At 61.2% G+C, this 53,384-nt stretch carries 64 protein-coding genes, 1 tRNA gene and 2 pseudogenes; 25 read left to right on the top strand and 42 right to left on the bottom strand.

Going from position 1 to position 53,384, the window contains the following annotated elements; translation table 11 throughout:
- Positions 1–320: 320 nt before the first annotated feature.
- The 3 genes from MUU54_RS17150 to trmFO all read left to right on the top strand — a co-directional run bounded on the left by MUU54_RS17150 (position 321) and on the right by trmFO (position 2,411).
- Positions 321–467 carry a DUF1127 domain-containing protein gene (locus MUU54_RS17150; RefSeq protein WP_239999951.1) on the top strand — a complete coding sequence of 49 codons (147 nt, stop codon included), beginning with the start codon at positions 321–323 and terminating at the stop codon, positions 465–467.
- Positions 468–698: 231 nt separating this feature from the next.
- On the top strand, positions 699–842 hold the full coding sequence (locus tag MUU54_RS17145) for a DUF1127 domain-containing protein (RefSeq protein ID WP_239999950.1): 144 nt from the start codon (positions 699–701) through the stop codon (positions 840–842).
- A 105-nt stretch (positions 843–947) separates the two neighbouring features.
- Complete coding sequence (gene trmFO / locus MUU54_RS17140; protein ID WP_247245240.1) at positions 948–2,411, top strand: methylenetetrahydrofolate--tRNA-(uracil(54)-C(5))-methyltransferase (FADH(2)-oxidizing) TrmFO; 1,464 nt, start codon at positions 948–950, stop codon at positions 2,409–2,411.
- Here trmFO and MUU54_RS17135 read toward each other — a convergent pair.
- From MUU54_RS17135 to yajC, 4 genes are all read right to left on the bottom strand, one after another.
- Positions 2,363–2,755 carry a hypothetical protein gene (locus MUU54_RS17135; RefSeq protein ID WP_247245339.1) on the bottom strand — a complete coding sequence of 131 codons (393 nt, stop codon included), beginning with the start codon at positions 2,753–2,755 and terminating at the stop codon, positions 2,363–2,365. The two genes, trmFO and MUU54_RS17135, sit on opposite strands and share 49 nt — an antisense overlap.
- Before the next feature lie 136 nt (positions 2,756–2,891).
- A complete protein-coding gene (locus tag MUU54_RS17130) occupies positions 2,892–3,734 on the bottom strand; it encodes a phytoene/squalene synthase family protein (RefSeq protein ID WP_247245239.1) in 843 nt (280 codons plus the stop codon).
- 6 nt (positions 3,735–3,740) lie between these two features.
- Positions 3,741–4,127, bottom strand: coding sequence for an Mth938-like domain-containing protein (locus tag MUU54_RS17125; RefSeq protein ID WP_247245238.1), 387 nt, complete (start codon positions 4,125–4,127; stop codon positions 3,741–3,743).
- A 63-nt stretch (positions 4,128–4,190) separates the two neighbouring features.
- A complete protein-coding gene (gene yajC / locus MUU54_RS17120; RefSeq protein WP_247245237.1) occupies positions 4,191–4,547 on the bottom strand; it encodes a preprotein translocase subunit YajC in 357 nt (118 codons plus the stop codon).
- 206 nt (positions 4,548–4,753) lie between these two features.
- Between yajC and MUU54_RS17115 the strand changes: the two genes are divergently transcribed.
- On the top strand, positions 4,754–5,626 hold the full coding sequence (locus tag MUU54_RS17115; protein ID WP_247245236.1) for an ATP-binding protein: 873 nt from the start codon (positions 4,754–4,756) through the stop codon (positions 5,624–5,626).
- 49 nt (positions 5,627–5,675) lie between these two features.
- Here the strand turns inward: MUU54_RS17115 and MUU54_RS17110 are convergent, their stop codons facing one another.
- The 14 genes from MUU54_RS17110 to MUU54_RS17045 form a co-directional block, all read right to left on the bottom strand.
- Entirely contained in the window at positions 5,676–7,253 is a 1,578-nt protein-coding gene (locus tag MUU54_RS17110; protein ID WP_376742141.1) for a peptidoglycan DD-metalloendopeptidase family protein, read from the bottom strand.
- Positions 7,254–7,388: 135 nt separating this feature from the next.
- On the bottom strand, positions 7,389–8,042 hold the full coding sequence (locus MUU54_RS17105) for a protein-L-isoaspartate(D-aspartate) O-methyltransferase (RefSeq protein ID WP_247245234.1): 654 nt from the start codon (positions 8,040–8,042) through the stop codon (positions 7,389–7,391).
- A complete protein-coding gene (surE, locus tag MUU54_RS17100; protein ID WP_247245233.1) occupies positions 8,039–8,815 on the bottom strand; it encodes a 5'/3'-nucleotidase SurE in 777 nt (258 codons plus the stop codon). Before surE ends, MUU54_RS17105 begins: the two co-directional genes overlap by 4 nt.
- Positions 8,815–10,098 carry a serine--tRNA ligase gene (gene serS / locus MUU54_RS17095; protein ID WP_247245232.1) on the bottom strand — a complete coding sequence of 428 codons (1,284 nt, stop codon included), beginning with the start codon at positions 10,096–10,098 and terminating at the stop codon, positions 8,815–8,817. Before serS ends, surE begins: the two co-directional genes overlap by 1 nt.
- A gap of 65 nt (positions 10,099–10,163) precedes the next feature.
- A complete protein-coding gene (gene tatC, locus MUU54_RS17090) occupies positions 10,164–10,988 on the bottom strand; it encodes a twin-arginine translocase subunit TatC (protein WP_247245231.1) in 825 nt (274 codons plus the stop codon).
- Positions 10,985–11,683, bottom strand: a complete 699-nt coding sequence (tatB, locus tag MUU54_RS17085; protein ID WP_247245230.1) for a Sec-independent protein translocase protein TatB — start codon at positions 11,681–11,683, stop codon at positions 10,985–10,987. Before tatB ends, tatC begins: the two co-directional genes overlap by 4 nt.
- Before the next feature lie 32 nt (positions 11,684–11,715).
- The gene (locus tag MUU54_RS17080) at positions 11,716–11,922 is read right to left on the bottom strand and encodes a twin-arginine translocase TatA/TatE family subunit (RefSeq protein ID WP_247245229.1); all 207 of its coding nucleotides are present in this window, start codon (positions 11,920–11,922) and stop codon (positions 11,716–11,718) included.
- Positions 11,923–11,963: 41 nt separating this feature from the next.
- A complete protein-coding gene (locus MUU54_RS17075) occupies positions 11,964–13,064 on the bottom strand; it encodes an ABC transporter ATP-binding protein (RefSeq protein ID WP_247245338.1) in 1,101 nt (366 codons plus the stop codon).
- 47 nt (positions 13,065–13,111) lie between these two features.
- Positions 13,112–13,822, bottom strand: a complete 711-nt coding sequence (gene scpB / locus MUU54_RS17070; RefSeq protein WP_376742139.1) for an SMC-Scp complex subunit ScpB — start codon at positions 13,820–13,822, stop codon at positions 13,112–13,114.
- Entirely contained in the window at positions 13,809–14,648 is an 840-nt protein-coding gene (locus tag MUU54_RS17065) for a segregation and condensation protein A (RefSeq protein ID WP_247245228.1), read from the bottom strand. The genes scpB and MUU54_RS17065 overlap by 14 nt, the downstream gene beginning before the upstream one ends.
- Positions 14,649–14,667: 19 nt before the next feature.
- Entirely contained in the window at positions 14,668–15,684 is a 1,017-nt protein-coding gene (nagZ, locus tag MUU54_RS17060; protein ID WP_247245227.1) for a beta-N-acetylhexosaminidase, read from the bottom strand.
- Between the two features lie 100 nt (positions 15,685–15,784).
- Entirely contained in the window at positions 15,785–18,778 is a 2,994-nt protein-coding gene (locus MUU54_RS17055; RefSeq protein WP_247245226.1) for an SPOR domain-containing protein, read from the bottom strand.
- A 67-nt stretch (positions 18,779–18,845) separates the two neighbouring features.
- Complete coding sequence (gene argS, locus MUU54_RS17050) at positions 18,846–20,603, bottom strand: arginine--tRNA ligase (protein WP_247245225.1); 1,758 nt, start codon at positions 20,601–20,603, stop codon at positions 18,846–18,848.
- Between the two features lie 57 nt (positions 20,604–20,660).
- A complete protein-coding gene (locus tag MUU54_RS17045; RefSeq protein WP_247245224.1) occupies positions 20,661–21,878 on the bottom strand; it encodes a deoxyguanosinetriphosphate triphosphohydrolase in 1,218 nt (405 codons plus the stop codon).
- Between the two features lie 126 nt (positions 21,879–22,004).
- On the opposite strand from MUU54_RS17045, the gene erpA reads away from it, so the two are divergent.
- Together erpA and xth are read left to right on the top strand one after the other, a co-directional pair.
- Positions 22,005–22,337, top strand: a complete 333-nt coding sequence (gene erpA, locus MUU54_RS17040) for an iron-sulfur cluster insertion protein ErpA (protein WP_247245223.1) — start codon at positions 22,005–22,007, stop codon at positions 22,335–22,337.
- Between the two features lie 76 nt (positions 22,338–22,413).
- Entirely contained in the window at positions 22,414–23,211 is a 798-nt protein-coding gene (xth, locus tag MUU54_RS17035; RefSeq protein ID WP_247245222.1) for an exodeoxyribonuclease III, read from the top strand.
- Between the two features lie 19 nt (positions 23,212–23,230).
- Here xth and exoR read toward each other — a convergent pair whose 3' ends face one another.
- The 6 genes from exoR to MUU54_RS17005 form a co-directional block, all read right to left on the bottom strand.
- Positions 23,231–24,031 carry an exopolysaccharide production regulator ExoR gene (gene exoR, locus MUU54_RS17030; protein ID WP_247245221.1) on the bottom strand — a complete coding sequence of 267 codons (801 nt, stop codon included), beginning with the start codon at positions 24,029–24,031 and terminating at the stop codon, positions 23,231–23,233.
- Between the two features lie 435 nt (positions 24,032–24,466).
- Entirely contained in the window at positions 24,467–25,771 is a 1,305-nt protein-coding gene (locus MUU54_RS17025; protein ID WP_247245220.1) for an OmpP1/FadL family transporter, read from the bottom strand.
- Positions 25,772–26,116: 345 nt separating this feature from the next.
- Positions 26,117–29,032 (bottom strand): valine--tRNA ligase, encoded by a 2,916-nt coding sequence (locus MUU54_RS17020; protein WP_247245219.1) that lies wholly within the window; start codon positions 29,030–29,032, stop codon positions 26,117–26,119.
- A gap of 118 nt (positions 29,033–29,150) precedes the next feature.
- A complete protein-coding gene (locus MUU54_RS17015; RefSeq protein WP_247245218.1) occupies positions 29,151–30,026 on the bottom strand; it encodes a PopZ family protein in 876 nt (291 codons plus the stop codon).
- A gap of 192 nt (positions 30,027–30,218) precedes the next feature.
- Positions 30,219–30,869, bottom strand: coding sequence for a protein-L-isoaspartate O-methyltransferase family protein (locus tag MUU54_RS17010; RefSeq protein WP_247245336.1), 651 nt, complete (start codon positions 30,867–30,869; stop codon positions 30,219–30,221).
- A 121-nt stretch (positions 30,870–30,990) separates the two neighbouring features.
- Positions 30,991–31,206, bottom strand: coding sequence for a hypothetical protein (locus MUU54_RS17005; protein ID WP_247245217.1), 216 nt, complete (start codon positions 31,204–31,206; stop codon positions 30,991–30,993).
- A gap of 479 nt (positions 31,207–31,685) precedes the next feature.
- Between MUU54_RS17005 and MUU54_RS17000 the strand changes: the two genes are divergently transcribed.
- Positions 31,686–31,985 carry a hypothetical protein gene (locus MUU54_RS17000; protein ID WP_247245216.1) on the top strand — a complete coding sequence of 100 codons (300 nt, stop codon included), beginning with the start codon at positions 31,686–31,688 and terminating at the stop codon, positions 31,983–31,985.
- Between the two features lie 794 nt (positions 31,986–32,779).
- Here MUU54_RS17000 and MUU54_RS16995 read toward each other — a convergent pair.
- A complete protein-coding gene (locus MUU54_RS16995) occupies positions 32,780–33,049 on the bottom strand; it encodes a hypothetical protein (RefSeq protein ID WP_247245215.1) in 270 nt (89 codons plus the stop codon).
- Positions 33,050–33,126: 77 nt separating this feature from the next.
- Between MUU54_RS16995 and MUU54_RS16990 the strand changes: the two genes are divergently transcribed.
- Positions 33,127–33,399 carry a Y4lK-related protein gene (locus tag MUU54_RS16990; RefSeq protein WP_247245214.1) on the top strand — a complete coding sequence of 91 codons (273 nt, stop codon included), beginning with the start codon at positions 33,127–33,129 and terminating at the stop codon, positions 33,397–33,399.
- A 146-nt stretch (positions 33,400–33,545) separates the two neighbouring features.
- The gene (locus tag MUU54_RS16985; protein ID WP_247245213.1) at positions 33,546–33,983 is read left to right on the top strand and encodes a DUF892 family protein; all 438 of its coding nucleotides are present in this window, start codon (positions 33,546–33,548) and stop codon (positions 33,981–33,983) included.
- On the opposite strand, the pseudogene ligD reads toward MUU54_RS16985, so the two are convergent.
- A pseudogene (gene ligD, locus MUU54_RS16980) lies at positions 33,965–35,010 on the bottom strand (non-homologous end-joining DNA ligase). The gene MUU54_RS16985 and the pseudogene ligD overlap by 19 nt on opposite strands.
- A gap of 58 nt (positions 35,011–35,068) precedes the next feature.
- Here ligD and MUU54_RS16975 point away from each other — a divergent pair.
- From MUU54_RS16975 to MUU54_RS16960, 4 genes are all read left to right on the top strand, one after another.
- Entirely contained in the window at positions 35,069–35,794 is a 726-nt protein-coding gene (locus MUU54_RS16975) for an SOS response-associated peptidase (protein ID WP_247245212.1), read from the top strand.
- Positions 35,791–36,144, top strand: coding sequence for a hypothetical protein (locus tag MUU54_RS16970; protein ID WP_247245211.1), 354 nt, complete (start codon positions 35,791–35,793; stop codon positions 36,142–36,144). Before MUU54_RS16975 ends, MUU54_RS16970 begins: the two co-directional genes overlap by 4 nt.
- A 162-nt stretch (positions 36,145–36,306) precedes the next feature.
- Positions 36,307–36,486, top strand: coding sequence for a thermonuclease family protein (locus MUU54_RS24835; RefSeq protein WP_312038840.1), 180 nt, complete (start codon positions 36,307–36,309; stop codon positions 36,484–36,486).
- A gap of 332 nt (positions 36,487–36,818) precedes the next feature.
- Positions 36,819–37,061, top strand: coding sequence for a hypothetical protein (locus MUU54_RS16960; RefSeq protein ID WP_247245210.1), 243 nt, complete (start codon positions 36,819–36,821; stop codon positions 37,059–37,061).
- Positions 37,062–37,071: 10 nt separating this feature from the next.
- Here MUU54_RS16960 and MUU54_RS24615 read toward each other — a convergent pair whose 3' ends face one another.
- From MUU54_RS24615 to MUU54_RS16945, 4 genes are all read right to left on the bottom strand, one after another.
- Positions 37,072–37,206, bottom strand: a complete 135-nt coding sequence (locus tag MUU54_RS24615) for a hypothetical protein (protein WP_281433373.1) — start codon at positions 37,204–37,206, stop codon at positions 37,072–37,074.
- A gap of 326 nt (positions 37,207–37,532) precedes the next feature.
- Positions 37,533–37,751 carry a hypothetical protein gene (locus MUU54_RS16955; RefSeq protein ID WP_247245335.1) on the bottom strand — a complete coding sequence of 73 codons (219 nt, stop codon included), beginning with the start codon at positions 37,749–37,751 and terminating at the stop codon, positions 37,533–37,535.
- Positions 37,660–37,884 (bottom strand): hypothetical protein, encoded by a 225-nt coding sequence (locus MUU54_RS16950; RefSeq protein WP_247245209.1) that lies wholly within the window; start codon positions 37,882–37,884, stop codon positions 37,660–37,662. The genes MUU54_RS16955 and MUU54_RS16950 overlap by 92 nt, the downstream gene beginning before the upstream one ends.
- Positions 37,885–37,950: 66 nt before the next feature.
- Positions 37,951–38,184, bottom strand: coding sequence for a hypothetical protein (locus MUU54_RS16945; RefSeq protein ID WP_247245208.1), 234 nt, complete (start codon positions 38,182–38,184; stop codon positions 37,951–37,953).
- A 116-nt stretch (positions 38,185–38,300) separates the two neighbouring features.
- Here MUU54_RS16945 and MUU54_RS16940 point away from each other — a divergent pair, with 116 nt between their 5' ends.
- Positions 38,301–38,621: a hypothetical protein gene (locus tag MUU54_RS16940; RefSeq protein WP_247245207.1), complete on the top strand. Its 321-nt coding sequence runs from the start codon at positions 38,301–38,303 to the stop codon at positions 38,619–38,621.
- A 201-nt stretch (positions 38,622–38,822) separates the two neighbouring features.
- On the top strand, positions 38,823–39,560 hold the full coding sequence (locus MUU54_RS16935) for a BA14K family protein (protein ID WP_247245206.1): 738 nt from the start codon (positions 38,823–38,825) through the stop codon (positions 39,558–39,560).
- Between the two features lie 112 nt (positions 39,561–39,672).
- Here MUU54_RS16935 and MUU54_RS16930 read toward each other — a convergent pair whose 3' ends face one another.
- Entirely contained in the window at positions 39,673–39,903 is a 231-nt protein-coding gene (locus tag MUU54_RS16930; RefSeq protein ID WP_247245205.1) for a hypothetical protein, read from the bottom strand.
- A gap of 403 nt (positions 39,904–40,306) precedes the next feature.
- On the opposite strand from MUU54_RS16930, the gene MUU54_RS16925 reads away from it, so the two are divergent.
- A complete protein-coding gene (locus MUU54_RS16925; RefSeq protein WP_247245204.1) occupies positions 40,307–40,708 on the top strand; it encodes a four-helix bundle copper-binding protein in 402 nt (133 codons plus the stop codon).
- A 173-nt stretch (positions 40,709–40,881) separates the two neighbouring features.
- Here the strand turns inward: MUU54_RS16925 and MUU54_RS16920 are convergent, their stop codons facing one another.
- Together MUU54_RS16920 and MUU54_RS16910 are read right to left on the bottom strand one after the other, a co-directional pair.
- Positions 40,882–41,580 (bottom strand): hypothetical protein, encoded by a 699-nt coding sequence (locus tag MUU54_RS16920; protein WP_376742183.1) that lies wholly within the window; start codon positions 41,578–41,580, stop codon positions 40,882–40,884.
- 245 nt (positions 41,581–41,825) lie between these two features.
- On the bottom strand, positions 41,826–42,020 hold the full coding sequence (locus MUU54_RS16910; protein ID WP_247245201.1) for a hypothetical protein: 195 nt from the start codon (positions 42,018–42,020) through the stop codon (positions 41,826–41,828).
- A 111-nt stretch (positions 42,021–42,131) separates the two neighbouring features.
- Here MUU54_RS16910 and MUU54_RS16905 point away from each other — a divergent pair, with 111 nt between their 5' ends.
- Entirely contained in the window at positions 42,132–42,359 is a 228-nt protein-coding gene (locus MUU54_RS16905) for a hypothetical protein (RefSeq protein WP_247245200.1), read from the top strand.
- Positions 42,360–42,722: 363 nt separating this feature from the next.
- Here the strand turns inward: MUU54_RS16905 and MUU54_RS16900 are convergent, their stop codons facing one another.
- Together MUU54_RS16900 and MUU54_RS16895 are read right to left on the bottom strand one after the other, a co-directional pair.
- Positions 42,723–43,544 carry a hypothetical protein gene (locus MUU54_RS16900; RefSeq protein ID WP_247245199.1) on the bottom strand — a complete coding sequence of 274 codons (822 nt, stop codon included), beginning with the start codon at positions 43,542–43,544 and terminating at the stop codon, positions 42,723–42,725.
- The gene (locus tag MUU54_RS16895; protein WP_247245198.1) at positions 43,504–43,686 is read right to left on the bottom strand and encodes a hypothetical protein; all 183 of its coding nucleotides are present in this window, start codon (positions 43,684–43,686) and stop codon (positions 43,504–43,506) included. The genes MUU54_RS16900 and MUU54_RS16895 overlap by 41 nt, the downstream gene beginning before the upstream one ends.
- Before the next feature lie 589 nt (positions 43,687–44,275).
- Between MUU54_RS16895 and MUU54_RS16890 the strand changes: the two are divergent.
- A pseudogene (locus MUU54_RS16890) lies at positions 44,276–44,462 on the top strand (hypothetical protein); the annotation flags it as partial.
- A 354-nt stretch (positions 44,463–44,816) separates the two neighbouring features.
- Here the strand turns inward: MUU54_RS16890 and MUU54_RS16885 are convergent.
- Positions 44,817–45,068: a hypothetical protein gene (locus MUU54_RS16885; RefSeq protein WP_247245197.1), complete on the bottom strand. Its 252-nt coding sequence runs from the start codon at positions 45,066–45,068 to the stop codon at positions 44,817–44,819.
- Positions 45,069–45,151: 83 nt separating this feature from the next.
- Here MUU54_RS16885 and MUU54_RS25020 point away from each other — a divergent pair, with 83 nt between their 5' ends.
- Entirely contained in the window at positions 45,152–45,427 is a 276-nt protein-coding gene (locus MUU54_RS25020) for a DUF982 domain-containing protein (protein ID WP_376742133.1), read from the top strand.
- Between the two features lie 20 nt (positions 45,428–45,447).
- Here the strand turns inward: MUU54_RS25020 and MUU54_RS16880 are convergent, their stop codons facing one another.
- Positions 45,448–45,750, bottom strand: a complete 303-nt coding sequence (locus MUU54_RS16880) for a hypothetical protein (RefSeq protein WP_247245196.1) — start codon at positions 45,748–45,750, stop codon at positions 45,448–45,450.
- Positions 45,751–46,362: 612 nt separating this feature from the next.
- Here MUU54_RS16880 and MUU54_RS16875 point away from each other — a divergent pair.
- Positions 46,363–46,665, top strand: a complete 303-nt coding sequence (locus MUU54_RS16875; RefSeq protein ID WP_247245195.1) for a DUF982 domain-containing protein — start codon at positions 46,363–46,365, stop codon at positions 46,663–46,665.
- A 249-nt stretch (positions 46,666–46,914) separates the two neighbouring features.
- Here MUU54_RS16875 and MUU54_RS16870 read toward each other — a convergent pair whose 3' ends face one another.
- Together MUU54_RS16870 and MUU54_RS16865 are read right to left on the bottom strand one after the other, a co-directional pair.
- On the bottom strand, positions 46,915–47,292 hold the full coding sequence (locus MUU54_RS16870; RefSeq protein ID WP_247245194.1) for a DnaB-like helicase C-terminal domain-containing protein: 378 nt from the start codon (positions 47,290–47,292) through the stop codon (positions 46,915–46,917).
- 72 nt (positions 47,293–47,364) lie between these two features.
- Entirely contained in the window at positions 47,365–48,195 is an 831-nt protein-coding gene (locus MUU54_RS16865) for a DnaB-like helicase N-terminal domain-containing protein (protein ID WP_247245193.1), read from the bottom strand.
- Between MUU54_RS16865 and MUU54_RS24830 the strand changes: the two genes are divergently transcribed.
- Both MUU54_RS24830 and MUU54_RS16855 read left to right on the top strand, forming a co-directional pair.
- Positions 48,110–48,529 carry a DUF982 domain-containing protein gene (locus tag MUU54_RS24830; protein WP_312038842.1) on the top strand — a complete coding sequence of 140 codons (420 nt, stop codon included), beginning with the start codon at positions 48,110–48,112 and terminating at the stop codon, positions 48,527–48,529. The genes MUU54_RS16865 and MUU54_RS24830 overlap by 86 nt on opposite strands.
- Before the next feature lie 96 nt (positions 48,530–48,625).
- Positions 48,626–48,871, top strand: coding sequence for a DUF982 domain-containing protein (locus MUU54_RS16855; RefSeq protein WP_247245191.1), 246 nt, complete (start codon positions 48,626–48,628; stop codon positions 48,869–48,871).
- 283 nt (positions 48,872–49,154) lie between these two features.
- On the opposite strand, the gene MUU54_RS16850 is transcribed toward MUU54_RS16855, so the two are convergent.
- The 3 genes from MUU54_RS16850 to MUU54_RS16840 all read right to left on the bottom strand — a co-directional run bounded on the left by MUU54_RS16850 (position 49,155) and on the right by MUU54_RS16840 (position 50,662).
- Positions 49,155–49,388, bottom strand: a complete 234-nt coding sequence (locus MUU54_RS16850; protein WP_247245190.1) for a hypothetical protein — start codon at positions 49,386–49,388, stop codon at positions 49,155–49,157.
- Between the two features lie 536 nt (positions 49,389–49,924).
- Positions 49,925–50,224, bottom strand: a complete 300-nt coding sequence (locus MUU54_RS16845; protein WP_247245189.1) for a hypothetical protein — start codon at positions 50,222–50,224, stop codon at positions 49,925–49,927.
- Positions 50,225–50,416: 192 nt separating this feature from the next.
- A complete protein-coding gene (locus MUU54_RS16840; RefSeq protein ID WP_247245188.1) occupies positions 50,417–50,662 on the bottom strand; it encodes a hypothetical protein in 246 nt (81 codons plus the stop codon).
- Between the two features lie 162 nt (positions 50,663–50,824).
- On the opposite strand from MUU54_RS16840, the gene MUU54_RS25200 reads away from it, so the two are divergent.
- The 3 genes from MUU54_RS25200 to MUU54_RS16825 all read left to right on the top strand — a co-directional run bounded on the left by MUU54_RS25200 (position 50,825) and on the right by MUU54_RS16825 (position 53,105).
- On the top strand, positions 50,825–51,301 hold the full coding sequence (locus tag MUU54_RS25200) for a hypothetical protein (protein WP_247245187.1): 477 nt from the start codon (positions 50,825–50,827) through the stop codon (positions 51,299–51,301).
- 945 nt (positions 51,302–52,246) lie between these two features.
- Positions 52,247–52,702, top strand: coding sequence for a hypothetical protein (locus MUU54_RS16830; RefSeq protein ID WP_247245186.1), 456 nt, complete (start codon positions 52,247–52,249; stop codon positions 52,700–52,702).
- Positions 52,703–53,031: 329 nt separating this feature from the next.
- Positions 53,032–53,105 (top strand) — tRNA-Cys (locus MUU54_RS16825).
- Positions 53,106–53,384: the final 279 nt, after the last annotated feature.

The following is a 53,384-nucleotide window of genomic DNA, read 5'->3' as shown; positions in this document are numbered from 1 at the left end:
GTGATGCGAATCGAGATCGGTCCTGGGCTCCTCCCACATCAGGACCGAGACGAGACGGCGACCTCCTCCCCTTTCGCCGATCTCACCAAATGACGCCTGCCGGTCCCCTCCCCGGCAGGCGTTGTTTTATTCTATCAGCCAAGCCAAGCGCGCGATTCTTAATCATTCGTTGATGCCCATGGCCTCTCGGGATGCGCGGGATGCATAGGTGGCATACGACATTGGCTCTGTTACCATTTCGCAGCGCAGCATAAATTAGATCCATTGAATTTGACGCGGCGCTGCGGGGCGCCGAAGACGCGAACCGAAGGGGTATGACCATGAACATCGCACGCAAGCTCAACAACTGGCGCAAGTACCGCGAGACGGTAACCGAATTGCACCGCATGAGTGACCGCGAACTCCACGATCTCGGCATCGGCCGCAGCGACATCCGCCGCGTAGCGCGGACCGCCGTCGGCTTCTGATCGCCGGCAGCCCACTCTTGAAAAAACGCTCGCTTCGCGAGCGTTTTTTTATGCCCAGGTCTCAGGCGAGTGGCTTGCCGGATTTTGCGGCAACGCCTGCTTCTTCATCAACCATCTGCACAAACGCATGGCAGTCGCATATTTTTTGCACTGCACATTGTAATTATCCGCGCGTATAACTTCAGCGTTGCCGGTTTTCGAGGACCGGCCCGAACGTTTGAGGACACTACCATGAACCCGCTTCGCCTTGCCAAGAACTGGCTCAGCTATCGCCGTACGGTCAACGAGCTTGGCAGCCTGTCGACACAGGCTCTCAATGACATCGGCCTGACGCGCTACGACATCCGCCACGTCGCTTCCCGCTCCTTCCGCTAATCCGCTTTCAGCGGCTGGCGTCGGGCGGACCGACATGCTTATGGGGCACCCTCTCGGGTGCCTTTTTGATTCCGGTCCGTCTTCAGGCGTGTTAAGAGCGCGCGCATGACTGACAAACATCAACCTATTCACATCATCGGCGGCGGGCTTGCAGGCTCGGAAGCCGCCTGGCAGATCGCCAATGCGGGCGTGCCCGTGATCCTTCACGAGATGCGCGGCGTGCGCGGCACGGACGCCCACAAGACTGAGGGGCTTGCCGAACTCGTCTGCTCCAATTCCTTCCGCTCCGATGATGCAACCTCCAATGCGGTTGGCGTAATCCACGCCGAGATGCGGCTTGCCGGCTCGCTGATCATGGCCTGCGCCGACCGCAACCAGGTTCCCGCCGGCGGCGCGCTGGCGGTCGACCGAGACGGTTTTTCGGACGCAGTGACGGAAGCGATTTCGGGGCACCCGCTGATCACCGTGGTCCGCGAAGAGGTTTCGGGACTTCCTCCAAAGGAATGGGACCTCGCGGTAATCTCCACCGGCCCCCTCACCTCGCCGTCGCTCGCCGCAGCCATACAAGGCGAAACCGGCGAAGATTCGCTTGCTTTCTTTGATGCGATCGCGCCGATCGTCTACCGCGACACCATCAACATGGACATCTGCTGGTACCAGTCGCGCTACGACAAGGTCGGTCCCGGCGGCACGGGCAAGGATTACATCAACTGTCCGATGGACGAGGCGCAGTACAATGCGTTCGTTGATGCACTGATCGCCGGTGACACGGTGGGTTTCAAGGAGTGGGAAGGCACGCCCTATTTCGACGGCTGCCTGCCCATCGAGGTCATGGCGGAGCGCGGGCGCGAAACGCTGCGCCACGGTCCGATGAAGCCGATGGGGCTGACGAACGCACACAACCCGACAGTGAAGCCCTATGCCGTAGTGCAGCTGCGTCAGGACAATGCGCTCGGCACCCTCTACAACATGGTCGGTTTCCAGACGAAGCTGAAATACGGCGCGCAGGCGGAAATCTTCCGCATGATACCCGGGCTGGAGAATGCCGAGTTCGCTCGCCTCGGCGGATTGCATCGCAATACCTACATCAACTCGCCCACGCTGCTCGACAAGACCTTGACGCTCAAGAGCCGGCCAGGTCTTCGCTTCGCCGGACAGATCACCGGGTGCGAAGGTTATGTCGAGAGCGCCGCGATCGGGTTGCTGGCCGGACGCTTTGCGGCCGCAGAACGCAAGGGCGAACATCTGCCCCCGCCGCCGCCGACGACTGCCTTTGGCTCGTTGCTTGGCCACATCACCGGCGGGCATCTGGTTTTCGAAGACGAGCCGGGCAAACGGTCGTTCCAGCCAATGAACATCAATTTCGGACTTTTCCCGGAACTGGAGCCGGGGTCCATCACCAAGCCCGAAGGCGTCAAGCGCTTCCGCGGCAAGGACAAGGCGATCATGAAAAAGCAGTTGATGTCGGCGCGCGCGCTTCGCGATTGCGCCGCATGGCTCGGGGCTAGCGGTAGCGTTCCTCAGACGGAGCCTTCGCGCGCCGCGTCCTTATCGGCCGTCGCAACGTAGTTTCCGAGAAGCCAGAGCGACACCTCGGCGGCGTCGGCTTCCGACTTGAAGACGAACTCGCCGTTGTTCTTTGGCGTATCGAGAAATTCAGCGGAGAAGCCCTTGGCGTCCGGCAGACCGTTCACGCGAACACGACCCGGCTTGATTAGATGGCAGCTGTAGTGCTTGGCATGGCTGCGCATGATCCCGGTCTTGCCGTCGTGCAGGCGAAGAAATACGCTCTTTCCGTCGGCTGTTGGATGCAATTCGCGAATCGCCTCTCGCGGGAAAGCCTTGCCGAACTGGAGGATGGCGAAACCGATATCTTCCATATCACCTTCGCCGTCCTCCTGCCGCCTCGCCATACGCACCGCATAGAAGGCGAGAAGAATGACCAGCACGAAGATGATGGACCAGGCAATCACGGGGCTCACGCCGCTCTCCTTCAATCGATTCCGACATCGGCAGCCTAGCGCGGCGGACTTGCGCGAAGATGGGCGCTCAGAAGCGCTGGAAGAGCTGAGCTCTCGCCAACCTCAACTGCCGTCGCCACTGTGGCTGCTGGATGTCATGATCCAGAATGGCCGCCTTTTCTCGCAGCGCACGCCGAAGCACGGGCTCGGCAAGCGCAACCGGTAAGAAAGCCGCAAATACGGGCTTGCTCGGTCCATCCGCAGCCCGTGCCTTCGCCAGATGCTCCAGCCCTAGCCCCGCAAACGCCTCGATGGCGGCAGAGACCTTACCCTTGTCGTCGCTCCTCAGGAACGCGTCCCTATCGAGACCAGTTGCGGCGAGAATATCAAGCGGGATGTAGAGCTGTCCGCGCCGCCGATGGAGCGGCATCAGCAAGAGGAGCCCGGCGACCGCCTGGGCCACACCTGCATGGCCTGCAGCTTCGGCAGAGCCGGCAGCCTCCTCTGCTGAGAGAATCAGGCTCGCCAGCTGTATCAGGGCCGAGGCCGTCTCCCCTGCGTAGCCCTCCAGTTCGTTGCGATCGTCAAGCGGGTCGTCATAAAGGTCGCCGATCCGCGCTTCGATCATCGCCAGCAGGCTTTCGCGCGGCAGTCGGTAGGCGTCAACGGTTTTCAACAACGCAGCGGCAACGGGGTTGCCGCCCGTGTCGCCATGCGCCGTGCCTTCCAGCAGATCCCGCCACCACTGCAGACGGATTTCGCCGGGGAGCGGCTCGCGCACCACGTCGCGCACGCGGGCAATCTCTGCGTTGAAGGCATAGAGAGCCGCAATTGCAGGCCGCTTGTCGATTGGGGAAAGCAGGCAGGCAAGATAGCGGTCGCGGTCGGTTTCCCGTAGCGTCGCCAGCACGATGTCCTGATCGTCCGCCACCAGCGCTTACACCGCGATCAGGGCGGCCGCGACCGCACGTGATTCCGACAGCATGACGTTGTAGGTGCGGACTGCGGCACCTGTGCTCATTGGATCGGAAGAAATGCCGCGCGCCTTGAGCGCCGCCTTGAGCGCCTGCGGCAGCGGCCGGATTTCCGGGCCCGTGCCCACCAGCAGCACCTCGATCCCGTCCGCTTCGTCCAGTACCATCGAGAGGGCTTCAACCGTCAGGGCACCTCCCTCGGGATAGTTCCAGCCGTGAATGCCGGAAGGGAGGCAAAGCAGAGAGCCGCGGTGCGACATGTCGGCAAAGCGGAAACCGCCATTGCCATAGGCATCGATCGGCGCACGCCCCGGAAAGTGAGCATCGCGGATTTCAATTCCTCTCGGCATCTATCGCTGCCTCCCGATTGCGGTTTGAAGACCGGAGGCTGTCGGCGTCGATGACGCCGCCGCTCACGATTTGGCGACCGCGGTCTCCGTCTTCACCGGCTCGCCCTTGACGCGCACCTCAGCAACGTAGGTACGCATGGCGCGGACCTTCACCCCTTCGGCGATCTCGACTTCCACTTCGTTGTCGTCGATCACTTTGGTCACCTTGCCGGTGATACCGCCACCAAGCACGACGTTATCGCCGCGACGGATGTTCGACAGCATCTCCTGGCGCTTCTTCATCTGGGTGCGCTGCGGACGGATCAGGAAGAAGTACCAGACCACCATCAACGGCGCGAAGAGAAAAAGCATCTCGAGGCCGCTACCGAGCGCAGAGGGGGCGGCGCCTTCAGCCTGGGCGAATGCTTCAGTGATGAACATCAGGGAACTCCTCGATTGGCAGGAGCCTCCGAGCCCCCATTTGCAAGTGGCCGGAATATAATTCCGATCCCTTCGAATGCAACAAAAACAGGCGCCGCCCCCGTACCGAATCCCCAGGGGCGAGGCTTTTGCAGGGGAAAACCCCATGCTAGCGCCTTCGGACCGCTGAATGGCGCGGAAAAGAGATCGAAAACGCGGGAGACATTATGGCCGGAGAGTTCGACGATCGCCTGCTGATCGAGGTTCGGCGCCTCGCCGATGCGCTGGAGCGGCTGGCGGGACTGCCGCCTGCCCGCAACGACTGGACCGCTGCCGACTGCTTCGTCTGGGTTCCAGCGAATCTGCGCCTGCAGCCCGTGCCGCGGCCGAACCGGGTGGCGCTGTCCCTCATCCGCGGCGTCGACCACGTTCGCGACATCCTGCATGAGAATACGCTGCGCTTCGCGGAAGGCTTCCCCGCCAACAACGTGCTCCTTTGGGGTGCGCGCGGCATGGGGAAATCCTCGCTCGTGAAGGCAGTACATGAGGATGTCCGAGCCGCCACACGCTCTGAACTGAAACTCGTGGAGGTTCATCGGGAGGACATCGCTTCGCTGCCAGCACTCCTCGACATCCTGAAGAGCTCAGGGTTGCGTGTCATCGTCTTCTGCGACGACCTGTCGTTCGACCATGACGACACGGCCTATAAGTCGCTGAAGGCGGCGCTGGATGGCGGGATAGAGGGGCGGCCGGAGAACGTCTTGTTCTATGCGACCTCCAACCGGCGCCACCTCCTGCCGCGCAACATGATGGAGAACGAACAGTCTACTGCGATCAATCCGTCAGAGGCCGTTGAGGAGAAGGTCTCGCTGTCGGACCGCTTCGGCCTCTGGCTCGGCTTCCACAAATGCAGTCAGGACGACTACCTGACGATGATCGACGGCTATGCCGCCTATTTCCAGCTCCCGATCGCGCCGGACGTCCTGCACCACGAGGCGCTGGAATGGGCAACGACGCGCGGCGGGCGGTCCGGTCGCGTCGCCTGGCAATACATACAGGATCTCGCGGGTCGGCTCCGCGTGCCGCTTGAGCGGAAATAACGAAAAGCCCGGTCGAGCCGGGCTTTTCCTCCTTCCCTGATACGCAAGACTATTCCAGGAAAGTGATCGGGTTGACCGGGGTTGCGTCCTTGCGCACCTCGAAATGGACCTGCGGGCGCTTGGCATCGCCGCTCATGCCGGAGGTGGCAACCGTCTGGCCACGGGTGACCTTCTGGCCGCGCGATACGTTCAGCGAGCCCGCGTGGCCGTAGACGGTGACCTTTCCGTCGTCGTGGCGGACGAGCACGGTGTTGCCGAGCTGCTTCAGGCCATTGCCCGCGTAGATAACGACGCCGTTCTCGGCAGCCTTAATCGGCGTGCCTTCCGGAACGGAGATGTTGATGCCGTCGTTGCGGCTGCCTTCAACATTCTGACCGAAGCCGGCAATCACTGCACCGTTGACGGGCCAGCGATACTTGCCGATGCCTGTCGATTGCGGCGCCGCAGCGCCATCATCTGACTTCAGCGAAGCTTCCGAGATAGAAGCCGTTTCGGTCGTCTTTGCCGGCGCTGCGGCCTGCACCTGGGCGGTGGGGGCTGCAGGAGCCGTCGGGGCAGACGCGGTCTGTTCCGGCTGCGGCTGTTCCTTCTTCGGTACCGAGGCCGTCTGCACGGGGTCTGCCACAGCAGGTGCAGCCGAGCCGGAGAGCTTCAGCACCTGACCGATCCGGATGTTCTCCGTCGACAGCCCGTTGGCAGCCTTCAACTCGTCGACCGACACGCCGTTGGCGCGGGCGATCTTCGTCAGCGTATCGCCCGGCTTTACCGTATAGGTGCCACCAGCGCCTGCCGGCGGCGTGAGCTTTGCGGGCTCGGCCATGCCTTTGTCCCGGGCGCTGCCCGGCAGAACGGCGACCTTCTGCTCCTGCTGCTGCACCGGTGCGGGTGCTTTGTCCTGCAGGTCGATCTCGCCGGCTGCGACCTTTGCCGAGTTGCTGGCCGGACCGAAGGTCGGAATGATGACGGACTGGCCGGGCAGAAGACGACCGTTGTTGGCCTTCAGGATTTCCCTTTCCGGCACGCCATAGCGGCGCGACAGCGTCTCGGCCGACTCGCCCGCCTTCAGCGTGACGCGCGGAGCGTTGACGGTCGACCAACCGGCCGATGTCTTGACGGTGCCGGTCGTGATATTGTCCGCTTCCTTGGCGCGGGCGGGAGCCGCAGACGGCGCAACAGGCTGGCTCGACGGGAAAGGCTGCGCCATCGCCTGCTGGCGAGTGCCGAAGTCCTGGCTCGCAGGCGCCGCTGCAGCACCTCCCGGAGGCGCCAGCTCGACGCGCTGTACCGCGGCCGGAGCTGCGGCGGAACGCGCCGGAGAAGCAACCGAGGCGTAACCGCTATTGGCGGGATAGGCCTGTCCTGCTGAAGGTGCGACAGTGCCGTATCCGGCAGAAGGAGCTGTCGCCATACCGCCGCCGAGATCACCGCGGGGCGTCGGCGCCTGGCCGTAGGCGCCCGAACCCTGCCGCTGCGGGATCGATGCGGTGGTCAGCGAATCGGTATCGGAGAAGAGCCCCGAGAAACGGGTGGCATCGGAGCTGCACCCGGTGGCAGCACTGGCAAGCAGCAGCGCGCCTGCGATACGCAGCATGGATTTCCGGGTAACAAGTGAACTCGTGATACGCATGACTCGACCTAACGTAACGCAACCATCGTTGGAGATGATTAAAGCGCGTTAGTCTTACTGGCCGGTTAAGGGGCCACCAATGAATTTGATTTTTTGCTAAATTGGTAACCATGGCGCAGTGGCGCGCAGCCTGCGTCAAAGAGCTGCCGCAATGTGAGGGGTGAGCGGCAGGTAGGGAACCGGGAAAAGGTCCTCGCGCTCGAAGCGACTTCCGGTCTTGCTCAGACGCACCATCAGGCACGTCCCGTTCTCGAGCATCAAGGGTGCGATCATCATCCCACCAGAGACGAGCTGCTCGGCATAGAAGCGCGGCACAGACGTGAAGGCGCCGGTGACGAGAATGCGGTCGAATGTACCCTCGCCCGGCATGCCGTTGATGCCGTCGGCCTGGCGCACCACGACGTTTCGCATGCTGAGCTTGTCCAGCCTGCCTTGGGCGCCGGTCACCAGCGTGCGGTAGCGGTCAATGGTCAGCACCCGCTCGGCAAGCCGCCCGAGGACGGCGCTGGTGAAGCCGCTTCCCGTGCCGATCTCCAGCACCCGTTGTCCCAGCTTGACCTGAAGACGGCTCAGCAAGCGAACAGCCAGATCGGCGCCCTCCATGAAGGCGCCGCAGTCGATTGGGATCGTGCGGCTGGAATAGGCGTCTTCCGCTGCAGAGGCCGGCACGAAGAGCGAGCGCGGCGTCTGCTCGACAGCCGTCAAAAGGTCAAGATCGGAGATCCCCTCCGAGCGCAGGCGCAGCACGAGGGCAGCAAATCCTTCCTTCTCGGCCATGCCGGACTTCAATCCGCAACTCCGAATCCAAGTGCATCCGCTACACGATCCTGCACCGAATAATCCGTCAGATCCAGCTTCAGCGGCGTGACAGAGATCTTGTTGTGCTTGAGCGCGTGGATGTCGGTACCATCGCGGAAGTGGCCGAGGCGTTCACCGAAGCGGAGCCAGTAGTAAGGCAGACCTCGGCCATCGCGGCGGGCGTCGATCGTAAGACCAAAGTCGAGCTTGCCCTGGGAGGTCACCTGAACGCCCTGCACATCCTTCGGTTCGCACTTTGGGAAGTTCAGGTTGAGGAAGGTTGCGTCTGGCAGCTCCACCTTGCTGAGCTTGCGGATGAGATCCGGCGCGTAGCTTTCCGCCACCTCCCACGGCACGAGCTTGCCGCCTTCGCCATCGTAGTTGTAGGCCTGGCTCAGCGCGAAGGAGCGGATGCCCTGCAGGGTGCCTTCGATGGCGCCGGCAATTGTCCCGGAATAGGTAACGTCGTCTGCCATGTTGGCGCCAGCGTTGACGCCGGAAAGGATGAGATGCGGCTTCTCCGGCATCACTTCGCGCACGCCCATGATGACACAATCGGTCGGCGTGCCGCGAAGCGCGAAGTGCTGCTCTGCCACCTTACGTAGCCGCAGCGGCTCTGACAGCGTCAGCGAGTGGGCGAGACCACTCTGGTCAGTCTCGGGTGCAACGATCCAAACGTCGTCGGAGAGCTGGCGCGCAATCCGCTCGAGAGCTGCGAGCCCTTCTGCATGGATGCCATCATCATTGGTGAGCAGGATCCGCATCAGGTAGCCGGCTCGATCTTCTTCAGTCCACCCATGTAAGGCAGGAGCACGTCCGGGATCGTGATCGAGCCATCCTCGTTCAGGTAGTTCTCCATCACTGCGATGAGGCAGCGGCCGACGGCGGTTCCGGAGCCGTTCAGCGTGTGGACGAATTTCAGCGCCTTCTCGTCCTTGCCGCGATAGCGGGCGTTCATGCGCCGCGCCTGGAAATCGCCGCAGACCGAACAGGAGGAAATTTCTCGATAGGTGTCCTGGCCCGGCAGCCAGACCTCGATGTCGTAGGTCTTGCGGGCGCCGAACCCCATGTCGCCGGTGCAGAGCGTCACGGTGCGGAAATGCAGGCCGAGGCGTTTCAGGATCGTCTCTGCGCATTCCGTCATCCGCTCATGCTCGGCAACCGAGCTTTCTGCATCGGTGATCGAAACGAGTTCGCACTTCCAGAACTGGTGCTGGCGCAGCATGCCGCGCGTGTCGCGGCCTGCCGATCCGGCTTCCGACCGGAAGGAAGGCGTCAGGGCCGTGAAGCGGAGCGGCAGCTTGTCCTGTTCCAGCGTTTCGGCCGAAACGAGGTTTGTCAGCGTCACCTCGGCGGTTGGGATGAGCCAGCGGCCGTCCGTCGTCTTGAACAGGTCCTCCACAAACTTGGGCAATTGCCCCGTCCCGTACATGGCCTGGTCGCGCACCATCAGAGGCGAGGAGACCTCGGTATAGCCGTGCTCCATCGTGTGCGTGTCGAGCATAAACTGGCCGAGCGCCCGCTCCAGCCTTGCGAGCGGACCGGTAAGGACCGTGAAGCGTGATCCTGACAGTTTGGCGGCGCGCTCGAAATCCATGTAGCCGAGGGCTTCGCCGATCTCGAAATGCTCCTTGGCAGGATGGTTCCAGACCGGCTTCTGACCGACTACATGCTTGACGACATTGTCGCTCTCGTCGCGACCGACCGGCACGTCATCGTACGGAATGTTGGGGACGCGGGAGAGCGCGTCTTCGAGTGCGGCAACCGCCTCGCGCTCCTCCTGCTCCGCAGCCGGCATGGTGTCCTTGATCTCGGACACCTCAGCCTTGAGCCTTTCGGCAAGCTCCGTGTTCTTCTGCCCCATTGCAGCGCCGATCTCCTTGGAGGCGGCATTACGGCGCGACTGCATATCCTGGAGCTTCTGGATGACCGCGCGACGCATGTCGTCGAGCTCGATCAGCGTCTGAGAGAGGGGCTCGGCACCCCGTTTCTTCAGCGCTTCGTCGAGAACGTCCGGATTGTCGCGGATCCACTTGATATCGAGCATCGTTCCTGGCCTTTCGAGCGGAACGCCACCTTCCAGTTCAAGCGAGCAAGATCCAGCAGGAGAGCTTAAGCCTCGTCCGTTCCGGCGAGATCCGACGCGGAGGATTGGGCAACAGCCTCCTCGGCGCGTTTGCGCTCGACGAGTCGGGCGGCGTAGATGGAAATCTCGTAGAGAAGGATAGTCGGCAGCGCAAGACCGATCTGGGAAAGCGGGTCCGGCGGGGTGAGGACAGCCGCAACGACGAAGGCAATGACAATCGCGAACTTGCGCTTGTCCTTCAGCCACTGGCTGGACAGGATGCCGACGCGCGCGAGCAGCGTCGTCACCACCGGCAGTTGGAAGACAAGGCCGAAGGAGAGCACCAGCGTCATAATGAGGCTGAGATATTCCGACACCCGCGGCAGGAGCGAGATTGCCATCTCACCTTCTTCTGGTGCCTGCTGCATGGCAAGGAAAAACCACATCACCATGGGCGTGAAGAAGAAGTAGACGAGTGCTGCCCCCATCAGGAAAAGGATCGGCGACGCGATCAGGAAGGGCAGGAATGCGGCGCGCTCATTCTTGTAGAGGCCCGGTGCCACGAACTTGTAGAGCTGAGAAGCTATCACCGGGAAAGCGATCACAATTGCGCCAAACATCGCGACCTTCACCTGCGTGAAGAAGAACTCCTGCGGCGCGGTGTAAATGAGTTCGGACTTACTCACGTCCATGTCCGCCCAGATCACTGCCCACCTGTAGGGCACGACCAGAAAGTTGAAGAGATCCTTGGCGAAGAAGAAGCAGACGATGAAGGCCACGAAGAAGGCGCCGAGCGACCATATCAGTCTCCGGCGAAGCTCGATCAGATGCTCGATCAGCGGCTGCGGCTTGTCGTCGATGTCACCGCTCATGCATCATCCTTTGGGGTATCGGCTTTGTTCGCGGCGCGCTTGCGCGGAGCGGGTTTCTCTGCCGGTGCAGCAGTCTTTGCAGCAGCGGGAGCGCGTGTCCGCTTCGGCTTGGCCGCATCAGCCGCCATGCCATCTGCCGGTGCCGCCCTGGCCTTTGCCGGCTTGCTGCGCGCTGGCTTGGCTGCCGTGTCTGGTGCCGCTGCGGGCGTTGCCGGCGCCTCAAACAGCACCGGCGGCGTCGATGGCAAGGTCATCGCGGGTTGCGGGACGGATACGGCGGCAGGCTGCACTGCTGGAACCTTCCCTTCAACCGCCTTCTGCGCCTCCAGATCCGGCTTCTCGGCTTGCGTCGCGGCAGTCTCCAGCTTCTGAGGTTCCGATGGTTTCTCGACGCGCGTCGACTTCTCCAGGTCCGTCCGGATCTCGTTGCCCATCTGTCGCAGCGGATTGATCGCATCGCGCAGGGCGTTGGACGGATTGAGCTTCTGCACGTCGGCGATCGTCTTTCGGACGTCGTCCATCTCGCTCTCGCGTAGTGCCTCGTCGAACTGGGAGCGGAACTCTCCCGCGATCTTGCGCAGGTTGGCCGTCATCTTCCCGAATGCACGCAGCATCGGGGGTAGATCCTTCGGCCCGACCACCACGATGAGAATGATCCCGATGACGAGAAGCTCGGTCCAGCCGATATCAAGCATTCAAGAAGGCTCCTGGAACCCCAACCCGGACATCAGGTCCGGGTGGTTTCCTTGCTGTCCTCGGGCTTGTGCTCGACCGTCTTGGCCGTCTCGGGAGTGTCGTCCTCGCTGATGCCCTTCTTGAAGCTCTTGATGCCTTTGGCAACGTCGCCCATCAGCTCCGGAATCTTGCCGCGGCCGAAAAGCACGAGCACGATAACCAGAACGATCAGCCAATGCCAAACACTGAAGGAACCCATAACTCCAACTCCTAATTTCGGATGCGTCCGATGTATGATGTTTAGGCGCCTTTTTCAAACACCAAAATGTCCTGCGGCTGTACGGTCACGGAAACATCCGAAAGGCCGGGAGGCAGGAGATCCGCCCTCACCCGCGCCCGGACCGGCTCCTCGCGTCCAGGAACCGCCAGATCCAGCAGTTCGACCACGCCGAGGAAGCGTCGTGAGCGTATCCTCGCCTGCATCGCACCGCCCTGCGGCATAACGCGCACGTCCGAGAGGCGCACGGCGATGGAGACCTTCGTTCCGTCTGTGAGTCCGGGCACAGGCGCTGGACCGACCGGCGTCTCGACTGCCCCTTGTTGAACCTCGCCTTCGAACTCATTGATCTCTGAAAAGAAGCCGGCGGCGAACAGGTCCCGTGGCTGCCGATATAGTTCATCCGCCCGGCCCACCTGGACGAGCCGTCCGTCGCGAAGAAGGGCGATCCGGTCGGCCATGCGCATGGCCTCTTCCGCATCATGAGTGACGACGATGGCGGTGGCCCGGCTTTCGCGCAGGATCGAGAGCGTGTCGGCGCGCACGGCATCCTTCAGCCGGGAATCAAGGCCGGAGAAAGGCTCGTCCATGAGCAGCACGCCAGGGCGCGGCGCAAGCGCCCGCGCCAGCGCCACGCGCTGCTGCTCGCCGCCGGAAAGCACATGGGGATAAGTCTCCGCATAATGCGCCAGCCCCACCCGCTCGAGTGCAGCCAGCGCCGCAGCAACGGCATCCTTCTTCGGAAGCGCCGTCAGTCCGAAGCGGACATTATCCAGAACCGACATGTGCGGGAACAGCGCGAAATCCTGGAACATGAGGCCGATGCCACGTTTTTCCGGCGGCAGGAAGACCTTCGGGCCCGCCGCCTCACGCCCGTCGATCAGCACCCTTCCCCGGCTCTGCACCTCGATCCCGGCCGCAATCCGCAGGAGGGTCGTCTTGCCCGATCCAGAGGGACCGAGCAGGCAAAGAACCTCACCAGGTTGGGCGGTCAGAGATATGCCGCGAATGGTTTCCTTGCCGTGATAGCTGTGGTGCACCTCTTCGAACGCCAACTGAGATGCGAAGGAGACACCGGTGGTGCGCCGTGTTCTCTCGATCGGTTGTGTCGATTGCAACATCATCATCCGGTTCGAAGCCGGGCCCCTGGCCGGCCCGAGAAAAGATGACGTCATTCCTCCTCTTCACCGCTCGGTGTCAAGAGGCCGAGTTCCTCGAGATCCATTTGTGTGATCGGATCCTCGTCGTCCTGCAGATCATCCACCGCACCTGGAAGCGGGATATGGAAGTTCGGAGGGATACGGCCAGACAGAAGCCCCGCCCCCTTCAGTTCTTCCAACCCCGGGAGGTCGCGCAGTTCCTCGAGGCCGAAATGATCGAGAAAGTCAGGCGTTGTTCCCAAGGTCACTGGGCGACCAGGTGTCCTGCGCCGTCCGCGAAAGCGCACCCAGCCCGCTTCCATCAGCACATCCAGCGTACCTTTGGAAGTCTGGACACCACGGATCTCCTCGATCTCCGCCCGCGTCACCGGCTGGTGATAAGCAATGATCGCCAAGACCTCGAGGGCGGCGCGGGAAAGCTTGCGGGCCTCGGTGTCGTCCTTGCGGATGACGAAGGAAAGGTCGGCGGCGGTCCGGAATGCCCAGCGGTCGCCGGTGCGAATGAGGTTGACCCCACGCCCGGCATAGAACGCGGAAAGCCCCTCCATCAGCGCCGGTATATCCAGGCCAGATGGCAGGCGCTCGGCGAGAAGGGTTTCCGAGACAGGTTCGGCTGAGGCGAACACCAGCGCCTCCGCGATTCGCTCCGCTTCGGCCAGAGAAAAGGTTTCCGTCTTTGCAATGTGCTCTTCGTCGGTCGAAGGATCCTCAGAAGGTGTCAACAGCCGCCTCCCGCGCCGAAGCCAACTTTGACCCACCGCGCATGTAGATCGGCTGGAACGCGCCGTCCTGCCGGATCTCCAGTTTGCCTTCGCGGACCAGTTCCAGCGATGCTGCGAAGGCGCTCGCCGTTGCAGTGACCCGATCGGCCGGCGGCAGATACTCCAGCAGGTAGTGCTGCAGGGCCGTCCAGTCGCTGATCTCACCCAGCATGCGCGTCAGCAGGTCACGCGCGTCGGACAGCGACCAGACCTTCCGCTTCTCAATGGTGACCTGCGTCACCGCCTGGCGCTGGCGCAGGTTGGCATAGGCGGACAGGAGGTCGTAGAGGCTAGCATCGAAGGCCGATTGAACACGATGCGGAATGTGCTCCGGCGCTCCGCGTGCAAAGACGTCACGGCCGAGTCGGTTGCGGTTGACGAGTCGTGTGGCGCTTTCCCGCATTGCTTCGAGGCGCTTCAGCCGGAAGGCAAGTGTCGCAGCCATCTCCTCGCCGCTTGGTCCATCTTGCCCCTTCGACTGCTGGGGGATCAGAAGCTTCGACTTGAGGTAAGCGAGCCAGGCGGCCATGACGAGGTAATCGGCTGCCAGTTCGATGCGCACCCGACGGGCGCTTTCGACGAACTGCAGATATTGCTCGGCCAATGCCAACACCGAGATCTTTGCAAGATCGACCTTCTGCGACCGCGCCAGATGCAGGAGCAGGTCGAGCGGCCCTTCGAAGCCGCCGACATCGATCACCAGCGCCGGTTCGTCCGTCGCCCGCTCGGGCGCTTCCTGCCAGAGCTGGTCCATTGGAATGGCGCCTTTCGCGATGTTTCCTGCCATTCCAACCTCATGCGTGAGATCAGGAGCTTGCCAGAAGCCCCCAGAATTCCTGGCGAAGGCGCTGCTCACTCTCGCCATCGACCGGGCCGAAGGCCGCCTCGACCCGCTCGGCGCGGCGCAGGGCCTCGCCCTGCAGCGGCAGCGCCTCTTCGACCACCGCTTTCATTTCTTCCATCACGCCATTGCAATGCAAGATGATATCGCATCCGCCCCCAGCTATTCGCTTTGCGCGCTCGCGGATGGTACCTTTCAGGGCATTCATGGAGGTGTCGTCCGACATCAGCAGCCCGTCGAAGCCGATATGGCCGCGGATCACCTCCTCGATCACCTTCCGGGACGTCGTCGCCGGCTGATCGGGATCGATTGCGGTGAAGACGATATGGGCGCTCATAGCCATCAACTCGTCCTTCAGCGCCCGGAACGACACAAAATCATGCGCCTCCAGTTCCTCCCGGCTAGCTGTCACCACCGGCAGGTCATGATGGGAATCCGCCATGCCGCGGCCGTGCCCCGGAATATGCTTCATCACTGGCAGCACGCCGCCCGCCTTCAGTCCGTGGGCCGCCGCCTGACCCATGACGGCCACGGTGCCAGGATCAAAGCCATAGGCGCGATCCCCGATCACGTTGCTTGCACCTTCCACCGGAACGTCAAGCACCGGGAGGCAGTCGACATTGATGCCGAGCTTCAACAGGTCAAAGGCATGCAGCCGCGACATCAGCCAGACCGCACGCAGCCCCTTTTCCCGATCCGCACGATAGAGAGCGCCGAGCTCGGCAGCGGACGGATATTTCTCGGCGACCGGCGGGCGAATGCGCTGGACCCGCCCGCCTTCCTGGTCGATCAACACCGGCGCCTCGGGACGGCCGACGGCGTCGCGCATGGCCGCAACGAGATCGGCAATCTGCGTCGGCTCCTGGATGTTTCGGGCAAACAGGATGAAACCCCAGGGGCGCTCATCGCGATAAAGGGCGATTTCATCGGCGTTAAGAACCGTGCCGCTCGCCCCGAGGATCATGGCTTTTGATTCGGACATGGCAGGATGATAGGCGCGGGCTGCTTGAAAGGCGATGCTTCCCCTCTCCGAAACAAGAACGGGGCCTTTCGGCCCCGCTCAGCTGCGTTTTCCGGATCGCTTACTTCGCCACGAGGCAGCTTCCACCCGCGGCACGGTACTTCTCGCATAGAGCAACCGCGTCTGCCTTGCTGCCCGCCGGGATGCGCACGCGATAGAAGGTACCCTTGCCAGCAATTTCCGCTTCTCGGATATCGACCCCGCGCCCGCCAATGACCGATGCGAACTTGGCAGACAGGTTCTTATAGGACTTCTCGGCGTCCGCCGCGGTCGGCAGGGACGCGATCTGGATCACATAGTCCCCGGGGGAAACCGAGGCGACCTGCGTCTGTGCAACCGGGGCGGCCGCCGCGGGTGCGGCCACGGGAGCCGCCGGCGCCACCTGGAGATTGCCTTGATCGCTCACCGATGCCACGACATTGGCGGGCTGCTGGGCAGGACGCGCGGTCGGAACCGGAGCCGCGACTGCAGGCTGTTCGTCTACCGCCTCCGGCTCTGCACCATCGAGACCGGCAATCGTATCGGAGACCGTCGCCGAGGCATCAGCGGAAACAGGCACAATCCCAACCGGCGCTTCTGGAGCGGCCGTCGGCTGCGCGTCGGGGATGGATGCCAGTTCAACGCTCTTAACCGATGCGGCCGGCACCTTCTGCGCACCCGTCGGCATCGCCTCAGGAAGGTTCGGTGCAGGTGCCGCAGCGACCTCCTGCTCCACCAGCGTGCCATCGGGACGAACGATCATCGTCTTCACCCGGCGCGGCATGATGGCGACAGGCTGCTGCGTGCTCCCGGCCGGCGTTGCGGTTTGTTCGCTGTCCGGCATCAGCCGATCTTCGCGATAGGCCTCGCCGCTCATGGCATCGGCGGCATCGGCCGTCTCTTCGCCTTCCAGCGGCAGTTGGTCGGTCATCAGGGTCTTCTGCACCACATCGACAGGCTCTTCGCTCGTCGAAATCAGGGCTTCCTGCTTCGGAGCCTCAGGAACCTGACCCGCAACGCGGTCATAGACCGCCTTGTCCTGGTTCGGCACCGTCTTGCCGCCCGGGTCCTTCGGCAAAACCTTTACCGGGTCGGTGTCGGCTGCGATGACGATGGGTTCCCCGCTCGAGCCGACCGAGCTGTTTTCGCCGCCGAACAAAGCGTAGGCGATCGACCCCCCGGCAACCACGACACCGGCTACGGCAAGTGGGACGGCAAAGGCTGCAATCGAGCGACGTGAACCTTCCGTGAAGCCTGCGAAGGACCGGCCGGCAGCCTGCTCGTATTCGGCTTGCGGCGGAAGTGGAGCCGTCAGGCTGCGACGGAAGTCTTCCTCAAGCGCACGCTCGAAATCGTCGAGATCAAGATCTGCGGAAGGATGAGCAGCCAAAGGCGCAGACTGCTGCTGAAACTGCTCGGGCGCCGCCTTTTCGACCGTCTCGCTCTGATCAGCGGCCTCGGCCACAGCGGGCTGCAACAGCGACGCGAGCTCAGCATCGATGTCATAGTCGTAGTCAGTGCGGAATTCCGGGACCGGCTCCTGGTCTTCGACATGCAGTTCCGGCACATCCAGATCCACCACCGGTTCCGGCTGCTCATCCGTCTCGGCAATCAGTGCCGGATCAAAGGCAAGGCTGCTGCCCTGGTCAGCGGCCACCTCAGCGGCAGCACGCTCGGCTTGACGCGGGGCAGACGGGCTGGCGGCGAATACCGTCTGGGGCTGCGCGGGCGCAGCGACAGGCGCTGGCGCCAGTGCAACCAGGGGCGCCGGTGCAACCGCAGGCGTCGGCACGACGCGCGCGATTGGCGACCACGATGCCGTTACTCGAGTCGGTGCGGCTGGCGCTGGCGCTGCGGCGACTGGCGCCGGCGCGCGCTCTACGACTGCAGCAGGAGCCGGCGCAGGCTCCGCGAAAGACGCAAGATCGTCATCGGCCAGGATGTCGGTGAGATCGAGTTCGAGGTCGTCCATCGCCAGATCGAAGTCGTCGTCCAGCACCGGCTCCACCGGCGCGGCAGGCTTCACTGCGAGTTTGGACGGCAGGCGCGAAACCCCGGAATCGAAGGGTTCTTCCTTGAGCTTGGACGGGAGGTCGAAGCGCGGTTCCGAAATCATCGGCCGCGCCGGCTCCACCCTTCCGGCAGTAGGCGCGTCGAGATCCGCGTCCGCAAGCTCAAGACTGGCCGACTCTTCCCACGACTGATCAATCGGCGACGCAGCTTCGAGTTCTGTCGTCGGCTCTATCGCTTCCGCTGGGGTGGCCACGTCTAGCGGAGAAACAACCGGCGCAACGTCAACTACCGGAGCGGCCAATTCTGGCTCGACCCGTGCCGGCGGCTCCTGACGCGGCTGGGCTGCGCGCGGCTCTTCATTGACAGGATGGAAATTGGCAAGCGGCATGCGAAAGCCGGGCGTATAGATCGGCTTGCGGTCGCCGCGCGGTGCCGCTCCGAAGGTCGGCGCTTCCCCGGAACCGATGGCGAGCTCCAATTCGTCCGAAAGGTCGAGCGATGGTGCCGCGTCAGCGGCCGGTGCGAACTCTTCGGCTGGCGCCACGTCTTCCTGTTCGAAGGAAGTGACGGAGCCGACTTCGGCGTCGGCCAAATCAGGCTCCGGTGCCCACTGCGCCAGATCCTCGCTGACGGAAACTTCCAGCTCAACCGCCTGAGCAACCTGAACCTCAGCCGGATCGACCATGAAAGTCGGCTGCTCGTCAACCCGCGGCGATGATGGGAAAAAGGTCTCGTCGGCGAAGATAGGCTCTTCAGCATATGCCGACACCTCCGGCGCGTCGACCGGCGCCTGCAAGGCTGGCTCGTGGGGCTCCGGCGTCAGATCGGCAACGACCAGCGCATCATGCTCGGACTGGTGCGGACGCGGCGCCTCGTAGCGTTCGAATTCCTGAAGAAGCTCATCCTCCAGGTTGAACGCCGGCTCGCGACGCTCGGCAGCCGGCGGCTTCGGCACAAGACGCTCATCGTATCCGACGATTCGCGCCAGCTCCGCCAACGGGTCGCCATCGGCGAAGAAGTCCGGAGCGTCATCCCGGTTACGCGCAAGGTTATCGTCTGCCATTACCTCGTCCACCCACCTACACTTACTCAGGGCATTGCCAGTGATTTATGGGCAAATGGTGGCGTTGCTATCGCATTTCGTCAGGTGCGGCAGTGCCCGTAATGGCCAATCCCGACTTCAAAACAGAGGCGACAGCGCGCACCAGCCCAAGTCTGGCAATGCTCAATTCTCGGTTCTTATCGTTAACAAAGCGTAATTCAGGCTGATCCTTGCCCTTATTCCAGTGGGCATGGAAGAAGCTTGCCAGATCGTACAGGTAAAATGCGATTCTATGGGGCTCCTGCGACTGTGCCGCCGCCTCGATAACCCGTGGATACTCCGCAAGTTTTGCAATCAGCTGCATCTCGTGGTCGTCGGTGATGCCTTTCACCGTCGTCGCGAGATCGAGTGATTCGATGTCGAGGTCCGGAAAGGCCTCTTTTGCCTGGCGAAACACCGACATGCAGCGAGCATGCGCGTACTGCACGTAGAAGACCGGATTATCCTTTGACTGTTCGGTGACCTTCGCGAAGTCAAAGTCCAGCGGCTCGGAGCTCTTCCGGTAGAGCATCATGAAGCGCACCGAATCCCGGCCGACCTCCTCCACCACGTCGCGCAGCGTCACGAAGTCACCAGAACGCTTCGACATCTTCACGGGCTCGCCGTTGCGGTAGAGCTTGACCAGCTGGCAAAGAAGCACGGTGAGCTTCACGTTGCCGCCGGAGATCGCCCGCGCCAACGCCTCAAGGCGCTTCACGTATCCGCCATGGTCGGCGCCGAGCACATAGATCAGCTCGTCATAGCCGCGATCAAACTTGTCCTTCATGTAAGCGACGTCGGCCGCAAAATAGGTGTAGCTGCCGTCCGACTTGATCAGCGGCCGGTCGATATCGTCGCCAACATCGGTCGAGCGGAAAAGCGTCTGCTCGCGATCTTCCCAGTCTTCCGGCAACTGGCCCTTCGGCGGCGGTAGGGTGCCGCGATAGACATGCCCCTTGAACGTCAGGTCGTTGATGGCCGTGCGGATCCGCTGTGCGCCGTCCGCGTGCAGCTTGCGTTCGGAGAAGAAGACGTCGTGGTGAACGTTGAGCGCTTCCAGATCTTCGCGGATCATCGCCATCATCGCGATGATGGCACGATCCTTGACGAGCGGCATCCACTCCTCTTCCGGCATATTATGCAGCCGCGGACCGAACTCATTGGCGAGCGCCTTGCCGACCGGCACGAGGTAATCACCGGGATAAAGGCCTGAGGGTATCTCGCCGACGTTTTCCCCCAGAGCCTCGCGGTAGCGCAGGAAGACGGAACGGGCCAGGACGTCGATCTGGCTGCCGGCGTCGTTGATGTAGTATTCCTTGGTGACCTCGTAGCCTGCAAACGCGAGCAAGTTGGCAAGCGCGTCACCGACGACGGCGCCGCGGCAATGTCCGACGTGCATTGGGCCTGTCGGATTGGCAGAAACGTACTCGACATTGGTCTTGCGGCCAGTGCCGACGGTCGAGCGGCCGAAGTCCTCGCCTGCTTCGATGATCGCCGCCAGCAGGCGCTGCCAGTATTCCTTGCCAAGCCGAAGATTGATGAAGCCAGGCCCTGCGACAGAAACGTCGACGACGTCGGGTTCTTCCTTGAGGCGCGCCACGATCAGCTCCGCCAAGGCGCGGGGATTCGTGCCGAGCGGCTTTGCCAGAACCATTGCCGCGTTGGTCGCAACGTCGCCATGGCTCGGATCGCGCGGCGGTTCTGCAGTAATGCGGCTGAAGTCGACCTCAGCGCGCTTCTCCCGGATCAGGTCGAGCGTTTCGAGAGCGTTTTCAATTCTTGTCCCGAAGTCGGCGAAGAGGTTCATGTCATCAAATCCCGCTTAAAGCGGATCCTTAAGAGGCCGTTGTTGTTGGGCGGCTGCCTAACGCAAATCGGGAGTCCGGTCAAACAACTCCCCATGTGCGCGAATCGCGTAGGAATCAGTCATCCCGGCGAGGTAATCACCCACATGACGGGCGCGGGCAGGCTGCGACAGTCCCGCCATGTGCTCCACCCAGTAATGGCTGCGCATCAGCGAAGGCTGCTCCAGATAGGCGCCGAAGAGATCGGTGACGATTTTCGCTGCACCTTCACGGATGCGCATGATTTCCGGGTGGCGGTAGATGCGGGAAAACAGCAGTTTCTTGATCTGCCGGTCGGTCTCCGCCATGGCTGCGGAGAAAGTGGCGATCACACGTCCGGCAGCCCGAACATCGGCGCAGGATTGCGGTTTCACCTCCACCAGATTCTGCTGTGCGCATCCGATGACATCCTCGACCATCCGAGTGATCTGCCGGCGCATCATCTCATGGGTGAAACGGCTTGCCTCCAGATGCGGATAACGATCCCGCACGCCCCGCATCAGTCCGGCCAGGAATGGTACGTCTTCCAGCATCTCGAACGTCAAGTAGCCGGCACGCAGTCCGTCATCGATGTCGTGGGTGTTGTAGGCGATGTCGTCAGCAATGGCCGCCACCTGGGCTTCGAGACTAGCGTAGCTTGCAAGCTCCAGGTCGTTGAGCTGGCAGTAGTCCCGGATCGGCTGCGGCACCGGTACCCGCGTCCCTTCCCCCTGTGGTGTCAGCAGCGGGCCATTGTGCTTCACGAGCCCCTCCAGCGTCTCCCAGGTGAGGTTGAGGCCATCGAAGTCGGCATAGCGACGCTCCAGCTTCGTGACGATGCGCAGCGACTGGGCGTTGTGATCGAAGCCGCCATAGGGTTTCAGCACCTCGTCGAGCGCGTCTTCTCCGGTATGACCGAACGGCGTGTGACCGAAATCGTGCACCAGAGCCACGCCTTCGGCGAGATCCTCGTCGAGCTTCAGCGCGCGGGCCAGAGCGCGGGCAATCTGCGCAACTTCTATCGTATGTGTGAGGCGGGTGCGGAAATGGTCGCCATCGGGGCTGATGAAGACCTGGGTCTTGTGCTTGAGCCGGCGGAAGGCGGTGGCATGCACGATGCGGTCGCGATCGCGCTGGAATTCGGAGCGGGTCAGGCTGCCGCCTTCAGGAAAGAGGCGCCCGCGCGAGGTCCAGGGATCGGCCGCGAAGGAAGCCTTTTCGCCGCCGCCATAGCCCAGCGCGTCTTTGTCGATCGTCATCAGTTCCCCTACCTCCTGCTTGCACGGCCATTGACGTGCCATTTAAGCCTTCATACCTATAGTGCAATGCGGCGACAGCCGAGACGAAGAACCTTACCCGAGCCTTGAACTCGGCAGGAGACGGACATGACAACCCCCAATGTCACCCTTTCGGATGCAGCCGCGAAGCGCATCTCCGAGATCGTTGCGAGCGAGGCAGGCAAGCAGGCCCTGCGGGTTTCGGTCGAAGGCGGCGGATGTTCCGGCTTCTCCTACAAGTTTGACCTTGCGGATGCCGCTGCGGACGACGATGTCGTGATCGCAAATGGCGGCGCAAAGGTGCTGATCGACAGCCTTTCGCTGGTCTATATGGAAGGGTCCGAGATCGATTTTGTTGATAACCTGCTCGGCCAGTCCTTCCAGATCAAGAATCCCAATGCTGTCGCCAGCTGCGGCTGCGGCACGAGCTTCTCCATCTGAGCATTGCAGCGAGATCAGACTTTTCAACGGCGCCTCGTTCGCTAAAAGGAACGGGTGAACGAGGAGCTGCACCCCGATGAAGATCGCCACGTGGAACATCAATGGAGTGAAGGCGAGGATTGACAACCTGCGCCAGTGGCTAAGCGATTCCTCGCCCGACATAGTCTGCCTGCAGGAGATCAAGTCGATCGACGACAACTTTCCCCGGCTCGAGATCGAGGCCCTCGGCTATCACGTCGAGACACATGGCCAGAAAGGCTTCAATGGCGTGGCACTCCTCTCGAAGTTTCGCCCCGACGAGGTGATCCGCGGTCTTCCCGAGGGTGACGGGGACGACCAGGCCCGTTATATCGAGGGTGTCTTTTCCGCGGAGGGTGGTGCGATCCGCGTCGCCTCGATCTACCTGCCGAACGGAAACCCTGCAGACGATTTGATAAAATACCCCTACAAGCTTCGCTGGATGGAGCGGCTGCGCCTGCATGCGGAGAGCTGTATGGCGCTGGAGGAGCCTCTGATTCTCGCCGGCGACTACAACGTGATCCCCGAGCCGCACGACTGCTTTGACCCGGCGGCATGGGCGACGGACGCGCTCTTCCTGCCGCAGACCCGCGCCGCCTTCCGGCGGCTCGAGACGCTGGGGCTGACGGAGGCGGTGCGCGCCACCAATGACGCGACAAACCTCTATACCTTCTGGGATTATCAGGCCGGCGCCTGGCAGAAGAACAACGGCATCCGCATCGACCACATGCTGCTGTCGCCGGAAGCGGCAGACCGGCTGCAATCGACCTCGATCGAGAAGCATGTGCGCGGATGGGAGAAGCCGTCCGATCACGTGCCGGTGATGGTCGTCTTCGATTTCGCCACCGCGGCCTGAGGACTAGGTGCCGCGCCGTCTACTCGACGGCGTGCGACAGTTCCTGTGACAGCGCCACCGATACGCGCCGCTCTTCCTCGTTGGCAACGGAGAACGCCTGTTCCTGAAGCTGCTGCATCCAGCCGCAATCCCTCGGGTTGCAGCGATCGAGCGCTGCAGTCAGGAATGCCAGCCCGCGCACCGTCTGTCCCTCTTGGAAGAGCACGTCGCCGAAGACAGCCATTGCCCCGGCATGGCCGCTCTTGCGGGCCTGATTCAGCCATTTCTTGGCCTGGTGGACGTTTTGTGAACCGCCCTCGCCCGCAAGGATCATCTTGGCGAGTTGGAACTGGGCTTCGGCCACGCCAAAGGCGGATGCGGCCTGGAAATAGAGCTGGCGGGCCTGGGAGAGATCCCGCTTGACCGGGCTTCCCGGAATGCCATCGCGGTAATAGCCGGCAAGCGACAGAAGGGCATTGATGAAGAAGCCCGTATCTTCCGAGCCCGGCTCCACGCCCGCCGCCGCGATTTCATTGTAGATCTTGAAGGCTTCGAAATCGTCCTTCGCGACGCCATCGCCATAGGCATACATGTTTGCGAGCGCCCAGCGAGACCCAGTATGGCCCTTTTCCGCGGCATAGCGATAGGCTTCGACGGCATCGTCCTTGTCGCCGTTCTTGTAGGCCTTGAACCCGAACTTGAAGAGGTCGAAGGGGCCGGATTCCCGCGTCACCCCCGAGTTGATGTCGAAGGCTGCGGCAGTGCCGCTCATGATCATCATCGAGGCGAGAGACGCCCCCAGAAACAGTACCCTCATGGATCCCTTGTCGGACATTGTCATCGTTCAAGCTCTTCCAGTCGCTGCGACGCCAGCGCGCGCGCAGGACATGATGTGCACCCGGCGCCGAGCCGGTTGGTTCAGGCCGTCATGGGAAAAAATCATAGCCGCACTTTCCGGCAAGACTGGGACCCGAGGTACCGACACCTTGATCGGCCGCGTCTTCGACCGTCGCGCATATCCCACCTGCGCAACACTCGGCTTTCGCAAGATATTCCCGCCCATGATACTCCAACTCAGGCGCCCCGCCCCCGCGGCCCGCCGCTTTCGCCCCTATCGCTGCTCCCCGTTTGTGGCGGGAAGTGGACAAATTCTCCCCGCCTGCGCTGGCTGAAGACTCTCCCAAAGATGTGTTGCCAAATCGTCACAAGCCGGAAGGGGCAGGCACGAGAAAGCCCGGCTCGGGGCCGGGCTTTATGTTGCTTTCAAGATAGACGACTAGAAGCGTACCTTGACCGAGGTCGAGACGCCGTAGGCGAGATCGTCGTCGAAGTCGTAGCTGGCACGCTGGCCGTAGGTTTCACCGTTAATCGTCTGCAAACTAGAGCTGCCGCCGGTTAAGAGAGCAAGCGCACCGGCAAGCCTGAACTCAACGTTCTCCGTGGGCGAGTAAGCAGCGCCCAAACCCAGAGTCCAAGTGTCGGTCTGCGTACCAAAGCCTTGCGAGGTACCCCTATCCCAGGTCACGCTGACCGCCCCGCTCCACTGCTCCGTAAACTTATGTCCAACGCCACCGGTAACGGTCCAGCCGTCGCGATAACCGAGATCAAGTGAGGTCACGGCGTTGGTGGGAGAGCAAAGTGGGTTGCCCACCGCATTACAGTAGAACCTTACTTTCTGCAGCTGGCTCCAGTCAGCCCATTTCACTGAGCCGAACGCAAGCCAGTCGGGCGCAATGCCCGACTGAAGCTTAAGCTCTACCACATCAGGCATATCTTGAGAACCGTGCACATTGATCGGCGCGGGCAACAGTGGCGTGACCTGGCTTAAGTCCAGCGTGCCCGTGATGTTGTCAAGTTTCACTTCGCTGTTATAGACAAGGCTTACACGCAGCGCGTATTCCGGAATTTCATAAGCAACGCCTGCACGCCAGCCCCAGCCATCAGCCTCAAGATCGAGACGCCCGACGCCACTCAGCCCGCCTCCCAGCGCCGCCGGTAGGCCCTGTGTGTTCTGCACCAAGCGCTCCTGGAACCCGTAGACTTCCTGGTAGAACGCGCCGCCAATGAGCCGTAGCTGGCCGGGTCCTACGTCGAACTTATAAGAACAGGTGCCTGCGTAGTTCCGGCTTTCCACCTTAGTCTCTATGTCTTCATTGGCGCCTGCCCAATTTGCTCCTGGGTTTTTATGTGCTCCCCATGGCTCTGAGTAATCAACCATGCAGTCAAAATCAGGTCCGATAGCGGCCTTTGCACCTATCCGCGGCACCCAATAATTTTCAGACCCATCTGCAGTAGTAGGTCTCCCGGTCAGGTCGCCACCACCAAAGGTTGGGCTAGGCGGCGCAGTTGTCGAAGTAAGATCCAAAGGATCAAATAGCGATGGATCCGTATCCCGCACATTCTTCAGCTCCCGCTGGGGCGCAACAAATGTCACGGCAGACTCAGCCGCAAAGCGCCCCTCATCAAACAGCAGATCGATATTATACCCGCCGCGCTCCAACCCTCCCGCCAGAGCTGTCGATGCCATTGCGCAGCCTGCAGCCAGGGCCAGGATGCCTTTGGAAATAAGCGTCTTTTTCATTCTTCTCCCACCTCCGGGTATGCGATGGCCGCGAGTGTAGAAGCTTCAAGGTAAATGACAACTTTCAGAGGTACGTCTTTCACTTGATGCGATCGGCTCAAGATTGACGTATGTCGGCCTGGAACAACTGCGGATCGGCGTAAAGCCGAACAAAAATTGCTCAGAATTAACAAAGACGGCTCGTTATTCGAAAACATCTTCCAAGGCAACCGAGCCATGTGTCATTGCGGCAACATTGCGTCAACGGATTGACGTCCACGGCAATTGCCTCTTTCCCAGGGCTAAAACAGCAAAAACCCCGCCGCGGAAGCCGCGACGGGGTTTCGTATTTTAACCTGAGACAGATCAGCCAGCTTCGGCGATTCTCTGCGCGGCCGTCCGCAGCGCCGTCAACTGCACTTCGAGCTCGGCATAGCGCTCGCGCTCGGCGGCCACCACCTCCGGATCGGCATTCTGCACGAACTTCTCGTTGTTCAGCTTCTTGGCGACGCGATCCATGTCGGCTTCGGTCTTGCCGATCAGCTTTTCGATGCGCGCCTTCTCTGCCACGAGATCGATCAGGGTGCCGAGCGGCAGGCAAGCGATCGCTTCGCCGACCACGACCTGGGCCGCTCCCTTCGGCGCCGTGTCCGTCGTCTCAATGCTCTCGACGCGCGCCAGCCTGCGGATCGCGGCATCGTGCCGCTTTAGACGGGTGATTGTGATGTCGTTGGCACCAACGACGATCAGCGGCGCGACTGCGGACGGCGGCACGTTCATCTCGGCACGCGTAGAGCGTAGGCCGGACACGAGGTCGACCAGCCAGTTGATCTCGGCGGCAGCCGCGTCGTCGGCGAACTCCGGCGCAGGCCAATCGGCGTGGCAGAGCAGCGCGTCGCGGGCGGCGGTATGAATCCAGAGCTCCTCGGTCATGAACGGCATGAACGGGTGGAGCAGCTTGTATGTCTCCTCCAGCACATAGGCCGCGCAGGCTTGGGCTTCCGCCTTTGCCTTCTCGTCCTCGCCGGAAAAGACCGGCTTCAAGAGCTCCAGATACCAGTCGCAGAACTGGTTCCAGACGAAGCGGTAAAGAGTCCCGGCGGCATCGTTGAAGCGCTGGCTCTCGATTGCGTCGGTCACGTCGCGGATGGCACCGGTCAGCTCCGTCAGGATCCAGCGGTTGATGGTGAGTGTCGTCGTTTCCGGGATGAAGTGCGGATCGCGCTTTACGCCGTTCATCTCCGCGAAGCGGGTCGCGTTCCACAGTTTGGTGCCGAAGTTGCGGTAGCCGGCGATGCGGGCTGGATCGAGCTTCACGTCCCTGCCCTGTGCCGCCATGATCGCCAGCGTGAAGCGCAGCGCATCGGCACCGTATTCGTCGATCAATTCCAGCGGATCGATGACGTTACCCTTCGACTTCGACATCTTCTGGCCGTTCTTGTCGCGAACCAGCGCATGCACATAAACGGCGTGGAAGGGCTCGATGGGATTGCCGTCCTCGTCCTTCATGAAGTGCAGGCCCATCATCATCATGCGGGCGACCCAGAAGAAGATGATGTCGAAGCCGGTTACCAGCACGCTGGTCGGGTAGTACTTCTGCAACTCCTTAGTCTGTTGCGGCCAGCCGAGCGTCGAGAACGGCCAGAGCGCGGAGGAGAACCAAGTATCTAGCACGTCCTCGTCGCGGGTCAGGATCTCACCCGGGCGGAAATTCTCCAGCAGATCCTCGACATAGGCCTTCATCGGCCCTTCATGGGCGATGTAGTGCTGGATCGCCGCATGCAGCGCCTCTTCCTCGGTCTTCTCGACGAAGACCTGACCGTCCGGCCCGTACCAGGCGGGGATCTGGTGGCCCCACCAGAGCTGGCGGGAAATGCACCAGGGCTGGATGTTCTCCATCCACTCGAAATACGTCTTTTCCCAGTTCTTCGGCACGAATTTGGTGCGGCCCTCGCGCACGGCAGCGATCGCCGGTTTTGCCAGGGTCGCGGCATCGACGAACCACTGGTCGGTCAGCATCGGCTCGATGACCACGTTGGAGCGGTCGCCGAACGGCTGCATGATCTTCTTGTTCTCGACATAGGGCACATCGTTACCCTCGGCGTCCTTCATCGTGACGGCAAGCCCTTCGGCGTTGATCGCGTCGATGATGCGCTTCCGCGCTTCATAACGGTCGAGGCCGCGGTATTCGTCCGGCACGAGGTTGATGTCGTCCACTTCCGATTCCGTCGGCAGCTCGCCGGACTTTGCGATCTCCAGCGCCTGGGCGGCGCAGAGTGCGTAGCGTTCGCCGTCCTCGCGCAGGCGGGCTTGCGTGTCCATCAGGCGGTAGAGCGGGATGTTGTTGCGCTTGGCAACCTGATAGTCGTTGAAGTCGTGCGCACCGGTGATCTTCACAGCGCCCGAGCCAAAATCCGGGTCCGGATATTCGTCCGTGATGATCGGGATCAGGCGGCGGTGCTCCTTCGGCCCGACCGGGATCTCGCAGAGTTTACCGACGATCGGCGCATAGCGTTCGTCCGAAGGATGAACGGCAACCGCGCCATCGCCCAGCATCGTTTCCGGACGCGTGGTGGCGATCGCGATATAGTTGCGCTCTTCCTGGAGCACCACGTTGCCGTCGGCGTCCTTTTCCACGTAGGTATAGGTTTCGCCGCCGGCTAGCGGATACTTGAAGTGCCACATGTGGCCGTCGGTCTCGCGGTTCTCTACCTCGATGTCGGAAATCGCCGTCTCGAACTTCGGATCCCAGTTGACGAGGCGCTTTCCGCGATAGATGAGCCCCTGCTTGTAAAGCGTTACGAAAACTTCAAGAACGGCCTGCGATAGACCTTCGTCCATGGTGAAGCGTTCGCGTGACCAGTCGCAGGAGGCGCCGAGGCGCTTCAGCTGGTTGAAGATCAGCCCGCCCGATTCTTCCTTCCATTCCCAGACTTTGTCGATGAAGGCTTCGCGGCCCAGCTCACGGCGTCCCGGCAGCTTTCGCTCGGCAAGCTGGCGCTCGACCACCATCTGCGTCGCAATACCGGCGTGGTCCATGCCGGGCTGCCACAGCACGTCCTTGCCGCGCATGCGCTCGAAGCGCACCATGATGTCCTGCAGCGTGTTGTTCAGCGCATGGCCCATGTGCAGCGAGCCGGTGACATTCGGCGGCGGGATGACGATGGTGAAGGTCTCGGCACCAGGTTCGGCGTTGGCGCCGGCGCGGAAGGCGTCGGCCTCGTCCCAAGCGGCAGCGATTTTCGGTTCGACGGCGGCGGAATCGTAGGTTTTGTCGAGCATTTTCCGACCAATTTTCGAGTTCTTGTTTGGCTTGGGTGTAAATAGGAGCGGTAGAAGCGAGTCAATAAAAAAGCCGCCCCGTCGCCGGAGCGGCCCCAAGAGCAAAAACTTGCCTGCGTCAGCGGCGCGGGCCGCGGGCCACCCGCTCGATCTCCTCGCGTACAAGGCGCTCGACCAGCGTCGGCAGATTGTCGTCGAGCCATTCCTGCAGCATGGGGCGCAGCATCTCCTGGGCCAGATCCTCCAGCGAGCGGTTCTGAACGCCGTCGAAGGCTGCGGCCAATTCGCCGAAGGAGCGGGCCACCTGGGCACCGGCTTCTTGCGACATCAGCATCGCTTCGGTCTTGGCCGGCAGCGCCTGCTGGTCAGGGCGTTCGGCGGGCAGCGGCGCCTCTGCCTGCATGACCTCCGGTGCACGCGGCTCCGGAGCACGCGGAGCCGGGGCCGGCGGCGCTTCGTTCAGCTGCGCCTGCTGCGGGGCTGGTGAGGGCACCGGGCGCTGCGGCTCACGATAGGCCGCCTCGGGCTCCGGCTGGCGTGCGACGGGAGACCTGGCCGGCGCCGCCGCCACGGGGGCGGATGCAGCGACCGGCTCCGGGCGGGCCTCCATGCCAGGCTCCACACGCGGCTCGAACCGCGGCTCCGCCGGGCGATCGGCTGCGGCGCGAACCCGGGCAGCAACGTCGGCCAGCGAGAGGCTGCGCTCCGGCTGCGGCTCGGCGTAAGGCTGGTAGGCTTCAGGCTGGCGCGCTTCGACCAGGCGTGAGGGCTCCACCGGACGGAAGGCTTCGCGCTGCGGCAAGCCGCGATCATTGGCGGCCATCTCGGCGACGATACCCATGTCGTCCTCGTCGATCTCGTCTTCGGCATAGACCGGGGGGAGAGAATGCTGCAGCGAAGTTTCCGCCTGCGGCTCATTGCTCTCGATGATGCGGCGGATCGACGCCAGGATTTCCTCCATCGAGGGTTCACGCGCTACGCTTGGCTGAGCCATTTTCTTCCCCGCAACTATCGACACGAATGGTTCGTGCATCAGAATTCGAATCGGGGACAGTTTAGAGCAGCGTCATGACGGGAAACAATTGCAGCTTCCTCAACAGCTTGGCGAACCCACAGAATTGTTCGACAGTGAGTCCGCCGGGCCACACAGGACCTTTTCCGGCGATCACCGCCGGCCGCTTCAGGATCAGAACACGAAGCTCTTCTCGCGGCGGAAGCCCGGAAGCGGCTTGACGCTAGCGTTGAAGTGGTCGCTCTCGGAAACGAAACCGCGCTCCTTGACCAGACGCTTGGCCTGCGCAGCATTGCCGTAGCCGACGACAGCGATGAGCCGCCCGCCATCGCGCAGCTGCTCGATCAGCGCCGGCGGCACTTCCTCGATTGCGCCGTTGACGAAGATCAGGTCGAACGGCGCTTCGGCCGGACAGCCCTTCTCCATCTCGCCCGGCACCACGGCGACATTGTCATAGCCGAGTGCGGAGAGCTTTTCGATCGCCTGGCCCGACAGCGCCTCATCCGATTCCACCGACACGACGGAGCCGGAAAGCAGCGAAAGAAGCGCCGAGACATAGCCGGTGCCGCAGCCGATCTCGAGCACGAGATCATCCTTGGTGATCTGCGCCAGCTGCAGCAGCTTGGCGAGCGGAGAGGCTTCCATCAGGTAGCGGCCCGCGCCGATCTCCAGGTCGTCGTCGATATAAGCGAGCGGCTTCAGCTTGGCCGACACGAATTCCTCGCGCGGCACGGAAAAGAACGCTTGGAGCACCGAATGGGACGTTACATCCGTCGTGCGGATCTGGTTTTCGACCATCTTGGTCCGTGCGGCTTCGAAATCCATCATCTTGGCTGTCCCGGTTCGACCCTTGTTCAAGCCGTCTTTACTGGCGAGGCGCGGCGCTTTCAAGTCAGCCACCGGCTTCCTCTTCAAAAATGAATTCTTCGAAACCACCGGCGCGTTCTTAGCGCTCACCAGCGGCGATCATCTGTAGATAGCGAGGCGCGTAATCCGTTCCGCGCGAGGCGTCCAACGATGCCAGCATAGCATGAGCCAGGTCGTAGGATCCGTAACAGCTATCCATAAGGAAGGCATATTTCTTCAGCTCTTCATCTTGGAGCACATCCAGCGCCATCCAGTCGCGAACGTAGATGGCGTCTGACCATATCTGCTGGCGCAATCCCTTGTCGGGGTTGTTTTCGACCCGTTCAGAATGAAGTTTCGACGCTAAGACGCCCCACCTGGGGAGAACCAGGTGAGGCTGAGTTTGCCATGGACCGTCTAGTTCCGAGGCTCGCTTAGTCTGCCACGACCTGTCGATCTGGCGAAGGCCACATGCGGCTGTTGCGGTACGGCTCCGGCGTTCTAGCCTCAACCGAGCACGACTTGAAACTCGGTACCGGTTTGGTCTGATTTGCCCTCGCCTAAGAAATAGCAGCATGCAATAGCACGTAGGCCTGATCGAAAGCTGGGCACCCCCACCTCGTGCCCCGCCCATCCCAGAGTGCGGGGCGTTTTTTAGGCGATCGCGGGTCTGATCATGATCGGAAAGCACCGATGCGCCCTCAATCTACCCTTCGACCCGACGCTTTTTTTGTTCCCGGAATAACCCCTCTGTACTAGCCTCAAGGCTACGGGCCGGGGGGGGGAATGAGCTGCATGTCTGACGCGAGCGAACTTGTAGGTCAGCTTGTACGAGCGGCCAATCGGGCTGATCGTATCACCGACTTCGAGCGTCGGAAGCTGTTTGAACGCACGGTGATAGCCGTGCATGAAATGCGGGAATCGATTGGAATGCCGGTCCGGACGCATGCCGACGAGATTGTAGACCTGCAGGTCAGGGTCGCCGCCCACGGTCTACACGCAAAAACTACAGAAGATCTTCGCGCGGCGCTTTTGCTGGCAGCCCGGATGATCCGGGACCTGCGCATCACGATCAACAGTGGATTCAAGACCTAACTACCGGCCGATGATACTGATCTCCGCAAAGAGGAGATTGGTCATGATTGCTCCCAACCTCAAGCTCACTCGCATCTGGCCAGTCCGATCATCTACGGATTGCGCCGGTAGAGCTTCGATTGTGCGAACAAAACCGCCACGTTCTCTAGCTTCTTGGGGTCCACTAGGCCTCGGCGATAGAACTGGACAACTAGGCGTGCAACGGCTTCGCTCTCAACCTCCGCGCCTTCTCGAACAAGCTGTTTAACTGCGGAGTTTGTTGCAGACCACAATCGGTTTAAATCTTCGGGATAAATAACTGCTGGAAAGTAGTCGTGGCGGCGTTGCATAATGCGCCTCCCCTCTTTGGGATGAGAGCTGCCATCTCTCTGCCGTCAGCCCCTTTAACACGGCCAAACGGTACATCATGCTTACGCGCACGAAGGCTAATGTCGAGTCACGTTATGTGAACAGTCCTGAGTGTATTGCGGCGCTGGTGGACAAATGCCTCGCGCGCTGGCTGTGATGGCGCACGACCGGCTAGAAGGCAACGAAGTTTCCCTCAGCCGCCAATATGTCTCGGTATGCGCGGGTGCGTCGTCCAAGCGTCGCGACATCACTCAGCCTCAACGCTGAAATGACTGGGATAGGTTACCGTACCAGCGGTTGCGATCTGGCGTCGGTGTCCCATGTCCGTGGGCTGCAAGGAGAAGCCCATCATGAGAAAAAAGAACATCACCGCATCCACCCTCGCCCTCCTCTGCCTCTCGGCAGCTGGCTGTGTCAGCGAAGGAGGGTCTTACGTCGCCTATGACTCAGGCCCCCGCTATCAACGGGTAGACCGGAACGACTGGGACCGTGACCGACGCGACCGCGATCGCAATGACCAACGTCTTGATCGAGATCGTGATGATCGCCGAAGTGACGACCGACGCGGCCACGATGGATGGCGCGACAGGGACCGTCGTTAGGACTGGGATGGTGACCGGGATCGAAATCGTCGCTCCCGGTATGAGAACGACCGTGACGGCCGATGGATCACTCGTGACGGTCGCCGGGCCTGGGTCCCGGAGCGCCGCTGACATCAGGTGCAAATGGGTGGCGGCGATACCCGCCCTACCTACCTCGCGATCGGGCGGCGGGGCCGCTTGAACATGGATAAATGAGCGAAGGTGAACCTTTGAAGCTGATGCGAGAAGAAGACATCCCAGACTTTGTGAGGGATGTAGTAGCTACGGGTTGCGATATGTGCGCCGTTGGCGATGACCACTACGTAATCGGCGACGCGGATCTGCCCGTAGAAGTGTACGAGGTCGTTGAGCAAGAGCTGGAAAGCATCTTTGCAAACTACGGCGAGAGGGACCACCTCAAACACGAGATCATAGCCTACCTGCACTCGATCGGGCGAAGTTTCCCGCCACCGCAGAGGCATTAGTTGGGTTTAGAAGCGGATCTGGAAACGCCTCAGCGCCAACGGCTCGTCTGCATGGAACAATCGCCGTTTGGCGAAGGTTATCAGGCGATGTCGATCATGAAGCCGCAGGTTTCCAGGATCGAAAACCTCCGGAGGTTGCCCAGCGTATGGAGCAGCATATCCTGGAGACGGAAGGTCAGATCACTTGTATCGAAGAACTTCTTGAGAGCCTCGACGAGAGCCACTCTTCGCTGAAGGACATGGCGCTTCCGTCACTGGCGCCATGGCCGCCAAGGACCATACCGTCGCGGGCGATGAAATCCTTAAAGACTCATTCGCGAACTTCGCCCTTGAAAATTTTCGAGATCGCCGCCTACAAGTCCCTGATGACGATAGCCGAGCTGGGCGGTTTTCCGTCTGCCACTTCCGCGCTACAGGCAAACCTGCAGGAAGAGCAGACCATGGCGGAATGGCTCGACGACAACCTGCGGGCCGTCACCGTGCGCTTTGCCGGTCTCCGAGAGCGGGAAAAACGGCAAAGGTCTGAACGGCTTTGCCATCACAGGCAGCCACCATTAGGCAGTCGCTACTCCGGCAGCCGATAGATCTCCGCCCAGTCCTCCGCCTCCCGCAATCCCTTGAATGACGGGTGGCGGAGCGTTCCTGTATGTGTCCAGGCGCGATACTCGATCTCTGCTGCAAATGACGGCCCTGTCATCACCAGGTTCTTGCCCGGCACGCTCACGACCGGGACGCGTGTCCTGATCTTGTCGAGCTGCTTCTTCAGCCGGCGAGCTTCGTCATGCTTGAAGCCGGTTCCGACACTGCCGACGTACTTCCAGCCATCGCGGTAGCGCGCGGCCAGCAGCAAGCTGGCGATCGCCCCCGGCAGTGCGGTCGAGGGCTCATAGCCGACGATGGCAAAGGTGTCGCTCTGCACGCACTTGATCTTCAGCCAGTCGCCGGTCCGTCCAGAGCGGTAGGGACGGTCTCGGTGTTGGCAATGATGCCTTCGAGCTCATGCGCGCAGGCATGCCGCAGCATCTCGTCAGGATCTTCGTCAAACTCCTCTGACAGGCGAATGCCGCCCTGATTGTCAGCAAGAAGATCCTCCAAAAGGTGGCGCCGGGCCGAGTATTCCATCCTCGTCAGATCGTGACCGCCGAGGTAGAGCAGGTCGAACGCGAACAGGATCGCATTGCCGGCAGGCAGCTTCCCTCCCCGGCCGCCGAGCTAGTTCTGCAGCCGGCCAAAATCAGCAATGCCCTGCTCGTTCAACACCACCGCCTCGCCATCGAGGATCATGGTGATCGGCATGAATGTTCGTGCGGCCGCTTCGATGCCGGGGAAGCGGTGCGTCCAGTCATGTCCGCCCCGGGTGATGATGCGCACGCCGTTTGTCTCGATGTGGACGGCCAGCCGGTAACCGTCCCACTTCAACTCGTAGGACCACTCGTCACCATGCGGCGGCTTCGCCACCAGCTTCGCAAGGCATGGCTCGATCCTATCCGGCATAGGATCGAAGGGGAGCTCAGGCTGTTTAGGATCGCGCTTACGGACACGACCGCTCTTCAGTGGTGCGGTGTCATCGATCAGCAGAGGTGCGGTTGGTTTGCGAGGACGTTTGGCCATGAAGCCATTGCACCATCGTCCGCTTAAGATCGCGTATGCGCGATCTCAGGAGGCGGTGATGTGTAATCTCTACAATGTGACGACCAACCAGGAAGCCATACGCGCCTTCACGAAGGCGTTGGACCGTCTGGGCAATCTTGAGCCATCACTCGACATCTACCCGGACCAGATGGCGCCAATCGTGCGCAACATCCACGGCCAGCGTGAACTCACTCGAGTCCGCTGGGGGATGCCGAGCTCTCAGCAGGCAATCTTCAAAGCAGCGACGAAGCGGGCGGACAAGCTGCGGGCAAAGGGGAAGGAAGTAGACTTCCAGGAGCTGCTGAAGATGGAGCCCGACGGCGGCACTACCAACATTCGCAATACCGCCAGCAAGCACTGGGCCCGGTGGACCGGGATCGAAAACCGCTGCCTCGTACCCTTCACTCGTTTCGCCGAGCCGGATCCGGCGGGCAAGGTCGAGGGTGGACGGACACCGAATGCATGGTTTGCGGGAGACGAGAGCGAGCCGTTGATGTTCTTTGCCGGCCTGTGGGTGCGCGACTGGAGCTGCGTGCGGAAAATCAAGGAAGGGATGGTCACCTGCGATCTCTTCGCCTTCCTGACCGCAGAGCCTAACCGTGTAGTAGCGGAGATCCACCCGAAGGCGATGCCGGTGATCCTACGCAACGTGGACGAGATCGATCTCTGGGTAACTGCGCCGTGGAACGAGGCGAAGGCACTACAGCGTCCGCTTCCGGATGACGAGCTGATGCTGCTGAAGCAACCAAAGAAGGCCGCGTGAACACTTGGCTGGTCGACCTGACCGTCGCAGTTGCGGTGCTTGCAGCGATCGTTAGCGCCGCGATGCATACGGCCCATCTGTTCGATGCCGAGTTAAGGGTTTCCCTCGTGGGAGATGTGCGTAGCATACTCCCGACGATTGCAGGGGGTGATGCCATGCAGCAGGCAACGGGGAATGCTCCGGACGAGCCCTATGAGCAGGGCATGCACATCATCTTCGATGTGATCACGCGCTGCGCGGTCGTCACCTTCCGCGGAAAGATGGACATCATAGGCCCCTGCCCCGATCGCTCTGCAGCGATAGCGGCGGCTGAAGCCCTATGTCGCGAGAGTGGGTGGGGACGCAAATGAACTCTGCGCTCATCGTCTGCGCCACGCTCTCGGTCGTCGATGGCGACACAATCAAATGCGATGGCGCCAGAACATGCGCCGGCTTGGCGAAGGCGTAGCAACGTCCGCGGCGTGGATACGCCACAGATAGACAGCGGCGCCAAGTGCAGCAAGGAACGGAAGATGGCGCCACTGGCCAAGTTCCGGCTGCAGGAGATGATCGAGGGAAAGAAGCTACGGATCGAGGCCAAGGGCAAGGATCGCTATGGCAGTCCGCTGGTGAACGTCTACCTGCCGAACGGGCGGCAAGTAGGAAAGCAATTGATCCCGGGAAGGGTTCGCCAGGGAGTGGCGGAAGGGTAAGAAGACCGATTGGTGTCGCTGACTACCTTTTGCCCGCGGACCTAGGAGCGATGGTCACTGCATGCGCGGCGCTTGTGTTCAATACGACGATGGCGCATAGTCATTCTTCCAGCAGCCATTTTCAAGGGCGTTGCTGTTCGGGTTTGATGCCCGGCCCCAAGCGAAGGAGGACGTGATGTCTTCCCACTTCATCCACGCAGAATCAGAATGGGGACGCTATGCCGCTCCCCTTCGGCTCTGGGCTCCGGCACTGTCCATCGGGTTCATATTGTACATCGTGTTTTTGGATCTGCTGTAGCACGATCAACTCACTACTGCAGCGAGGCTCGCCTATGCGAAGCTATGTCAATCAAGTCACCTTTCACCACCCCTTCCAACTGCCCGGTATGGAAGCCACGCACGCGCCAGGCACTTTCGAGGTACATGTCGAGGAAGAACCCCTCGATGTTGTTTGGGAAGCCTATCACCGGACGCTCACGTTCATGTTGACGTCAGGCGGGCGTACCGAAGCGTATAATGTTCCTGAAGAAGAACTAGATCGGCTTCTGGCTGCAGACCAGGCAAGCATCGTTTAACCTAGCGCGACTATTCGATCCGCAGCCACCTGCGCAGTATCGGCACAACCGTCTCGGAAAAATAGAAGAACATGCCCCCGGCGGTGAAGCCGAGGCCGGCGAAGATCAGCGCCGCAGTCTTCCCCAGCCGCGTGATGTCCTTCACCTGGTTGATGGTCGGTTTGATTTCGTCATCGATCGTTCCGTCAGTCCGGTGATCACATCCCTCTGCTGAGCAGCGGTCGCGCCGGCAGCAAGGACGGTCTTCTCAGCCTCTCCGATCCGCCGCGACTGCTGGTCGATCCGCTCATGCAGCCTGTGACGGTTCTCCGAGCTGTTGCGCCGCTCCTCGGTAAACTCCTGCTCAAATCTGTCCAGGCGTCAACCGAAACCATCAACCTTCTCCTCGAGGCGGCCAAGCACCCGGAGGATATCATCATGCGAACCCGGCATATCATTGCTTTCATGCGCCGACTGGCGCTGGAGGTTTGATCAGGGAGCGGACGCGCCGTGCCGCGCGCACTCGTCCCGCGTCCAGACGTCGGCCGCGCAGATCCCCACCACGGTCCGGTCGATCTTCCGCTGGTCGGTCAGCGTTGCGCCGCGGGCACTGACCAACTCAGTCCCGACCACCCGACGCAGACCTGGTGCACTTGCGGGCGCCGAAGTCCCACATGCCGTCAGGGCAAAGATCAAACCGAAAGCGGTCATTGTCCGAAGCGTCACCTGCTTCATTGTTCTGCCTTTCGATCTTGTTGAGGGCGTCGTCGCTGGCTTTGTCCCAGATCCAGCTGAGGGTGATGAGGATGGCGAGAGCGCCGATGATATGGGCAGAGGAGAACATCTCACGCCTCTATCTCGCGCCGCAGCGCCTTTACGCCGCGGATGATCCATTCCCCGCCGAACAGGATCACCACCATCGAGGCTGCTGAGCAGGTGTCGGGCCCCAGATCTCCTGATCCCACTTGAACGACCCGCTCTGGTGCATCAGCTGCGCCAGGTAATGGATCAGCCGGTGCAGGCGATCAAGGCCGACATTGGCCGCATAGCGATCGAGCGAGGTCAGGACGGAGCGAAGCTTAGCCTCGCTTCCCTTGTTCTTTGCAGCCAAGCGGATGTGCTCCGCCTTGATGGGCAGGGTCATTGTTTCTCTCCGGGTTCCGTGTGTGGTGGGCCAGCCTCGCGCAAGGCAGGCGGAACATTGTCGGGACTGCTAATCATTGGCCGTCGGTACGCGGCATAGATCATGAGGATCAGGCGATGCAGTACGATTGGGCGGGCGCCAGTTGGCGCCGTACTCCGACCATTGTCCGTATGGTGGACTCATCCCGCTTCTGCTCGATTACCCACCGAGACAACGGGGGGCTCATGATGCAGCCGGCAGAACACTCACGCACCATGTCTTGGCCGGCTAAGATCAGCGTCGGCTTGGCAGTTCTCGTCGGAGGGTCTGCACTTGTCGCGACTGCCCTCGCGGCAGCGATTGGCCATCACGAGGCTCTCCACGCTCAGTTCTGTCACGAGGTCGATCTCTTCGCACCGGTAGAGCCATTTGTGAGAGCTGCCCTGAACTCCATCTAAAACTATCACTCACAGCAGCGCCCGTACGCTCGCGGCTGTTCAAAGTCCGGCGCCCCTGTCGCCAGCCTTGAACCAAAGCCCCTACTGGCCTTTGGCTGGTAAGGGACTAGCTGGCTCCGACTGAAGTCCTAACCGCATTAAACTGGGAACCCGTACTGGCCGCCAGCATTCTGCTTTCGAGCATTTTACTGGAGCGGTCTAATGAAGGTACTCTTGGCAGTCTTGGGCGGACTTTGTCTTTCCCTCACGACTTTTGTCGCTGGTCTGGTAGCGGCCATGGTTTTCTTCACTGCCGGCGGAGACAAGAAGCAACTGACCGACACCACTGACCTTTGGACTAATCATCCTATGCGGGTCGAAGTGGCAGATTCTGGCCTGGAGCGCGTTCCCAGCCGCGCGCCGGTGCCAGCACAGACAACCGCAGCCAAATCCTCGCCTAATCAGGAGACGGATGATGACCTTTCAATTGCCAGTTCAGAGGAGGCGGTAGCTGGCCAGTACGCTCAACGCCTGGATGAGACAATTACTGGCTCAATCGTCCCTGCCGAAGTACCCTCGGACGAAGCTCCTGATGAGCCGCTGTTAAGTGAAGCCCACTTGGATTGGTGTTCCTCCCGGTATCGGTCGTACCGCCCACGAGACAACAGCTACACGCCTTACAGCGGCGGGCGAAAGCAGTGTGTCTCTCCCTTCTTGTCGGATCAAGGATCTGCCGAAGTAATCAACGAAGTTTCACCTCCGCCAGCCACAGACGATAGTTTCGCTGATGAAACGGCCCCGCCAGACAATCAGCAAATCGAACAGGCCGCCGCAGATAGGCCGGCCAACTATCGGAGCTGGGAACACGCCCAGTCCTGTTTCGCCCGCTACCGTTCGTACCGGCCGGAGGACAACACCTACCAGCCCTACGGCGGCGGACCGCGCCGCCAATGTGAATAGCCGGTGGACGACCTGATCTGGCCAAACCTTTGGCACGAGTTCGGGCGACCGATGACTCACGTTGTGCCGCGAGATCACGCTGGGCGTCCTCTTCTTCCTGATGCCGGATTGTTCAGCCTTCGGCAATGCTCAGCCGATGGAGTGCGAGACCTGCGACAACACAGGCTGGGTTTGCAAGAGCCACTGCAACAGACCGTGGAGCGGCCCGAGAGCTTGCGGCTGCGGCGCTGCCGGGCTTCACCAGTTCGCGCAGCGCAAGTTCATAAGCAGCATGTTCGATCGGCATTGGGGTGACATCTTCGGCAAGCGCCTGTTCCGCCAGGTGACGTTCTTGCGAGGCCACAGTAGATCCTGGTCGACGGCGGCGATGGTGCCCGGATATCGATCGCCGTAGAGGGCATCGAGAGCCTGAGGCGCGCACGAGGGCGGCAGTCCGCTTGACATCGTCCACACCGGCAGCCGTCCATGCCGCATTGTCTCGCGCCTCGTGATAGGTTGTGGCGTCGTCCGGGGTGCCGTAGTGGTCCATGACCAGGCCTCGTGCGCGATGTGCTGCACCGGCCCCATTGCGGCTGGCGCATGAGCGATGGTGGTCACCATCTACCTCATAAAGAAAATCTACGCAGAATCCCGGGGGCGGGGTCATGCAGGTACGGCGGTACTGAGTCTTCGGAACCTCGCCCGCCGCCCCTCGTTCGGCCACTGGGCGTCAGCTCACCCCGCTCACCAAGCCAAAGGAGTCAATCATGCAAGTTCGCGAAATGATCAGCACGCATCCGGACGTCAAGGGCAATACCGCCGACGCTCTGCTGCGTTGCATAGAAGAGTGCTACAGCTGTGCTCAAACCTGCACCTCATGCGCCGACGCCTGTTTAGCCGAAGAAATGGTGCAGCAGTTAAGGCAGTGCATTCGGCTCAATTTGGATTGCGCCGACATCTGCGCCGCTACAGGGTCAATGGCTTCGCGTCGAACCGGCTCGAACGTTGATGTCCTTCGCGCCGCCATACAAGCCTGCGCTGAAGCCTGTCGTGCCTGCGGTGACGAATGCCAAGAGCACGCAGAGGTGCACGAGCACTGCCGCATCTGTGCGGAAGCTTGCCGGGCCTGTGAAGAGGCATGCCGTGAGGCGCTGCCTCAGGTGCGCTAAGGCCACTCGGGAACCAAACGCCAACGGCCGTTAATGAAACGATATTGAGACCTCAAATCTCTAGAACCCCGGCACATACACACTGGCCGGGGTTCTTTTTTTTCGTTCAGCCGCGCCGCTTCAGCTCGGCTTCAATAGCGCTCTTCGCTTCCTCACCGTTGCTGATCAGATCGTCACTGAGCTTCGACGCCAGCGAGCGTCGCTCCTGCCAGGTGAGGTCCTTCCAGTTGGCCGGGAATCTGGACCTTGGCGCTCGCGTTGGTTTCGCCGGCGCTGCCATTGCCGTCTACAGGCTGATCACCAACCATCTTCTGAGCGCCGGGCATGACTGCCTGACCGGCCTGCTCAATGGTTTTCGCCTGCTTTCCGGTGGAGACGTCGGTGTTGTTGGCCTTGATGCCGATGCCACCAACAGAAGAGACTTCGGCATTTGCTGCGAAGTTGCCTTCGCTGAGGGTCGCGTCGACGAACGAGAGGTTCGGCTTCACTGTCATCGCATCAGGACTTTGCACAATCATGACCGCGATGTGCCGTAGCGCCTTCTCCAGCCCTTGGTCACTAGCCAGCGCGATTGAAGTCAGCGTGGCCGTCTCAGCAGCAAAGCGAATGCGCAGCGCGTCATCGCTCTCTGCGGTCTTGCTCTCGCTGCTGTTGAAAAGCCAGGCGTCCGACTGAGCTGCGTTCTGTCGTTCATCGAGGATCGCGGCCGGGTGAGCAGCAATGCCGATACCAACCGGACCGACATACTTCACGTCAGGCGTGCACGCATTGTCGCCTTGCTTGATGGCAATGACAGCACCGGCGCCGACGGCTGAAGGAGCATCGCGTTGATGACGACAAGGGTTTCCTGTCCCGTCATAAACAGCTGCCAGCGGTAGTCGGCGGAGAGCTGGTATAGAGCGATCGCCGACCGAGCGACGCCAAGCAGCGGTGGCAGTTCAGGAGCCAAGGAAAGGTCGCGCGCGCCCATCATGACAAATGGGATCTCGTTGAGATTCGTGTTCCCCCGGCCCGCAGGCATCACTTCATTTCCAGCCGTCCGCAATTCGATCTGCGCCTCGGTGCGGTGGATGACGCCGACCATGCCGTGGATCGTGGGGTGGACAATCTCCGGGAACTACGCCCGCTTCTGGTAGGCTTCGTACAGCGCCTTCCCGCCGTCATCCTGGGCTTTGAAGCCCGACGGCTGCGGCAGGTACTGTATTCCTGCCCCCTTCACCTCCTTTTCGCCGCCGGTAGTGTCGCGCATCAGCGCCCATTCGTCGGCAGGCTCGATGTAAAGCGGGTGCTTCGTCCCAACGGCATCGGTCATGTAGTAGTTGCTCCGTTGCCGCATTCTGCTTCTTAGGACTTCAGCCCTAGTTGCGGATAGTGTTCCGCCCGATTAAGGGGACAGACAGATGCGTGGCTAAATGAGGTCGCAATGCCCACTAAAGAGCACATGCTGGCACGGCATGAAGCCCACCTTGACCGCCTTGAGTATGAGCTTGGGCTTTTCACAAATGCTGGGCTGCAAACCGACCCGCCTGGGGCCAAGGAACATCTGGTGCAGCGCATAAGGCAATCCCTAGAGGGCGAGCGAGAAATCGTTGAGATCCTCAAGCGCCTAAAGGGAATTTCCTCCACTGTGGTTGGTGGCGCAGAACAGTAGGTACTGCTCCGCTGCCTCCTTCGAATCCTTCTCGCCCACAGCCGTTATCCGCTTGCTCTACGTACGGCGGGTGCTTCGTGATCACACATCGGTCATCAAGGTCGGAGCTTGGTGTGGCCGGAACAATCCGGGATATTGCTAGTTACCGCGCACAGCACAGGAGGCTGTCATGACTGCGGAACATCCAGCGCCAACCGAAATCCCAGAGAAGCCACTCATTTATGAAAGACACTTGAGCGCGAATCCAATGGCAGCAGAGATCTGTCTCCTCTGCGCAGGCTCCGGGATATTTAACAGGATGGAGTGCAGAGACTGCCAGGGCACCGGCGTGATATCCGTCGTGGATGATCCACGCCGCTCCCATTAGTACAGTCCCTTCACTGTCGACGTTGTCGTCTGTGACTGCCGGTTCCCGACCAGGCGCCCAAAAGCCCCTGAGGTGGCATACATCTGATCCTTGAACGCGCCGCCTGGAAGGAGGCAGAGCTCGTCGAGATAGGCCTCGTTCCATGCCCCCTGCACTAGATAGGACGTTGCGGCTTCGCACTGTGATGAGAATGGCTCCGCTCTCGTCACCTTGTCCCCGGTCTCCGGATCGGCTTTCACCGTCCAGCCGGCGAGCATCGAGACGTAGTCCTTCGCCGGCGCCTTGCCGGCCTGCCCTGGGTCCTGCGGTAGGCTCATCATCACGCCCGTTCCGTCCATGTCGGCCGTTGTCTTGACGAGCCTACGGACGGCGTTACCTTCGTCCTGAGTCGTGACGACATGTCCCACCACGAAGGAGCCAACAGGCGCCTTCCCCAGCTTTACGCCGGCTGTCCTGGCCGCCGTCGTCTTCTTCGTGGCCGCAAGGCCCCAGTGGCGCACCCAGCGCGTGCCAGGCGGCGCCTGCGGGATGATCTTGCCTTCGAACCATTGCCGCTTGAACAGCCCGCCCTCCCGCGCCGTCGGCCGCTGCTGGTATTGGCCGGCATAGCCGTAGGAGCCCTTGATCACCTTCAGAGCCTCGACAGCCTCACGGATGACCGCTCCGGCAGCAGGAGCTCGCCATCGGTTGTGACGCGGATCTTCAACGAAGGCGGCAAGCGTCTTGCACCGCGTCCGGACTTGCTCAGTGTTCTGCTCAACGTCCCGGCGCTGTCGCTCAGCTTCCCGCCTCGCCCTCTCTGCGCTGATCGCCCTCATTATCACCGCTGCCGGTGGCAAGCGGGCCAAAGATGGCTTCTAGTGCATTCAGCTGCTCTTCCGTTGCATTCAAAAGGTCGACCGTCTGGATCGGGCCGCCGTTTCGGCGGGTATGCTGGACGCTGGGGAGCTTCGCATGCATGTACGGAGCGGCGTCCTTTGCAATGGCCGACGCGGCCGTCCATCGTCCTTTTCCGCATGCGCCCGCATCGCCTTCAGCATGACCTCCAGAGGCGTCAGGCCGTCGTGGTGCTCTCCCGGCTACCTTGCTCGTTCGCACTGTACGGGCTCCCTTGGGGCGTCCAGCGCCTTCCTCGGTCCACCGCGCATCTTTGATTTCCGGTTTGATTTAATTCAGACGGTGGCATCGAGCCGGTGATGACCGCTTTCGCTGCGGCTCCAGGAATCATGCACAGGCAGATTCGCGTTCCTCGTAGGTCGTCATGTGACCTCCGAAGACGACGAGGCCGCTCTCCGATTTCAGGGCGGGACGGTGGCGTCCGGGCTAGAACACGCCCAAGAGAGCCAGAACAATTACGGTCAAGACTGCCGAGACGACAAGCGACCCGAGGCAACCCAGTCGGTTCGAAAAGAAGAAGAACATTCAGCTTCCTACTCCGGTTACTGGACATGAATGCAGCTGCTAACAGTCGGTTGCATTCGCCTTGTCTTTGGCCGGCTCGTGGGCGATTTTGCGGGTCCATCGTCCTCAATGACTGGCATTTAAATCGATGGCAACAACCGACGTCGACAACCTCACCCGAATGCTCTTCACCCTGGACAGTCCTGACGGCAGCTATGGAACAAGTCATCCGAAGCGCCACCGAGGGCGTGTACTTCGTGCGGTTCGACGGGAACGAAGTGACGCTGCCACTGGAACTCGTGACGGTCGGCGAGATGATCGAAAGGACCGAGGACGCTCCTCCGCATAGCGCTCACCGCCCCACCCGGCTTGGTCCGCTGCATCATGAACGTATGGCAGTGCCTGCGCCTTCACCGGCTTCGGTCCGTCACCAAACGGAAGCCGCCGGTCGGATTCCGCCGCCCGAACGAAAAGCTCGGTGATTTCTTCCCTCGCCATGCCGCTCTCCGTCTCTCGTCGAATAGGACCCCTGCGCCGCGGTGGGCCCGAACACTCGAACTATCCTCTCATACAGCATGTCCGCGATTGCATAGCGCTGATGGGTAATGCCGCTGAGGTCCCTAGCGATGAACTGGAGCTGCCCCACAGGCGTCTTGTCGAAACACTCCGGCCAATTCGGTCGGCCGCTCCTAGATGATGGCCTGGCAAGCCTCCACCAGGTCGCTCACTGCCCAAAACAGATATTCGTCGAGCTGCCCCTGATTGTTCTCCGTCTCCGCCAACGTCGACATCACCATGCGAAAGTGAGCCTCGCCGCGGTTGCGTAGGATCCGGTCCATGGTCGCCACAGCTCTCGTCTGACGGACATCCGGATAGGCGCGGCCGTCGATGATCTCTATGCCGTATTCTTCACAGATGCTGTGGACACTGGGGTCAACCATCTCGTACGACTCCGTACCAACCGAAAGAACCAGGGAACGGAAACGGGGGGAACCTGTTCGACGCGACGTCACGGAGGCGAATCATGCCAGATGAGCAGATGATCGATGTCGACTTTGGTGCAGACTGGGGCGGCACAGTGTCCGTGGTGGCCAGAAGCACAACCTTACACGCGATTGCGGGGCCAGCAGAGGCGTATGAGTTCCTCTGCCGCCGATGGCCTGGCGCTCGGGGCACCGCTTTTGCCAAGGCTAGAAGAACCGCAATGGCGGCACTTTGTGGAAAATCCTCAGTCGACGAAGCGAAGGCCACTTTCATCGCGGCCTGCGTGCAGGCGGACTGTCTCGCAAGGACAGAGTGAAAATGGATGAGCATGAATCATCACAAGCTCTGCCCTACCCGCTCTACGTCGACCGCGCCGCCGCCTCTGAGCAACTTCTCCGCCTTCGCCTTGCGGGCCTCGCTGATCTTGGGGACGTGCTCGCACTCTCCGCCGACGATGGGGAAGTTGAGGAATTGGAGCAGGTGCTTGTTGACCGCCCGCAGCGCGTCAAGCTCGGTCTCGTAGACGACCGGTTCGCCCTTCTCGCCAAGGATGGGCCTTGGCTTCGCGTCCTTAACGAAGCGAACCATTGCCCACCATCCGCGGCGCAACTGATGCGCATATCCCGCGTACTTGTTCATACTGCCTCCTGATAGAACTGCTGGGTGGCGTTGCTCGCCCCACTGATCGGCCATCGCGGCCGCTATGCCGGTGAAGAACCGGAAGCGCTCTTTCCACCTGTCCGGCCTGCGTAGGATCCGGTGGACGCGAGCCTGACGGCCCTCCCACGATGTTGGTCGGGACGAGCGGCGGGAGGTTGCGCAGCCAGAAGCAGGTGCGCTTCACCTCCGGGTGGCCGACTGCCAAGGCTGAACACTCTGGGCGAACTCTTCGTAGTTCCGGATCCGCTCCTTGGCGTGCTTGTGCACCACAGGGTTCTCGCTGCAGATCCGGTTGATCGGCGCGCTCCGAAACGAGGAGATAGGCGCCGCGCCTTCATCTAGCTCGGCCCACATCTCTTCTTCTGTCCGGCCGGACGGCGGAACGGACAGCCACCGGACACCAGAGAGGAAGCGTCTGCTGCATCAGAACAGCTCGCTTCTGTTCGGTGCGTCTGCATAGGGGGCGCCGTAGCTGGTGGTTTCACCGTTCCTTAAGCCTCTTGAACGGAAACTCGAGCGAACCCAAATCGAATGCCGGCGCTGGCGACAGCGCTTTCCTTGTTGATCACCAACGAAATCATTGAGGTAGAAATGATCTCGAAGCTGTTCGAACGACCGGTCTATCTGAAGGAGAAAAGGGACCTGGTTCGGGAGATAACCGCCGTCGAGGATGCAATCGACTTTCTTGAGGAGTGGCCCGAACGTGAGCGGGACATGATCCATGATGCAACGCTGAAGACGTGCTACATGGCTCACGATGGCCTGAAGCCATTGAGAGCAGCTCGCGATGCGATCCGAGCCTTCGGAAAGAAGAAGGGTATACTCGTCAAGCAGCCAGCGGTTCAGCCTTGGATGGTGAAGGCGCCCGCCGGCGGCGGCCGTGCGACCCTCTAGGTTGCCATCTTTAAAGGAGAGGCCGTGGGTGCGGCCTCTCTGAAGATGAACTCCCTTCATGAGGATCAGGTCCCGCGCCTTCATAGCCCAGCTCCTCTTGTGAGCGCCTTGGCTTTATTCACCGGTAGCGGGTGTATTCAGATTCGAACCGCAGGGTTTCGCTGATAGTGGGTCACCGAACCGGACCTTGACGCTGCCAATTTCGGCAATGCCCTCGATGTCGCCGAAGAAAACCTTGTTGATCTTCTTTCAGTCGGAATCGCTGGCGGCGGTAGCCACGCGCTCCGCTTTGTATTTCTCCGCCCGGTAGAGGTAGAGAATTGCGTCGTAGTCTGCCTTTGCAGCCTCCCCGCCGTAGAGGTCCGCAGCGATCGGGCGGGCATTGTCGCGCCGGGTGCCGAAACTGTTGCGCTGGTTGAGGATCAGGACTGAGGCCGCCGTCTCGTCAGCCAATGCCTTTAGCTCGACCGTCACTTCCCCGGCGATCCTGTCTGCGTATAGCTTCGGATCCCGTGGCTTCACCTTCCAGATGTGGTCAATAACGATGAAGGGCGTTCGCCGTTGGCCCGCTTCTTGACGAAGCGCGGGGCGTAGGCGAGGAGCTGCGTCACCCCTTCCCGCTGGCACCGGATAATGTCGAACGGCTGCTGGTTATCTGGGTGGCGAAGAGAACGCACCGGTCCCGCCCCTGCTGCGTCATCAAGCGGTTGGCTCGCGCTGCTGCCTGACACTGATCTCGTGGACCTGGGCGATCATCTGGCGGATGCACTGAGCGGCGGACTGATCGTAAGAGAGGAAGAGGACCGGATGCCCCTCCTTCACCGCATGGTAGATCAGCTGCGTGATGAGGCTGGACTTGCCCTCGCCTGAGGACGACAGCAGTCCGTATAGGTTGCCGGAGTCAAAGACCGGCTCCGATAGAACCTTTGCGACCTCAGGAAGAGCGACCGGCACGCCCACCACGCCGTCACGTCTGGCCGAGGCTTCGAACATCGCGAGATAGGACGGCCCAGGCGATGCACCGGCCTTCAGTGCCGCCAATCGAGTCCTGCGCTCCTTCAGGCGCATTTCCAGCTGCTCTATCTCATCGTCCGCCCTGAGGAGCGTGTGGCCTTCCTTGGCGAGCTCAGCGGCGACTTCGGCCCCGCGAGCCAGTTGCCGACCGAGCGACACGCTCTTGATGATGTGGAGCGACGATTCCAGCCGCTGCATCGTGGCCGGGTTGAAGCCAAGGCTCATCAAGCCGGTCATGTATTTGGCGGTGATGATGTCGTCGTTCCCAGAGCGAACCACCTTAGGGAGGAATGGCTTCAGATGGACCGGCGTCACCGGCTGCCCGGAGCGATAGAAATCCATCGTCGCACGGAACACGAGCTGATGAAGGTCTTCCCCAAAATCCTCCCACTCGAGGCCGCATTCGTTCAGGATCTGGTTGTTGGCGAACATGCACGCGAGGAAGGCTTCAGACGCATCGAAGGCGTCATCCTCCCTGATGCGGTCGAACGCACTGCGATCAACAGGGCCGCTCATGGTGCCACCTTCCGATAGGACTTCTGGCCCACGGAACGAGCTCCCCGGCCGTCCGTTGTTGCCCTCGAAACACCAGGAGTACTCGACCATGCAGACAACGATTTGGGACAGTCAGATCGAAATAATCTGTCAGGGAGGCGACCACTTCAAAAGTGTCCGCACTCCTAGAGACGCCATTACCTGCCTTACCAACAATTGGCCCGCACCTCATTCGAGATCGTATGCTGCCGCGAAACGCGCTTGCATGAGGGCGCTTGTGGGTGAGGTTCCGGCTTCTGTCGCTGAGGCTGCGTTCATCAAGGCAGCTGAAGAGGCTGGTATTCTGAAGCAATAGCGTTACCGCAGCGACATCATGCGGGGAACCGGACTCTCTCATGTCGGTTGTGATCTTTACGCCGCCTTTATTGCGCGTATGGAGAGGAGCCCCGACATGTATGGGATCGACTGGCCTGAACCTGTGGTGGTCGAGCATAAGGTGCCGAACAGGCCGATCGTCGTTTGGAGCAACGAAGAGGCGGTCAACTGCCTTATGGGCAACTGGCCCACGAAGGATGGCGCGAGATATCATGCTGCGCTTCAGACCCTTATGCTCGTTCTGGACGGGAGGGCCGAGCCGGAGGAGGCTCGTGATGCCTTCAAAGCAGCGGTACTTGAGGCAGGCTTCACCGTTCACTGAGGCTCTCATGCCGCCACCCCTTGCCGCTCATTGCGCTGCATGACGAGGTTGAGCCACGGCTGGTGATACCGACCCGCGTGAACCTTCATGTCCCGCACGCCCCATCAGATCGCGAGAGCAGAAGCCTCAGCGGCGTTGTGCGCTAGAACCTTCTGCTTCGGGAGGGTAATGCCGATCCGCTCGCATTCCTAGATAGCGGCAGACTTCCAGTCCTTCTTGATCTTCTTGTCGAGCGGCGGCTTGAAGCATTCTCCGAAGAACGACTTGCGCCAGGAGCACGGCATCAGCGTGCCATAAGGGATTCCGAAATTCGCCAGGGTGGCGACGATGGCGCTGTGGCCACCCACGGATAGATCATCGCATCAGCGCTGGTGTTGCCGACGTTGACAAGGATCTGCTGCTCGAGCACAGCGAAGAAAGGATATTGCCCATGCTCCTGCTTGGACTCCCGCAACATGGCGGCGACCTCCAGGCCAATCTCGTCGCCGGTGTAGTAATGGTCGGCGCCCTCTGGCATCAAAACACTCCGCAGCGGACGTTCGCGAAGTTGCCATCTGCCTTGCGGCGCTCCGGGCTGAAGGTTGCCCAGCCAGTATACTTTGAGAAGTCGAAGCCGAGGATCCAGGTCATAGTCCTGCCTCCACGGTGATCAGCCGGTAGACCGCCCTGCCCCCGCGCCGTGCGCCGTTGGTGCATTCAATCATCCAGCCGGGCGGCTCCAGCTTTGAGCGGAGCGCGGAAATCAGGTTGGCGAACCCATGGGACGGATTGCTCGGCAGGACACGCACATGGCCTTGTAGAGCTCGGCACGGGGGATGTTGCCCCCGGCTTCTTCGCCAGTGCATCGAACACATACCGCTGCTGGTCGGAGGTGTTTAGCTCGGCCACTTTGTCCAGCGGCGCCGCCTCTCCGATGTACCCCCGGCACGTCGGGCAACAGAATGATTGAATGCGAAGTTGAACGTTCATCGTCTTCGCCGGAAAAAGAAGGTGCCGCCATTCGCGACGGCTAGTTGGGCGGCTCCCTTCGGAGGACTGAGCCGCCGGAGGAGCTCAGTGCATGGTGCCTTGATCGGGAAATGGATCGCCGTCGGCCGCTAGCTCTCCCTTCGAAGACGCTGCGTGGATACGCGCTAGGAGATCCGGAACCTCAGTCTCGTATTCCTTGCGGCCAGCGTCATAGCTCTCCAGCCAGAGCTTGTCGGATGCCCTGCCGGCGTCGTAGCCGGACACTCGATCAAGGCCCGTGAGACCGGCGTGGAAGCCTCTGGCCTGAACCATCTGCTCATCGGTGGCACGATCGGAGAGAAGATCACCGCGCGGATCATCTGGGATGAGGCCGAGCCAGGACAAGTTCTCCCCAGCTTGAGCTTGTCGACGGCCTTTTGCTGGTCTCTGCCTCGAACGCCTTGAGGTAGTGGTCGAGCTTCTGAGCCGGGAAGCCCTCCAGCCTGCACATAGCCCGCGCTGCTCGCTCGCGAGGCTCCTGCTTGCGCACCTTCATTGAAATCCTCCAATCGGGCTCCGAACGTACTTTTAGGCGACTTACGACGTCTTCTGACTGTCTTCCAATGTGTCTTTCCGGCTTTCTGTGGCGAGGTCATGAAGACCATGTACTGCGTCCGGCCGACTGCCCGCAGCCATGATGACGGCATAGAACGCGCCGCGCGTGATTTCCTTCTTTGTCGCCTTCGGATGCACTTTCCTAACGGCTTCGAAAAGCTCCTTGGGCCTCATCTTAGGTTTGGCCAGTTTAGAAACCGTCCTTGCAATCTTCTCGATCTCGCTCATTGCAGCTCCATTGTTGCCGAGGACTTTGAACGGCATCACGCTGTCACATTCAAGCCTGCAGGTTACTGGACACGCACCACCGCACAGCAACGGAATGTGGAAGCCTTCACGCTTGGCCGGAAAGGATCGCAACGTTGAAGTTGAATACTCGGTGCCGAGTGCATGGGTCTTGCTGATCGGGCGGCGTTGGAAGCTGGAGTCGTGAAGGGCGTGGAAGCAGCAGCGAAGCTGGGCGAGGCACCCGAGAGGGGGGAGCAAAGCCTAATGTTCTTCTATCTTGAACATACACTCCGCATAGGCGGCTATAAAACACACCCTCGCGTGGTCCAGGTCGCCTTTTCCAAGAAGGGCGGAGCTGCATGCTTGGACAGCGTTCCAATAGGTTTGGCCCGTTCGAATAGGCAGGCCCGCCTGAAGGTACTTAAGGCCAGCGCGGGGTCCAAGAATGGCTGTGTCCAGAAGGTCGCCGTCACCCACAAAGACCGGATGCTCCCAGTCAAGCTGGAAGCCAACCTCAATCACAGAACCCATGGAGGATTCCTTTCGGTACATCCGAGAGAAGACCTCACCGGAGAGCAACCGTACCATAACGTAAAAAGTCGCGCACTTCCCAAATCCGCGTACGAGGGTATGTCATGACGAAGACCCAAACACCCGCGCCCCAATCGAGGGTGAGCGGGTCATGAGCTTACGCGGAAGAGTGTTTCTGATCGACCGAGCCGCCTCGCTCCTGATCTGGGCCGGAGCTATTGCGGCAGTCGTATCTGCCTTTCCTTCGGCGGAGGTGGTGGCCGTCCCTGTGGAAAAGTCGAATAGCGGGGACTGATGGCAAAGGAAGCTTTCGTTCCTGACCGGATGCTAGCCTGCTGTTTTGCGGGATGAGCTTGCGGCTGCCTATGCCGGCGAGAAGACGGTCGACGCCTTCATGAGCCGCATCGGTACCGTGTGGCCTCGTCCATTCATTGAGACGGGCACCGGCAGGGGAAAATTCAGAGCGTGGCGGAAGAGCGATCTGGACAGGGCAATCGATCCGGAAAGCGCCACAGGCGGCGGAGATCCGGTTCCGTTGTGATGATCCCTGTGGAGATGCCCCGCTACAACTCGTTCAAGAAACTGGCCAATGGATCAACCGGCTACTATTGGAACTGCCCCACCCGCTACGCAAGCGGAACTGCCCTTACCTGTCGGCCGCCCTGGGCGTGAACCTGAGCGAGAAGGAACTGAGGGACGCGGCCGCTCTGTGGAACCAGCCGCTTGATGGCTGGCTGAAGGAGCAGTCGCCCTTCAACGTTCCTGACACGTCAAAGCACGGAACGGTGGAATGTCTCGTGAACGCCTACCTGAAGCATGATGCCTTTCTCGAGCGCGTGTCTGAATTCAGCCGGCCAGACTATAGGCGGTCCTTGACCGGGTCTGCCAGATCGGTCTGTGCACCGGAACAGGAAAAAAGATTCGCACGGGTGAAGCGAAGATCAACCAGATCGGCGTCAGCACGGCGGCAAGATATATCTGAAATTTGTGGATGAGGGAGCGCAGCGGACCGCTGAGAAGGTCGTCGCCTACTGCAAGGCCATCTGGAAGCGAATGCGCCCGCATCATCCCGACCTCTTCCGCCAGGACACGCCGAACCCGTGGGAAGGCGTCACGGTCAAGAAACCACAGAAGGCGGTAAAGGGCCATGTCGAGCGGAAGGCGGTCTACGCCTTCGCAGAGAAAGCCATCGAGAAGGAACGGGGGGAATTGGCTGCGGCTGCCGTGTTGGCCTTCGAATGGCTGATGCGCCCGACCTCAATCGGTGCCGGCTACGCAGCTTGGAGTGGATATCGCGGCGACAGTGCGCCAGACAAGATCATATTCGCTCACAGGGAGACCGGAGAGCGTACAGAGCATCCGCTTGAGTATGTGGAGGAGGATGGGTTATCGCGCTCTACGCGCGAGCTGAGGCTGTTCTGGCGAAGGTGCCACGCTATGGCACGTCCATCGTCTGCCAGAAGAGCGGGAAGCTGTTCGGGGACGGCAGCCGTCTGTCGCAGGACGTGACGGAGTTCGCCAGCAAGAACAGATTCCCCGGCTTCACGATCGACAAAGCCAGGCACGGCGGGCATCACGGAACTGGAGGAAAAAGGCCTCACGGAGGGACAGGGGCGCGTCCTGTCGAAGCACCGCACGAGCAGTGCATATCGAGGCTATGCAAGGAGACGGAGACCCGCGTCCTGGAGGCAACAAAGCGCCGCATGGGCGCCTCTGGGGGAACGATGCCCGAACAGGCGTTCAGAACGAAAAAAGGACAGCGTTCAGAATGAAGGCTATTGCACCCTCAATGGATTCGTTCTAAAGCCCCGCCACCGCTCGCTTTTACACAATCGGATGGCCTCGTGGCGGAGTGGTGACGCAGAGGACTGCAAATCCTCGTACCCCGGTTCAATTCCGGGCGAGGCCTCCAATTTTCTTTATGAATGATTTCAGCGGGTTATAGCAATTGTGGAGCGGGCACCCTGCCCCTTCATGACGCACTCATGTTGCAATCTATTCCCCTTGATTTCCAACGGTTTCCCGTCACACTCGGCAGGTCCATGCGACATGGAATGCAACACGGAAAATGAGTGTGGAGCTAAACTGCGGGTGACCTGCCACTGAACTTTCATCCAGCGGCAGTTAGAGTCTCGACCGTTTCTGTTACGCCGTTTGGCGCGGGTTGAGCAACCGGCGGAGACGCGAAGCC

It is taken from the genome of Pseudorhizobium tarimense (assembly GCF_022968135.1).
Lineage (GTDB): Bacteria > Pseudomonadota > Alphaproteobacteria > Rhizobiales > Rhizobiaceae > Neorhizobium > Neorhizobium tarimense.
The sequence above is the reverse complement of the archived record's forward strand: the minus strand, read 5'-3'. Positions and strand labels throughout refer to the sequence as shown.

Excerpts from the sequence above, each read along its gene's own strand:
- MUU54_RS16990 (WP_247245214.1), top strand. The coding sequence starts at position 33,127 with ATGAGCGAAGGTGAACCTTTGAAGCTGATGCGAGAAGAAGACATCCCA.
- tatB (WP_247245230.1), bottom strand. The coding sequence starts at position 11,683 with ATGCTTGATATCGGCTGGACCGAGCTTCTCGTCATCGGGATCATTCTC.
- MUU54_RS17015 (WP_247245218.1), bottom strand. The coding sequence starts at position 30,026 with ATGGCTCAGCCAAGCGTAGCGCGTGAACCCTCGATGGAGGAAATCCTG.
- serS (WP_247245232.1), bottom strand. The coding sequence starts at position 10,098 with ATGCTCGATATCAAGTGGATCCGCGACAATCCGGACGTTCTCGACGAA.
- MUU54_RS16885 (WP_247245197.1), bottom strand. The coding sequence starts at position 45,068 with ATGGTTGACCCCAGTGTCCACAGCATCTGTGAAGAATACGGCATAGAG.
- MUU54_RS25020 (WP_376742133.1), top strand. The coding sequence starts at position 45,152 with ATGCCAGATGAGCAGATGATCGATGTCGACTTTGGTGCAGACTGGGGC.
- MUU54_RS16875 (WP_247245195.1), top strand. The coding sequence starts at position 46,363 with ATGATCTCGAAGCTGTTCGAACGACCGGTCTATCTGAAGGAGAAAAGG.
- MUU54_RS17075 (WP_247245338.1), bottom strand. The coding sequence starts at position 13,064 with ATGATGTTGCAATCGACACAACCGATCGAGAGAACACGGCGCACCACC.
- MUU54_RS17080 (WP_247245229.1), bottom strand. The coding sequence starts at position 11,922 with ATGGGTTCCTTCAGTGTTTGGCATTGGCTGATCGTTCTGGTTATCGTG.
- MUU54_RS17125 (WP_247245238.1), bottom strand. The coding sequence starts at position 4,127 with ATGCCGAGAGGAATTGAAATCCGCGATGCTCACTTTCCGGGGCGTGCG.
- MUU54_RS17110 (WP_376742141.1), bottom strand. The coding sequence starts at position 7,253 with ATGCGTATCACGAGTTCACTTGTTACCCGGAAATCCATGCTGCGTATC.
- MUU54_RS16850 (WP_247245190.1), bottom strand. The coding sequence starts at position 49,388 with ATGCCAGAGGGCGCCGACCATTACTACACCGGCGACGAGATTGGCCTG.
- nagZ (WP_247245227.1), bottom strand. The coding sequence starts at position 15,684 with ATGTCCGAATCAAAAGCCATGATCCTCGGGGCGAGCGGCACGGTTCTT.
- MUU54_RS16900 (WP_247245199.1), bottom strand. The coding sequence starts at position 43,544 with ATGAGGGCGATCAGCGCAGAGAGGGCGAGGCGGGAAGCTGAGCGACAG.
- MUU54_RS16940 (WP_247245207.1), top strand. The coding sequence starts at position 38,301 with ATGCAGTACGATTGGGCGGGCGCCAGTTGGCGCCGTACTCCGACCATT.
- MUU54_RS16830 (WP_247245186.1), top strand. The coding sequence starts at position 52,247 with ATGCGCCCGCATCATCCCGACCTCTTCCGCCAGGACACGCCGAACCCG.
- MUU54_RS16960 (WP_247245210.1), top strand. The coding sequence starts at position 36,819 with ATGCGAAGCTATGTCAATCAAGTCACCTTTCACCACCCCTTCCAACTG.
- MUU54_RS16895 (WP_247245198.1), bottom strand. The coding sequence starts at position 43,686 with ATGCATGCGAAGCTCCCCAGCGTCCAGCATACCCGCCGAAACGGCGGC.
- erpA (WP_247245223.1), top strand. The coding sequence starts at position 22,005 with ATGACAACCCCCAATGTCACCCTTTCGGATGCAGCCGCGAAGCGCATC.
- MUU54_RS25200 (WP_247245187.1), top strand. The coding sequence starts at position 50,825 with ATGGGTCTTGCTGATCGGGCGGCGTTGGAAGCTGGAGTCGTGAAGGGC.
- MUU54_RS16910 (WP_247245201.1), bottom strand. The coding sequence starts at position 42,020 with ATGACCGATGCCGTTGGGACGAAGCACCCGCTTTACATCGAGCCTGCC.
- MUU54_RS17135 (WP_247245339.1), bottom strand. The coding sequence starts at position 2,755 with ATGGCGAGGCGGCAGGAGGACGGCGAAGGTGATATGGAAGATATCGGT.
- argS (WP_247245225.1), bottom strand. The coding sequence starts at position 20,603 with ATGAACCTCTTCGCCGACTTCGGGACAAGAATTGAAAACGCTCTCGAA.
- MUU54_RS16985 (WP_247245213.1), top strand. The coding sequence starts at position 33,546 with ATGGAGCAGCATATCCTGGAGACGGAAGGTCAGATCACTTGTATCGAA.
- MUU54_RS16855 (WP_247245191.1), top strand. The coding sequence starts at position 48,626 with ATGTATGGGATCGACTGGCCTGAACCTGTGGTGGTCGAGCATAAGGTG.
- MUU54_RS16935 (WP_247245206.1), top strand. The coding sequence starts at position 38,823 with ATGAAGGTACTCTTGGCAGTCTTGGGCGGACTTTGTCTTTCCCTCACG.
- MUU54_RS16955 (WP_247245335.1), bottom strand. The coding sequence starts at position 37,751 with ATGACCGCTTTCGGTTTGATCTTTGCCCTGACGGCATGTGGGACTTCG.
- tatC (WP_247245231.1), bottom strand. The coding sequence starts at position 10,988 with ATGAGCGGTGACATCGACGACAAGCCGCAGCCGCTGATCGAGCATCTG.
- MUU54_RS16865 (WP_247245193.1), bottom strand. The coding sequence starts at position 48,195 with ATGAGCGGCCCTGTTGATCGCAGTGCGTTCGACCGCATCAGGGAGGAT.
- exoR (WP_247245221.1), bottom strand. The coding sequence starts at position 24,031 with ATGACAATGTCCGACAAGGGATCCATGAGGGTACTGTTTCTGGGGGCG.
- MUU54_RS16840 (WP_247245188.1), bottom strand. The coding sequence starts at position 50,662 with ATGAGCGAGATCGAGAAGATTGCAAGGACGGTTTCTAAACTGGCCAAA.
- MUU54_RS17020 (WP_247245219.1), bottom strand. The coding sequence starts at position 29,032 with ATGCTCGACAAAACCTACGATTCCGCCGCCGTCGAACCGAAAATCGCT.
- MUU54_RS16950 (WP_247245209.1), bottom strand. The coding sequence starts at position 37,884 with ATGTTCTCCTCTGCCCATATCATCGGCGCTCTCGCCATCCTCATCACC.
- MUU54_RS17150 (WP_239999951.1), top strand. The coding sequence starts at position 321 with ATGAACATCGCACGCAAGCTCAACAACTGGCGCAAGTACCGCGAGACG.
- MUU54_RS17065 (WP_247245228.1), bottom strand. The coding sequence starts at position 14,648 with ATGGCAGGAAACATCGCGAAAGGCGCCATTCCAATGGACCAGCTCTGG.
- yajC (WP_247245237.1), bottom strand. The coding sequence starts at position 4,547 with ATGTTCATCACTGAAGCATTCGCCCAGGCTGAAGGCGCCGCCCCCTCT.
- MUU54_RS16995 (WP_247245215.1), bottom strand. The coding sequence starts at position 33,049 with ATGTCAGCGGCGCTCCGGGACCCAGGCCCGGCGACCGTCACGAGTGAT.
- MUU54_RS17115 (WP_247245236.1), top strand. The coding sequence starts at position 4,754 with ATGGCCGGAGAGTTCGACGATCGCCTGCTGATCGAGGTTCGGCGCCTC.
- MUU54_RS17045 (WP_247245224.1), bottom strand. The coding sequence starts at position 21,878 with ATGACGATCGACAAAGACGCGCTGGGCTATGGCGGCGGCGAAAAGGCT.
- MUU54_RS17145 (WP_239999950.1), top strand. The coding sequence starts at position 699 with ATGAACCCGCTTCGCCTTGCCAAGAACTGGCTCAGCTATCGCCGTACG.
- MUU54_RS16925 (WP_247245204.1), top strand. The coding sequence starts at position 40,307 with ATGCAAGTTCGCGAAATGATCAGCACGCATCCGGACGTCAAGGGCAAT.
- trmFO (WP_247245240.1), top strand. The coding sequence starts at position 948 with ATGACTGACAAACATCAACCTATTCACATCATCGGCGGCGGGCTTGCA.
- MUU54_RS17055 (WP_247245226.1), bottom strand. The coding sequence starts at position 18,778 with ATGGCAGACGATAACCTTGCGCGTAACCGGGATGACGCTCCGGACTTC.
- MUU54_RS24835 (WP_312038840.1), top strand. The coding sequence starts at position 36,307 with ATGGCGCCACTGGCCAAGTTCCGGCTGCAGGAGATGATCGAGGGAAAG.
- MUU54_RS16945 (WP_247245208.1), bottom strand. The coding sequence starts at position 38,184 with ATGACCCTGCCCATCAAGGCGGAGCACATCCGCTTGGCTGCAAAGAAC.
- MUU54_RS17010 (WP_247245336.1), bottom strand. The coding sequence starts at position 30,869 with ATGGATTTCGAAGCCGCACGGACCAAGATGGTCGAAAACCAGATCCGC.
- xth (WP_247245222.1), top strand. The coding sequence starts at position 22,414 with ATGAAGATCGCCACGTGGAACATCAATGGAGTGAAGGCGAGGATTGAC.
- MUU54_RS17000 (WP_247245216.1), top strand. The coding sequence starts at position 31,686 with ATGTCTGACGCGAGCGAACTTGTAGGTCAGCTTGTACGAGCGGCCAAT.
- MUU54_RS16880 (WP_247245196.1), bottom strand. The coding sequence starts at position 45,750 with ATGAACAAGTACGCGGGATATGCGCATCAGTTGCGCCGCGGATGGTGG.
- MUU54_RS24830 (WP_312038842.1), top strand. The coding sequence starts at position 48,110 with ATGCACGCGAGGAAGGCTTCAGACGCATCGAAGGCGTCATCCTCCCTG.
- MUU54_RS17025 (WP_247245220.1), bottom strand. The coding sequence starts at position 25,771 with ATGAAAAAGACGCTTATTTCCAAAGGCATCCTGGCCCTGGCTGCAGGC.
- surE (WP_247245233.1), bottom strand. The coding sequence starts at position 8,815 with ATGCGGATCCTGCTCACCAATGATGATGGCATCCATGCAGAAGGGCTC.
- MUU54_RS16975 (WP_247245212.1), top strand. The coding sequence starts at position 35,069 with ATGTGTAATCTCTACAATGTGACGACCAACCAGGAAGCCATACGCGCC.
- MUU54_RS16905 (WP_247245200.1), top strand. The coding sequence starts at position 42,132 with ATGCCCACTAAAGAGCACATGCTGGCACGGCATGAAGCCCACCTTGAC.